Raw genomic sequence first — 57,671 nt, forward strand, 5'->3', positions numbered from 1 at the left:
TTAACTGTATTGTAGAATTAAAAAATAATTTTCTGCTTATTTAGTCAAATATATTTGCGGAAGAAGACGAAATGCAATATATTAGAAATAATTAGAATTTTAAAGGAGAGAATATAAAATGAAAAAACTCAGCAACCGGTTGAGGGACTTAAGAGAAGCTAAGGGAATATCTTCTGAGGAATTAGCACAGAATATGGGTCTTGCTAAAAGTACGGTATGGTCTTATGAAAGTGGAAAGAAACAAGTCTCAGTAGAGCACCTTAAAAGATTGGCCGATTACTTTGAGGTGTCAGTCGATAGTTTACTAGACCGCAATAAACAGATACTTAACTTGAATATTCAAAATATTAGTTTTTTAGACGATTACAATCTAATTTTGGATAATCAGCCACTTAATCAGCATGAGATTTCTGAAGCTGCATCGTTCATTCAAGTAAAGCGCCGTATGGGTAGTTATGGAACTGTTACTTCCTAATTTCTGAAAATCAAATAAAAAGCCTATTTCTTTTCAAGGATAGTGGCGTACCTCAAAAGGTAGAGTTCAAATCTAGCTTTTGGGGTGTTTTTATGTGACAAAGTACAGTGAGTTCTTCAAACTGCGATTAATGAAGGAATACTCGGAAAGCGATTTTGGGTATATTTCCGTGGGATGTCTAATTATATTTAAATGTTGAGCATATACGTATCGGGAAATTTCCGATCTGAACGACATGCTGCCCATCTCTTCTAAATAAATGCATGGAGTAGATAAAAGCAATTAACTAGTCGATAAAAGAAGGCACAGGAGATGAATTTAACATCTCCTGTGCCTTTTTGAAATAACTTTCTTAAATCATTTGTTCTTTGCCCGGTTAATTTCCATACGAGTCAATACCTTCTGATTATCTTGGTTGGATAGATTGGTATAAAGGGAAGTGGTTTCAATATTGCTATGTCCCAGTTGATCTCGAAGAAGGACAATACTGCCACCATTTCGTATAAAATCAGCCGCAAAGCTGTGTCGAAGTTTATGAGGGCTTATGCCTTCTCCTTGCGCAAATGCAGCCGTGTATTTGGTCACCAAGTTCTCAATGGCACGACGGGAAAGAGGACGGGCTGTGCCACCATAAAGTGTGACAAACAAGAAGGGGATTTCTTTCGACCCCGTATACCGAGTTTCCCGAACAGCCAAGTAGCCTCTTAAGTGTTGAATCGCCTCATCCATAACCTGAACGGTATCTTCTTTCGCGCCTTTTCGCTTGATGTCGATCAATTGTTTCTTAAGGTTCACTTTCTTTGCCAAAATGCGGGCTGTTTCGCCAAGACGGATTCCGCTGCCGAGAAAAAGAGAAAGAATCGCCAAATCCCGCTCCTTATCCCGAGTAAAACGTTGGCGGGCAAGGCCACTCTGCAGTGTTCCTTCATATCCGTGTTCAATGAACTTCAGGAAATCATTGATTTCATGTTCGTTCAGTATGACAGAGCTGATTTTTTGTGCGCGGCGGCTGGCCGTTTCTTTTTTCGTATGCAACACAATTTTGCTCATCACATTTCGGTAGAAGTACGATTCTCCGTCCTCATCCTCGGTCTCTTTCGTTAGGTAGTTAAAGAGTGATTTTAACGCATTGACAGAAAGGGAAACGACAGCCTGGCCGCGCTTTTTCACAGCCTGGTTTTCATGCGGAATGGGTTCTTCATGCAAGTATTCAAGGTACATCTCCACGTCCTGCTTTTTCAGTTCGGCTAATACGGTATAAGAAATGGAAGGGGTGTCTATGGCATCTGTCAGTCCTTCACGGAGTAGCCACTGGAAAAAGTGCTGGTAGCGGTAAAGGTACTGGAGCAATGTATCGGCCGAGAGTCCGGCGCGCTTCTTAGAGCGGATATACTCCACGACATAAAAGGGCATATCTTTCAGTTGGTTTTCAATGCGTTGGAGGACTTGTAATTCTTCGGGTGTTAGCGCCATATTATTCTAGTGGCCTCCTTTTGGTTATGGATTTCTATATGTTCGCAAAATGTAATTTAAGCGAACATATAGAGATGGTAAGTACTTTTTCTAGAAAACGAATAATTTAAAACAGTGATCTTACAAAACCGCTTTTAAATAGGTGGTTAAACTTTCTTCCACACACCGTACAATCAACTCGATGAAAGGTTGCGTATTTCCTTGGATGCTTGCCGTTTCCAACGTTTCATAATACGTTAAGCGCTGCGCGTTTTCCGCTTTGACGATAGCAGGAGGGAAGCCATGACCCATTAAGATCAAATTCATTAACAATCTCGCGGTCCGGCCATTGCCATCTGCGAATGGGTGAATATATACGAATTTAAAATGAAACAATGCGGCCAGCTCTACCGGATGCACTCGTTCCTTTTCTTGCTCGTACCAAGCGAAAAGCTCTTGCATTTCATTCGCCACCTGCAAGAAATGTGGCGGTTCATGCTGGCTACCGGAGATCCGCACATTGATAGAACGATACCTGCCGGCATTTTCATCGTCAATGTTCTTTAAGATCAAGTGATGAATCGTCTTTAGCGTGCGCTCATCTAACGGTTCTGTTTGAGTAACCTGGTCCTCGATAAAGCTGATGGCTTCCGCGTGATTAATGACTTCGAAATGCTCCTGCAGCCGTTTGCCACCAATTGTTAAGCCATCTTCCATGACTACCTTGGTTTCAATCAGCGATAAGGTATTGCCTTCGATAGCATTCGAATTGTACGTCCATTCCACACGATAAACGTCGCGCAGGTTCTTCACAGCAGCTACTGGAAGCGGTCTGTGTTGGTCTAATTCCTTTTTTAATTCGTTAATGCGATTAAAATCGTTCATTTACTAGCACCTGCTTTTCATGGATTGAAAGAATTTATGCTTTAAATATTCAAGGAGAGCTGGTGACTATCGAAGAATAGATCCTTCTATTGATTGTCTTCAACTTCATATAAGGAATCCATGAAATAATCGTATAATTTAACGTAATTTCTTTAGCTTTAATCTGCAATTATTAACTTATTTCTTAAATTCCATTGATCGAGAGTAACCAAAACATTCTCTAAATAGTTTTCTACCAACGTATTGGTGAAAGTCGCCATATTTATGTCTGTGATATTCATTCCAATAGCTAATCATCCTACTGTAGCTTTTACAAAATTCCTCTTTATTTTCACCACAGAAATGTTTAATCCGCACTGTATCCCGTTCTTTCAAAAACGCATAAGTCATTTCTACGATTTCTACGACATATTCATCGCATATTTTTACAATGTAAGGAATAGTCCAATCTTCGTAATCCATCTGAAGCAACGAACGTATATGCTTTTGGCGAATATATCCGTCGTTATTTCTAGAAAGTATGCAATGCAGAATCATCTTTTGTCTTTCAGTTAAACTATCTATAAACTTGTTCGAGTTATCATCGCAGTAGATGCGATTAGGAAAACTAATTACATGATTGTTTTGATAATATTTAATAGTATCCGGAGAGACCTTAAGAGTGAAGGTTAAGAAAAATTTAGTAGACAACAACTTAACAACTTTAGTAACGTCATCCTTTAAATGGTTGGGAAATCCTCTGGTAATCATATAACCACACCTTTATTCCATGTAATTTCAAGAATATATACTTCATTGATGACTTTAATAATTCAAAAAGGAAACTAATACTATCGTCTAACAGAACTAAGAATTCAGCCTAGTCTTCTAAAATTCGATTAAATTAAACTATTAGACTTATTTTATCACATGCCTACTCTATATGTTCGTTAAATTGGTATTTTGCGAATATATAAAATTTAAGTATAAGGAAGATAGACTTCATTAGCTATCTTCCCTTTTGTAGTTCCTAATTTATTAGTTCCGATAAGCGGTCATATGTAAAACTTACTGGTATATTGTGTTACTCTAAAAATTCTTTGCTCAGTTATTTACACAAGATATTTTATTCTCGTTTCGTAAGCGTTCAATATACTTACTTAAAAATAAAAAAATTGAGTATGGCTTTAAATTTCCCGGTCTACATATTTAGTTAACAGACTGAATTTATATCAACACTGTAACGCGATTTACTAAATGTAACTCTTACTCTTCAACTTCTTTATTGAAAACTAAAGGAGTTACAAGTTTCCAGCCCAATCTTTCAGGCATATTTTTATGATGTCTTATTATAGAACCTCGAGTTTCACAGACTTTAGCTCCTCTTCTAATAAAAGCGTTGACTACTATTTTTTTAGGATGTTCTTTGGTTTCTTTAGAGACCGAAACAAAAGTAGTGGTGCTTGAAACAGTATTCTCAACTGTAATTCCCCCCAAAATTCTATTTAATACGCTTGGTGAAACGTTTCTTCGACTGCCATGATGTGGCATTTGAACAAATATACTCTCGCTTAGATTAATGCCCAATACATCCTCTGCATAATCTTGTCGCTGCCGGTGATAAAATACCCAATAACGCCGTTTTAAAATTCCCCATTTATCAAGGATAATCGACATATACCAAGTTGTAGAGGAGTATGTGTCGATGTTGAAAATGGAGGAATTTTTTATGATTCGGGAACTGTACCAAAAGGGATGGTCGTTAACAGCCATTGCCGAAGAGACCGGCTTTGACCGGAAAACCATACGGAAATACATAAATACCGAAAAGCTCCCTCGGAGCTCCAAGCGAACGAAACGGGCAAGCAAATTAGATCCGTATAAACCCTACTTACTTCAACGAATTCAAGAAGGCACCACCAATTGTGTGGTGTTACTCGAGGAGATCCGGGCGCAAGGCTTTGACGGGAAAAGTACGATCCTGAAAGATTTTGTGCAGCCGCATCGGGAACAGCCGAAGAAACAGGCAACCCGGCGCTTTGAGACGCCACCCGGTCAACAGGCGCAAATGGATTGGGCAGAAGTCGGTCTGTACGACGTTGATGGACGTCTTCAAAAAATCTATGCCTTTTTGATGGTGCTGGGGTATTCGCGGATGAAATATATCGAGTTTACCACCGACATGAAATTGGAGACCTTGATGAAATGCCACATGAATGCCTTTGCCTATTTCAACGGCATTCCGAATCAAGTTCTCTACGACAATATGAAAACGGTTGTCATCCGGCATACACCGGTAGAAGTCCGCTTCAACCAAAAGTTTGAAGACTTTCTCGCTTACTACGGCATCACGCCCAAAGCGTGCAAACCCTACCGTCCGCAAACGAAAGGGAAAGTTGAACGAACGGTCGATTACATGAAACGAAACTTCTTTCAACGACGGCATGAACCCACGCTTGAAGCGTTGAATCAGGATATGCGCAAATGGCTGGAAGGGACCGCAAACAAGAAAAAGAATGAAACGACACAGGAACCGCCGGTTCAACGCTGGCAAAAGGAACAGTCTTTTCTGCAGGCTTGGGGAACGAAGGAGTTGTTCCCGACCACGCATTGGGAAATGCGTGAAGTCAGTCGCGACTGTTTCGTCTCCTACTTGGGGAATAAGTATTCCGTTCCGTTTCGGTATGCCGGTCATCAAGTGAAAATCAAGGTGACGCTTGAGAAGCAATTGGAGATTTTTGACGAAGTGGAATGCATTGCGCAACACCCGATTCTTTCTGGTGAAACACGTACTCATGTCCGCTTTGAACATTACGAGGGAATGCAGGAGGCAAAAGAAAAAGAGCGAAAACAACAGAATCCCATCGGTTTGGCGACCCAGGATTCAATCGTTTCCACTCCTTACGTTGAAGCACGTTCCCTCGCAGCTTACGCCGCCTTTGAAGGAGGTGATTTCGAATGAAATCCCTTCTGGAAGAACGGCTGCATCAGCTGAACTGGTCGCATACGGCCAGCCAGCTCGATGATTTGGTCGAGAACGCTTCTACCCATAATGTATCATATTTCGACTTTTTACACACGGTGGTTTCGGGGGAATGGGAACACCGAGAATCCACCGAATTGAACCGAAGGATTCACCGGGCGAAACTCCCTTACACCAAAACCATCCATGATTTTGATTTGGCATTTCAACCTAGTCTTAACGAGCAACGCATCAACGAAACACTGACCTGTCGGTACATTGCGAATGGTGAAAACCGCCTTCTCCTGGGACCGCCAGGTGTCGGCAAGACGCATCTTGCGATTGCCTTTGCATTAGAAGCACTCACCCAAGGCTATAGCGTCCTGTTCCTCACCGCAGCCGATCTGGTAGCAGAGTGTCACAAGGCAGAGGCCAAAGGTACGGTCTCCCGGCTCATCAAGAAATGGACACGGCCAGATTTGATTGTGTTGGACGAGGTCGGCTACTTTCCGTTTGACGAATTCTCAGCGAATATCTTTTTCCAAGTCATCTCGAAGAGATATGAGCACGGCGCGATGATTCTCACCTCGAACAAATCGTTTATCGAATGGGGAAAGGTCTTCGGGGATGATGTCTTAGCTACAGCCATTCTCGACCGCCTGCTTCACCACTCGGTGACCTTTAACATCAAAGGCGATTCTTATCGCCTGAAGGAAAAGAAAAAAGCCGGAATTTATCCGGCTGCCCCACCTGTAGAGTAGCTCAAGTGGGGAATTTTATTCCGGCTATATTGGGGAAAAATAAACCGGCGTTGACAATCTGCGCTATTATGTAGTGCTTGCTTTTCCGCATCCCCCGTTAGCAATACTTTATATGCATCTATATCTGCATATAGTACTGCGCTACTTTCATTTCTAGCTCCTGTAGACTCATAATCTTCTTTTAATGTTTCAATGCCCCAAGATTCCTTTTCAGCATCCAATATTATTTGATAAGTTTCGGAAAGCGATTTAGTAAATACGTTCGTATGTGAATTTATTTCTATGCTTTGATAAATATCTTTGTGAAGTTCGAGGTTTTCCTCAACTATTGAGTCATAAAGTGACTTAATAAATCTTTCAATCAACTTTACAAAAAAAAAGCAGTATGACTAATCCCTAAAAGGACTAGTCTTCTGCTTTTTTTTACTTATCCAATCTACTTTTTATTCTTATCCATATCATCGTTTTCTAGCCAAAATTCAGGACCTATTACATCAGATAACCAAAATAATACATCTTGTGTACGTCCATCAGGCTCTAAACCACTAAGTGGTCCTGGTCTAAAGATGTAATCCTTTTGCTGAATTTTTTCTTCAGCCATATAATCTTTGAAGTGATAGGCTCCATATCCTTGCACGGTATTCGTTTCCGGCTTAGGAGATTTTTCCCGTATTGATATATGAACCTCTGCTAGATAAGTAAAGAACCTTGAAAGTGATAGATACCCTTCCGAATTACCGACAAAAGACACTCCTTCTTCGCTCACTTTGATTTCCATTTTTGCTCTTTTAGAAAAGTATGGATCGAAATCATAAAAAATCTCTTCTTCTTTTTTCAATTTCTTTTTTTTCTTTTTTGACATTTAGTATACCAGCTTTCATTGATTATTTTATGTTAAAACCACGATCTTGTAAAAACCTCTTCACTTTCTTGTTAGTTACCTTAGTTGATTCACCATCATGATGTTCAGTTCCATCTTTATTAACTGACCCTTTGTTTTTACCATTCTTCTTCCAATGTGCATGTGTTTTTGATTTATCATGTGTTTCGACTCTCACATTCCAACCATCAATATATTTTTCCGTGAAATACCAACTTTTGTATTTGGCCTTCGCCCAAGGAACACCATACTTTACTATTAAATAGCCACCACCAATAGAAGCACCTATTACTGCTAACGTTACCCATCCAATACCAGGTACAAAGACAAGAGTACTCCCTAGTTTAAGTGTAGTAGCAACTTGTCCATCAGAATCAATAAGCATTACAGGGTTATTATTAGCGTAATTATAACCATTATGCGTTTGTGGATTTCCAATTTGTCCGCCTAAAGGATCTTTGGTTAGAAATACTGCTTCAGCGGGCTGATAGAAACGAGCAATCAAATAATATAATTTAGACTCCTCATCATAGCGATAACCTTTGTAGCGATATGGATTATCAGAAGCCATTTTACCACTTTGAGCAAGGATATTACCCCATGCATCATAAGTATATGAGGCTACTACTACACCAGAGTTATTGGTCAAAGAAGAAATATCACCGTTACTATTGTAAGTGTAATAGTAACTTTGTCCTTCTTTTGTCATCATAACAGGTGCTCCAGTAGAATCATATATATATTCAGCTGTTATGACATCGTTGCTATTTGTTTCAAATAAAACATTGACACCTTGATCGTAGTGATAAAACGTCGTATTGCCGTTTAGCGTTTTACTAATACGTCGACCCTGATTGTCGTAATTATAAGAAGCAACTAATGTCCCCGAAAGTGTTTTTACAGATATTAACTGATCAAATTTGTCGTATATATATATATGCTTATCATCTCTTAAACGATTTCCATTTTCATCGTAAGTATAAGCGTGTCCATTAGCAGAAATCATTTGGTTATTTGCATCATATTTATATACAACTGTAGAGCTGACTCCATTCGCTATGGTTGTTTTTCCTAAACGATTTCCAACTGCATCGTATTTATAACTTTCACTAAGTTCATTTTCCGATATAGCTTGATTTGTTAACTGATTCTTGTTGTCATAAACAAATGTTTTTTTCCCTGATAGGGAAGTTACTGAAGACAGATTTCCGGTTAAATCATATTCATTTGTTTCGTCGGAAATAATAGCTGTACCTTTAGTAACTATAAGTTTATGTGGTTGCTGAGCTGCATCATAACTAAAAGAAGAATGAACTCCATTTACAAAACGACGCTCTGTCAACAATCCAGTAGATGAATAATCCATACCTAGTTGAACTGATCCATTTCGATAGATATTCTTTAACTGATTTTTTGCATCGTAAGAAAAACTTTGTGAAAAAGCAGTTGTTGCAGAGACCCCTTTTATACTAATTATTTCGTCAGTCGCTGAATAATTGTACTCCGTGACTTGTTTACCATTCGATTTTGTTTTTAATCGGTTTAAGGCATCATAATTAAAACTTATGGAAGAACCATTTTGATAGTCTTCAATCAATGTTTGATTTCCATTTGAATCATACTGGTATTTCCATTTCAATGTTGCATTGATTTGAACGGCAACCGGTTTATCATTTGCATCATATTGTGTTTTTATAGAATCAGTTCTATTGGGCTTTATTATTTCAACAAGTCTTCCTGCCGCATCATATTGTAGTGTTGTCTTCTGACCGAGTGGCTCGGTTCTTGAAGCCATTTGATTCTGGTTATTGTATTCCATTTTAACAGAATGTGTATTTCCATTTCTAATAGAAATCAAATTGCCATTGGCATCGTAATTGTAATTTGTTAATGTTCCATCAGGTTCTTTTACTTCCATTAACATATCTAGATTATCGTATTTATAGAAACTGTTATTTCCTTTCGCATCAGTTAGCTGTGTTTTATTTCCATTTCGATCTGTAACGATAGAAATTTTTCGATCCAAAGCGTCAGTTACGCTATTCAAGTAGTTATGCTGCAAATCATATTCAAATGTTTCAATTGAACCGTTCGGCCGTTTAATGCTTTGCAAGTTTCCATAAGGCTCTTGATAAGTATATGTTGTTATTTCCCCTAATGCATTTGTTTCCCTGATCAAATCACCAAAAGTATTATAAGCATAAGAGACTGTTCCGTCTAGATTGGTAGTAGTAAGAGTTTGATTAAAATTATTATATGTGTGAGTGGTTTTATTTCCTAATTCGTCTGTCGAGGTTAACATATTGCCTCTTACATCATAAGAGTTAGTAGAGATACCACCTTTTGGATCTATAGTTTTCAATAAGTTATATTGATTATCAAATGTAAAAGAAGTCGTATTACCTAGAGGATCTGTACTGCTAATAATTAGGAAATTGCTATTTACCTTGTGAATTTGCTTGTTACCTAGTGCATCAGATTCGCTAACTTCTAAATTACCTAGGTTGCTATAATCGTAACTAATAACTGATTCATTAGTTGCGATTGCAGGTTGCTCAACAGTTTTTAAAAATTCATTCTCATATAAGTAATTTGTAGCTTTACCATTACCATCCAAAATAGAGGATAGTGATCCAGCTGTATTATACCGATAAGTTGTCGTAATTCCAGTAGAAGAATCTTTGTAACTCGTGGCTGTTTCCAAACGCCCATCTGTTTTATAAGTGTAGGCAGTTTTTTTAACACCTTCAAAACTTGTGGAGGCGATTCGCCCATTTTGATAGGCAAGTGTTAAAGTTCGTCCAGAAGAATCAACGATACCGATTAAAGTACCGTCTGCTTGCCTCTGATAAGTAGTTCTGTTTTTATTTCGATCCTCTTCATAGGCAATTTTATAAATCTTACTATTTAATTGAGTATCCGATTTACCTGTTTGGAAAACCGTCCGATTGCCACTAGTATCAGTCAATGTGAGTAGTCCAGTCGTTGACTTAGTTAAGTTGGAATACAGACCATCAGGTGTGATGTATTTAGAAGTCAGCTTATCGTAAGAGAATAGATGTGTAGTGCCATCAGACTCTTGAAGCAAAGAATTACCGTTACTATATTCAGTTATAGTTTCGCTCCCTGAGAATGACCAACCGTACCCTATAGCTGAGTGCTCTATTGATTTCGAATTATAGGTCCGCTCAAAAGAAAATCCTGAATTACCGCGGCCACTTATAGAAAAATCGGTAGATTCTACTACTAGATTTCCAGTCCCTAAATTGACGTGTCCTTGAGCATCGGCCAGCTCGTGATCAGAGTAAGACCAATAATCTTCCAATCCTAAACGACTCCCAGATATATACGTGACTGCAAGCATTGGTGTCTGATTGCTTAAAGATGCATCATCACTTGATACAAACTTTTTCCATGACTTAACGGTTTCATTGTTTGCTTTTAACAATAGGCCTTTGTTGGTACTTTGATCGTGAATCCAGCGCTGAACGTTTGTGGCAGGAACACTCCACTTATAGTTGACGCTAAGGTCAGTAAGGCTGCTAACATCTGCAGAGGATAAAAGAGTACTTGAATAATCTCCACCAGCCTTGTTCCAAGCATTGATCCCGTTACGTTTAGACCAAGTAGCCCCTTCTTCGGTCCAATTATTCGTTACCTGATGCAAATCCACAGCCAGTTCGGTATCATTCCAAACAGAGGAAAGCCACATATTGAGATTTGCGTCTATGACCTTTGTTCCTTTAGGTAGAGACGATAAATCGAATTTTACTAGGGACCGAATATTATTGGTTTGAGTAGCACTTTGATACAACCCTACTCCTAATGTCGTTTCTGCCCCTCCGGTATTATCTGGAAAATGACTGCGGATATTTGTATCTTCTAACTTCGCTTGAGGTTGGAATTTTGCGATGGTCGGATCGATTACCACCGGATAGACACGCTCTTCGCTGTCTAGCCATTCACGGTTAGGAACTAGTTCGATAAAAAGCTGGTCTTCTCTTTGTTCAACGCTCATTGAGATGTCGTAAGACAAGGTTTCTTCTGAGAACGAAGTGACGCCTGGATTCTCTTTATATCCCTCAGGCTTGTACGCATCGTACATAAATGGCGCTTCCAAATAAAAAACGGGTTCTTGAGTTTTTTTGTCTAAGAGCATCACTTGATTGTTTTCCGCTACTTTATAAGACAATCCGTTTAAGTCTAGGACAAATGAAAAAGAAGTGGGGGTATTCGGTTCCGGTTTTTCTTTTAAAATAATGTCTTCCTTCACTTTATCGGTACCGACGGTATATTTGATGTCCACATTTGGATAGACATCCGAGTAAACAATGGTGTTTTCATCCGCTACACCGTCTACTGTTTCTAGATTCGTTTCCACAGTATCCGAAACGATTTCATCTGGACCAACAGGTGTCAGGGAAACTGAGAATTCATCCTGTTTGACTTCAACGATTGCTTCATTGGGGGTTGTTTGTTCATTGAATTCTGCTTTAAAGGAATTGGCCTTATTCACTACAGTGCCTTCTGCAGCATCAGCTACAAGCGTATTATCGATAGGTAGCCAATCGTCTTCTTCATTTTCTTTGTAATGAATCGGTTCTTCTGAAATTTCTGTAGTATATGTACTATCTGGATTCGAATAGGTTTTAGAAGTCTCCGAACGTAAGGAAACGATTTCCTCTTGCTCTCCTCCATTCACACTACTCGTTTGATCTTTAATAAGTGCACTTTCACTGACTTCTTTTTCACTCTTACCATTCATCTTATTTTCTTCCGCAGTTACTGACTGCCATGGAATACTAGTAAAGATTAAAAGCGTGCTTAGCAGGTAAACCAAATACTTAGTCCATTGTTTCATTGTTCTGCTCCTTCTTAACTAACTGTAATAGTGGATTCCACTGCTTCCGCACCCTCGCTTTCCTCAAATATCGTTTACTATTAATTGGAAATAAAAGAATCTTACTTATAATAATGGAATTATAAAAAAAAAACAATAGTTTATATTACATTTATTACGAATTATGTAATATTTGAAATAAAAGTGCAAAAATGAAGAAGGATGAATTGGTTCGCTACCAAGAATTGAAGATGAAATTGAATAGGACAACCACCACTACGCCAGCGAAGGCATTAAAGAAAAATTGGCCGGCCTGAATCCGGTGAACGACCGAATTCAGGCCAGCCAAGTAGCTGCATAACTAAAACTTTAACTTTAGGGGGTTACTCCCAATCAGCCCCCTTCCCGTCTTAGTTTTTTCTATTAGAATCAAATCTACTACCGATAACTTAATGATATGTAAACTAAGTTTCATCAGAGCCTATTCAAGAATACTTACCCCGCACATCTTCTGGTGTGAATTTTAGAGTCAGAGAAGTCTTGCTATAGCTCTCTTACCATTCTCGCCATTCTTCGGTGATGTCTTCATCTGTCTCTAATCCCGCTTGCTGCGCTTTTTCCATGATAAAATCATTCAGTTCTTCTCGCTCCAGTGTCTCAAAAAAAAAGTCATATTTTTCATTCAGCGCATTTAAACGAAGGACCGTCTTCTTCACTTTTTTAATGATTTTATTTTGGGATGGCTCGTGAAGATTAGAAAGTCCATCCATATAGTTCCGGAGCACGGTTTCGGTTGCCGCGATATTCTCTTCGGTAAACTGGTCATCTCCGTCTTCCATCCTTATTCTCCATTCTTGGGTAGGCAACGACTGTTCCCCCGGATTAGCGTTTTGCAGAACCGGTTCAGTGTCTTTTGGTAGGATTCTTTCTTTAAAAGTGGGACGGTCATTGATCCGTGGCCCCTCTATCAGCCGATGGGAATAATGTTTTTTATTCGTGAAATAAACGTGTTCCAGTTCAATACAAGGAGATACGTCTCCATCCAACACAGTTGAATCCCAAAACCTCATGCTGCTCAAATGAGGAAGATGCTTGATGAATCGGATGGATGAAATGGTTCCACAATTATTTAGCCCTAAATGCACAAGCGACTGCACTTTTCCGATTGGCGAAAAGTCTTGTATCTTTTTTGCCCCTTCTATTTGGATAGAAGTCAAATTTTCCGAAAGATGCTGGATCGCTTCGATGTCAGTCAGGACTCTCATTCTGAATAACCCAAGTTCACTCAAATTCTTTAATCCTTGAATTCCCTCCAGGGAAGTGATGTTGGCATTGATGAGCTCGAGATCTACCAGAGCTTTCAGGTCTGCAAATTCCTTCAGGTTTTTCCCTTTTGGCTTGTAGTCCCAGATTTGTAGTTTCTTCAAGTTGACGAGGCTGCCGATCCCTTCCGCTTTGGGTGGCAGTGTGCCAATAATTCTTTCTAATGAGGTCAACTGGCTGAAATCGACTGTCAAGGAACGGGAAGTATCATTGATTACCAAAGTTTTAAGTATCTTCAAATGGTAAATTCCATTTATATCTTTGATACTCGACCCTTCAAGCGATATATATTCGACGTTTGGACATTCGCTTAAGAAATCGATTTGTGATTCCTTATAGTCGTAGGTAATATCTACACTTTTGATTTGGTGTTCCTGAATATACTGGACGGATTCTTGTACATTTTCACTATCGATATATACGGTTTTTCCATCCTCATCGTTTCTGATGCGAAGTTTACTTTTTTCCATAAGTCCTCCTTAGTTACTTTTTTATTATTAGAGGTAAAACTATTATTTTAAATATACTCAGAACTCAAATTTATAGCTAGATAATTATGGAAATAAAACCGTTCGTAAAAGTACACTTTTACGAACGCTTTGAAAATGGCTGAAAATGGCTGAAAAGAGCGTTCGTAAACATATCAAAACACTTTACGAACGTTCGCGAAATTGCATACACTTTTACGAACGCTTTTCAGGTATAATGAGAGGAAAGAATCGTTCTTAGAGGTGAATTATGGAAAATCGCAAATTTGGTTACATACGCGTCAGCAGCAAAGATCAAAACGAAGGCCGTCAATTGGAAGCCATGAAAAAAATGGGCATCAATGGACGCGATATATATTTGGATAAGCAAAGTGGTAAGAACTTCGAACGGGCAAACTATCAATTATTGAAACGGGTTATTCGAAAGGGAGACATTTTGTATATACACTCGTTAGATCGATTCGGCCGGAATAAAGAAGAGATTCTTCAAGAGTGGAATGATCTTACGAAAAACATTGAAGCCGATATTGTGGTGCTGGATATGCCGTTGTTGGATACGACGCAATACAAAGACAGCATGGGAACATTTATTGCGGATTTGGTTTTGCAGATTCTTTCGTGGATGGCTGAAGAGGAACGAGAACGCATCCGGAAACGGCAGCGTGAAGGAATTGATTTGGCGCTACAAAACGGCATTCAATTTGGAAGACCGACCGTTTTTGTTTCAGAAGAATTTAAAGAGGTTTATAGACAATGGAAAGCTAAAGAGCTTACCGCAGTGGAAGCTATGCAGGAAGCCGGGGTTAAGAAGACCAGTTTTTATAAACTGGTAAAAGCACTCGAGGAAGAATCAGCAAAACTTATATAATAGAAGGAACCTGATCAAATGGCATATCCATTGAACAATATAATCTTTATGTAAAGAGGAGGAATCGTAAAGATAAGCGGAGAAGTTACGTTTGTGGAAAAAACATTCAAGCTTGCGGAAAACATCCTGTCCAACGCATAAACCACAATTTGTAACTATCTTACCTGTAAAGATTTTCATTCGAGCCTATTTTCAAATAAGAACACAGATTTTTGCTTGGTTAGACTATTATTTTATTATGTTTTCATTAAAACCGGTCTTTTATGTATTAAACACTGTTGTCTAAGAACAATTAATTTGTTATAAAAGATTTTTAAAAAGTATAAAATATATTTAAAGCACGAAAAAGCTCCAGCATAATGCTGGAGCCCTTTCTCGGTTTTTTTTAAGTGTAAAACCGACTAAAACACATATTAAACGTATATAAACAATTTCCGAATTCTAGAAATAACAATACTCTAGAAATTTCGAGGTATATTTCTATACCTTAAGTAAAGTATACCAATTACTTGTAGATTAATCAATTAATAAACCTAACAATATATGCAAATTAATTCAGAGTCTACTCTTCCTCAATTAATTCAATACCAAAGTTTAAATTTATATACAAAATTATAGGAGTTTTCAATAAAAACATGACGAAATTCCTTAATTAATTTACTAGCGACTTCATTTTCATCATCCAACTCTTGCTTCAAGTAAGAAACCTTGCTAGGGGATTTCCAAAAGAAGTTTTTAAGTTTCATCAAACTGAATTTTCTGGCATGGAATATCATACTTTTCTTATTCTTGATAAGCATGATTTCATTCAATAATTCCTCATTTTCCTTATTATTAGTGAACAGTTTATTTATTACATAACCGTTTTGATTGAATAAATTCATATTACTTCCATTAAAATGCTGACTACTAACTAGGCTCAATCGGCCCTTCATGTCCTTCTCGTCCTCTACAAACTTAAAGTCCTTTTCATCTCCCCAAAAATCAGCATTCAAAAGTTCTAAAGCCATGCCCCGACCACGTTCAGTATAAAAAGCATTTAAAAATATTAAATAGGCAATTGAATCAGGTACTTGGGCTCTTAGTAAACCAATTTGTTGTTTGTATTCATCTTCATCATATCTAAAGTTCTGATTGATCAACTTTAATGTTCGGTGAAACGTTCTAAACAAATGCCCAAGCTCTTTAGAGCTTTTAGAAAAAGTGGTATTAACTACTCTAAATACATCGTCGTATGTTAACAAATACGTATTATAGTCTTCTTCAGCGTTCTTTTTTATCATATCCGAAAGAATATGCCGATCTCTTTTAAAGATAGTATCAGTATAGAACGCATGTCTTCTCAATCCTCTTCCAATCCAGTGATTATTCAACTTATAGACTTTTTTATCGGTAAGAACTTTATACCTTACTGAAGAAGTACCTGATAGTTGATTAACAATTATCCATAATGAACGCATATCCTTAATGTCATTGCTCTTAATTAAGCTAACCAATTCTTTTTTTTCAACGTCATATGTAGATCCGAGTTCATATTTTAATTTGCTTAGTTTTTGAAGAATCGTATTTCTATTTTCCTCATTATTCGCTGTTAAATAGTTAAAAGTAAAACGCGCACCCCTATTCACTAAAATATCTATTTTAGTATCTATGTTTTTAAGATTAATTTCGATATTTTTTAACAATTCTTCACTTTCTTTTAAAGTTTTCTCATTTCTTATTATATCGTTAGTAAACTTTATAAAATCTAATACACTTTGTCTTTTGTTACTATAATCATTATTAGATGTATTGTAACTCGCAATAACTAGTGACAAAGCGGTTATTATGCTAGCAATCAATGGTATTGCAATCCTGATTAAATTATCTACTCCACTACTCTCTTCCCCTACATTTGGACTGTAATTTAATAAAGCCATAATAAAATATAGAAGAGCACTTCCTACTAATCCCCCAGAAATTGCCACACTAAGAAATACCAATACTGATATCTTCTTCGAAACTTTAAATTTCCATATAAGAAGGACTCCTAAAACTCCTCCTACTATTACTAGTAAATCTATCGTCATTTTTAAAACTCCATTTTTATTTTATCTTACCATTTCCTTATTCATGTCGATATGTATTTATAGAATAAATATCTTTGTTTTCCAAAATTTACTTAATACTATTTTTAATCCAAGGCTTGTAACGGATAGCTATTGAATACCATCTTTAGTTTCTGCCAATACAGGTAGCACGCCAAATATCTCTATAGCTGCAACTATGACAGTAACTAAATACTATTAGAGCATCTAACTGCAAATTCAACGATTGACCAATTGTACTGACATGAGCATATCCAAAGTTTTTGATAAGAGTTTTGATATAAAGTGATATTAAAAAGAAGAAGATTTTCATCTTCTTCTCAACGCTATCAAAAATCATCGTTTTAGATACCAAATATTTCAGAAAAATATTGAAAATACAATATTTGTAATATTTTTAATGTATAATTGAGAGAAAATATTCTGGGGGACTTATTAAAGATGAATATTCCAAATGCACCGTATATATCTAGAATGAAAATTAAAAATTTCAGAAACTTTGGAGATGTGGATGTTAAATTAGCTCATAAACAAGTGATTATTGGCGAAAATAATGTAGGAAAAACAAATTTTCTAAAAGCAATACAATTAATACTTGATCCACAATTAAGTGATGAAGATCGTTTTCTCATCAACTCTGATTTCAACGAAAAACTTGAAAATCCAATGGATAATGGCGAAGAAGTTAAGATAGCTATTGAAATCAAAGGATTTGATCATAACAAAACATTACTAGCTACTTTATCTGATGCTACTCTGACAGACGATCCGGCTACTATACGGTTAACCTATCATTACTTTGCAACCCAGAATGTAGATGGAAGTTATGAATATCAGTATCGTATTTTTCAAGGCACCCGAGAAGACGTTGCTTTTACCCACTACCATCGCAGATATTTAAACTTAAAGGTAATTCCAGCTATAAGAGACGTTGAGGCTGAAATGAAAAATGTAAGAAAGTCTCCTATTAATCAGCTTTTAAAAAATTACGATATTAGAAAGGAAGAGTTGCTTGATATTGCTTTAAAGATAAAAACGACAAGCGATGAAGTACTTTCTATAGATGAATTAGTTCATCTTACAGAAAATATAAATAGTAGATTTTCTACCATTATTGGAAAACAAATAGACTCTAATGTAACTCTTGAGACAATAGATTTAGATCCCAATCGAATTTTAAATACCTTAAAGATTATGATGGGTAACGGTCAAAGATCTGTCAGTGATACTAGCCTAGGGCTCAATAACATATTGTACATGTCTCTAATTCTATTATCTTTGGAAGACAAAACGATTCCAGCAATTTTAAAAGAAGATACCTATTTAAGTTTATTAGAAGACGGAAGTCAGATTTTAAATGAGTGTTACGTACAAAATGAAAGCAGCAACTATTTATTAAAGGATAGCTTAACTGCAGAAAATCAAGCGACCCTTTACACATTTATGGATAACTATTTCGGTGAAAATAAAGGTTTTACAATTTTAGCAATTGAAGAACCTGAAGCACATTTACATCCAGGTCTTCAACGACTTATATTTAAAGACGTAATGAAACAAAATACGTCTGTATTAATGACAACCCATTCACCTTACCTTACATCAGTAGCCCCAATTGATTCTATTGTTCACCTTCGTTCAATGAATAAAGGAACTACCGTCAAAACTAGTGCTTCTTTAGAATTAACAAAAAGAGAATATAAGGATTTGGAAAGATATGTTGATGTGAAAAAAGGCGAAATATACTTTGGAAAAGGGATTATTTTAATTGAGGGTATTGCAGAAGAATATTTAATTCCTAGCTTTGCAGAATCCCTGAATCAGTCATTAGATCAAAAAGGCATTATTTGTTGCAACATTAACTCAACAAATTTTAAACCGTACGTCCAATTCCTTGATTCTCTCGGCATTCCTTATGTAGTTATTACAGACGGAGACTATTACCATCAAGAAGGTGCTGATTCTTCAAAAATTTTCGGTCATACCTTTGATCCTTCCCATCAATATTTGGGTTACGACGGATTAGATAGGACGAAAAAGTTGCTAATAGATTTAAAAAAAGCAGATAAAGATGAGATACCTTTGGATATTAATGAAGCAGATGATTTTTATAAAAATCACAATTTTTTCATAGGGAACCATACATTTGAATTAGATATGATGGATATATCAAAGGATAACCAACAAATTACTGTCTTTATTCAAGTTTTCAATGATTTAACAGCCGGTGGAAAAAAGCAGAAGGAGAACTTTGAAACTTCAATTAATCAAGGGGATTTTGTAGATTGTTTAAAGAAGATAGAAAGTAAGCATTCACGAATAGGTAAAGGTAGATTCGCTCAAGGTCTTTCTTCAGAATGTAGTAAGAAAAATATTCCTACTTATATAGAAGAGGCAATACATGTCATTTTTGAAATGGTAGATGATTTATGATGGACTTGTATTCGTTAAAACTTGAGCAGATTAAAAAAGATCCGGAACAATATTCTGCATTTAAATCTAATTCTAGTACCGTAGTCAAAGCAGGGCCCGGAAGTGGCAAAACAACTGTAATTTCCTTAAAGATAATTCAGTTATTAAGAGAAAAAATCTCTCCACCTCGTGGACTTGCCTGCATTACTTATAGTAATGCTGCTGCTAAAGAGTTTACTAATAGATTGAAATCTTTTGGTTATCAAAAGCGAAAGAATGTTGTGCTTGATACAGTTCATTCTTTCTGCATTTCAGAAGTGATAATTCCATTTGCTCATCTTTACGCTACCACTATATCCTTACCTTTAAATATTATTTCGGAAAATGAGAAAACCAATTTATTTAAAAAAATACTTGAAGAACAGGGTATTAATGAGAAATCTTTAAAAATTGAAGCGATGGATAAAGTCAGAACTCAACTAATTGATGGAGATAGTTTAATAGAGACTGAATCAACTGAGGCTGCACGAGAGGTAGCCTTGAAATTTGAATACTACCTTCGAGAAAGAAAACAGGTTGATTTTATTGAAATAATCAAATGTGCCACCACATTAATCAAAAATCAAAATTATGTTCGGAAATGCTTAGAGGCAAAGTTCCCTTGGATACTAATTGATGAATATCAAGATTTCGGGAAACCGCTTCACGAAATGGTATTGACCTTACTTCACAAGACTAGCATCAAAATATTCGCAGTTGGCGATCCTGATCAATCAATTTACGGTTTTCAGGGCGCTCTTCCAGATTACTTACTTGAGCTTTACGATATGACAAGTATTAAATCTATAGATCTCAAAACAAATTATAGAAGTAATCAAGAAATTATTGATGCAGCAACAATTGCATTAAATTTGGATGATAGAGAATATAAAGCCGGTACAAGAATTAACGAGAACGCAGAATTTTTCTTTGTAACATGTGAAGAACAAATGCAAGAGCAATATGAGTATGTAGTAAATGAAATTATCCCCGATTGCCTCGCAAAAAATATTCCCTTAGAAGAAATATGCGTTCTGGTCGGAAATGGTGATCATGTAAAAGAACTAAGCAAAATTATGAGTCAATCCAATATTCCACATTATTTAACAAAACACGAATTTTTGAAAAGCAAAATTATTCTTTGGTTAAAAGATTGCGCATCTTGGACCCTAGACAATTCAACAGCTTCATTTATGGATTTATCTGATTTCTGGATTAACACGTTGACTTCTCAAAAAGGAATTTTATCCGAAGATGAAAAATTACTAAACAAAAAGCATTTACTATCAATCTTAGTTGAAAGTAAATCTTACCAAAATAGTTTGCATCTTTGGTTTTCATATGTGGTGGAAACTCTTCATTTAGAAGTAGTTATAGAAAAATCTGTTCAATATCAGTCAGATATTGAAAAAATAAACTCTTTCCGACATCAAATAAAAGATGGAGATTTAAAAAGTTTTGATGTGGAAAATTTTTCACAAACTGGAAAACCAGAAAAACAAGTTACTATTTCTACAAGGCATAGCTCAAAAGGTCTTGAATTTGAAGTAGTAGTCATGTTGGGAATGGAAGAAGGAAATTTCCCCTTTTTTTCCACTGTTCATATCCCAAAAGAGCTCAATGAACAACGCCGTATTTTTTTCGTTTGTTTAACAAGAGCAAAGCGAGTTTGTTACTTATTACGATCGAAAAGAATAGAATCTCGAACCAAGTATGGATTAAAAAATTTTTCTAAAAAACCATCAATGTTTTGGGAAGAATTAAATAATTCTCTTGAATCTTAAGGTCCTAGATTAAATGAACGGAGATGGAGATTTTGAAGGAACTTTTAAAAGATTTTGACGAGTATAGAGAGATAGAGAAACAGAATTTCAATAAAATGAATAACTTCTATAACCAATTTATCCATAGTTACACTCGTAAAATTGATTCTAAATATATTCAATTAATACGAAACCAATATAGGGCGGTACAAACAGCAAAAAAACCGGATATCACATTGGGATCCAAGCAGTACTTTAGAAAAGATTTACATTTCGATTATTTCAAAAATGATTTTTATCGCATCATTTGGGACGTTGACTTACTGACAAAACTGATTCGTGAAGCTGGTATTAAACCACAGAAGCTTAAAGTAAAAGAACTTTCCAATTTAGTAGAGACTAATTTTATTAATATGGAGAATTTACAACAAATTAAAAAACTTAAAAGATTTGATCCGATTATTCTCGTATCTTATAGCCCCGTAAGTGATAAAGTTTTAATTGATGGGAACCACAGACTTTATTCTCGAAAAGAATTACCGCATTCAAATATAGAAGCTTATATTTTGGATGATCTTTTTGCACTAGAAGGAATGGCTGGTGATGTTTTTAAGAAACTGTTTGCGCTCCACTACAACGTTACAACAATTGTGAGATTTTTTGATGACTTCAGCGTTCAGAAAAACACGAGCGACTTAGATAAACTTTTGATAGAAATAAAATAATGTATTTCAAGTACTATCAGAGATGAGGAAAATTTATGGACAAGCAAAAGCTTAGGTATGCCATTCTAAAAGAAATAGAAAAAGGAAATATAATTATTTCTGAGATGCATTTTAATGTCAACGAAGAAGAATTTGACGACGCTGTTAGACATTTATCTCGAGAAGAATATCTTAAGGGAGTATTTTATGCTGATGATCGTCCTCAATTTTGGGAGAACAGTGCTTATTTGACCGAAAAGGGAGAAAACTACCTTCAAGCGAACACTGCTTGGAGCAAAATGTATAGAGGCTTGCAAGAAATGAGAGACTGGATTAAATAAAACTCATAAATCTTAAACAAAAAGGAGTTATAGAAATTGCCAGAGTTAAAATTCTTTGAGTTACAAGACATTAAAAATGCTTTCGGACCACTTTTCATTCCGTTTATTCCTACGATGATAGCAGCCGGTGTTCTGTTCTTGTTAATTCAATTAGTTCCAAAAGGAGTTATGCGCCAAATTTTCGGAATTGTTAGCATGGTTCTTCTAGTAGCAGTATACATATATTCAACGGCCGATACTGCAATAAATTGGTGAGAAACTAAAAGCATTTTTCGGGATGCTTTTTATTTTTGAATTAATATTATCCTGTTCTATTTTCATTACAAGAGATTGCGTATCAAAATGTCATATTGGCACTTAATAAGAGTGTGATAATAGCTACTTTTTCACTCAACTTTTTAGTTATGACAATCCTCTATTTCCAAAACTAATTGATACTAGTTATGACGATTCCTAAAAAATTAAAAAATAAGAGCTGTAAAAAAGACGACACACCATAGTACGTACGAAAATACGTATGATACTACAGACTTTTTTCTGTACTCGAATAATGTTATATAGTATACTTTACTTAAATGAAACAATAAGGAGTTGATCACGATGAGTATTCATATTCCAGAAAGACCTAAGTTCAGCGATGAACAAATCACAGCGGCTGGAGTTGCTTCTAAAACGTTCGGCAAAGTACGAGCTGCTGCAAAAAATTCACCCCAATACATTTTGGCCAATAATAAGCTCGACAGTGTTGTGTTAGATTACGCACACTACCTCAAAATGTATCAAGAGCTTGAAACTTATCGCGAACTATTCTATATGGACGAAATCGCTCGTCGTGCTGAACACGCTGCTGCCCATCCCGAAGACTCTATCTCACTACGTGAAGCTGTTGGGGAAGTTAGTTATGCTCAAATTATGTCTAGTGATCCCGATGAAATTGAAGATGACGAGTTATTCGAATAAATGAGCCAAGATCGGTTTAAAATTCGATTCGATAAGAAGGCTCAAAGGGAATACGATAAGCTAGATGGCAGCGTAAAAGGACATGTGAATAAGGGATTAGCAAAGCTACGAACACGGGCTGATACACTTGGAAAAGAACTTGAAAATAAGCGAAATATGAAATTGCATGGTTGTAAGGAATTGAAGTTTAAAGGCAGTGGCATTCGAGTTATTTATCGAATTACAGGAAGAACAGAGGACGAGTTAGAAATCGTCATGATTCTTGGTATAGGTGATCGAGACGAAGATAAAGCGTTTAAAGATGCTTCTAACCGACTTGCAGATTTTTTAAAAAACCTAGAAAACTAAATAATTTTAAGAGACCTCCAGTAAGGAGGTTTTTTTATTTGATCATACTTTCAACAGTAAGGCTTCTATAGTAGAAAATATAAACATACTATTTACTCTGCAAAATAATGGAGGAATAATAAAGGTAGTCTCCTACTTTCTATACTCAAGTGGTACATTTATAAAAAGGATTCGCAAAAGTGCACGTTCATGTCATAGCTTCCTGGTGGGTTGGCTTAACAACTTATTCGATTAAGAAAAGCTGTTTTTCAATACACCGACCAACTAATTTTTAATTTAAGGAGGAGAACAGTGAAAGATTTTTATAAAGCATTATGCTATGTGAATGAACTAATTTACAAACCAAATCATTTACTTTTAAAATCGGTTCAAGAAGAAAAACAAAACGCTAAGTATGGTGCTGGTATATTTCAACTTTCTTCTAAAACCGTTCGATTCAGAGTGGCGAATACTACATCTACGAAAACAGGACAATTTGTTGCATTTTGGGAAAAAGATGAAAACAATAAAAATCAACCCTATTCATATGAGGAAGCACCAGATCTACTAGTTATAACTACTTTTAAGAGTGATTATGAGTTTGGACAATTTGTTTTCCCAAAAGAAGTTCTTCTCAATCAGCGTATTCTTAAGTCCAATTCAACAAAGGGGAAAATGGCAATAAGAGTATATCCAGTTTGGGATGTACCAACCAGCAAGCAAGCGATGAAAACACAAGAATGGCAGTTGCCTTATTTTGTTGATTTGAGTAATTCAAATAATGCACCCAAAGAAAAAATGACAAAACTGTATTCTCATTAATTTTCTGCAGTCGTGGTGTACATTTACACGGAGTTAGTGAAACCAAATGTTGGGGATAAAAATGAGTATAGTATCGACAAATCCTCTAATACTAAATCTATCATTTCTTTCTATAAAATAAACAGCACACGATCTCAACCGTGGGCTGTTTGTTTTTGCTCGTATTATTCTTCCGGTTTTCTTGCAGCGAACTCGTCGTCCATTTTGAGGAAATACTCGCCACCTTCTTCGATGCCTTTTAAGCGAATAATCATATCCCGAAACATTTTTTCTTCTTCCGTTTGTTCTTCAATAAACCAATCCAAAAACGATAAGGTGGCATGTTCCTGCAGCTCATCCGCCAAACTTACCAATGCATATATGTTTGCCGTCACGGATTTTTCCTGCGCAAGTGAAGCTTCCACAACATCCAGGGCATTTGTATAATGGTTTTTAGGTTCTGTTAGCGCTTGGAGTACAGGTTGCTCATCCATCATCACCAAATATTGATAGAATTTCATCGCGTGAACATGTTCTTCTCGTGATTGGATTAAATAGAAATTGGCAAATCCATGGTATCCTTTTCCTGAAAAGTAGGACGCCATCGCTGTGTATGCATGTGACGCCTGAAGTTCGTTATTGAATTGATCGTTTAACGCTTGTGTTAAATTTGTTGGCAACATCTTAACTTCCTCCTCGATCTTAATTAACGTTATTGTGACATGGGTGTTGATTAACCAATGAATGACATAATTTCCCTCAAGAACATGAAGCCAAAACATTCTCTGTGGTAAAGCACCTATTGGAGACAATTCTTTTCGACGATAAAAGGGAATCCGTAGAAGCCGTTCGGGAATCTTACGTGCGTTGAGTGGCTCAATTGCATCGATCGACAACCAAGGCGCAGTATTTTTGGCAAGTAAAAAAGTTTAAGACCTTTTTAGAATGACATTTATCTATGAAAAACGATTTTCTTCACTTGTACTATTTTAGTCACTTAACGATTAATTTATCGAGCTTTGTATTCTTGAAAATCACTTTATTTTTGTCTTTAAACATATCATTATGTGTAGAGACGATCCCTCGATTGCTGGCACCCGGTTCAATAAACAATTTTGCTTGATTGACAGCCGTAGCTCCATCTGTAAAAGCCCCTGCAATAAGACGCAGCTTTCCATCGTGCTCTAAAATATCCCCGGCCGCAAATAATCCCGGCACTGAAGTTTCTCCTTTCGAATTGCCTGCTACTGTTCTTGAAGAGGCCATTTCTATGGGAATGGGACTGTTTTCCACTAACTCTCTTTCTCTTTCAAATCCATGATTAATAATGACTTCATCTACATCAATACGGATAGAGTCATTTTGGTTTTGATCCCTTAAAATAACTTGCTGTATTGTTTCGTGATCAGGTGAAGCGACTAATTTTTCAATTTCCGTGTTCAATAAACATTGCACCGAGCTTTTTTGTAATTTAGAAATTTCAGCCTCATGTCCTTTCAATAAATCTTTTCGATATGTCAAATACACTTTAGCCGCAATCGATTCTAGTTCGTTCGCCCAATCAATCGCTGAATTTCCGCCGCCCGAAATCAGGATTCGCTTTCCCTTAAATTGAGTGAGTGACTTCACCGTATAGTGCAGATTTGTCACTTCAAAGCGTTCTGCCCCATCAATCTCAAGTCGTGTAGGCTCTAATATCCCACCCCCAGCAGCCAATATAATGGCTTTAGAATAGTGTTCTTCGCCCGTTTGAGTATAGATGGTGAAAATGCCTTCCTCGTCTTTTGAAATGGAGGTAACTTTTGTATTGAGTACAATTTCAGGTTGAAATATTTTGGCTTGTCTCACTAAACGATCGACTAATTGATGGGCAGGAGCCGGATCCATGCCACCTACATCCCAAACCATTTTTTCTGGATAGACATTTAATTTCCCTCCAAGAACAGAATGGTATTCGATTAATTTCACCTTCATCTCACGACATCCACTATAAAACGTAGAAAAAAGGCCTGCCGGTCCACCGCCAATTATGCTCACATCAAAAATTTCTTTAGGCTTCATGTCAAAACCCCTTCCTCTAGATTTTTCTTCCTTTGCCATATGGAACGCATACAGGTGTACCGTATAATGGATCTTTTCCAATTTCACAGCGCATGGAAAATACATCTTGCACCATCTGAGGTGTAATAACCTCCTCTGGTTTTCCTTGGGAATAGATATTTTTATTAAAAATGGCTACGATATGATGTGCATAACGACACGCTAAATTTAAATCGTGTAGAACCATAACTATCGTTCTGTTTTCATTTTCATTTAGCTCAAAAAGAAGATCTAAAATTTCGATTTGATGAGATAAATCTAAATAGGTTGTCGGCTCATCTAATAAAAGAACATCTGTTTTTTGAGCAAGCGTCATAGCAATCCAAGCACGCTGCCTTTGTCCACCTGATAAGGAATCGACTGTTTTTTCTTCAAATTCTTTCATGCCTGTCAGTTCCAACACACGATTTACGACGTACTCATCTTCCGTTGACCATTGCTTTAGCCAACTCTGATGGGGATACCGGCCTTGTTTGACTAGTTGAAGTACCGTTAACCCTTCTGGAGCTAAAGGAGTTTGGGGTAGAATAGCAAGATTCTTAGCAACTGCTTTAGTAGACTGCTTTTTCAACTCCATACCATTTAATATAATTTCACCAGACTGGGGTTTGATAAGGCGTGCTAGAGATCGGAGTAATGTAGACTTTCCACAACCGTTGGCTCCTACAAAAACCGTAATCTTCCCCTTAGGTATGGTTAATTGTAGATCTTCGATTACTTGTGTCTGACCGTAACCTAAGGTTAAAGAGTTTGCTTGTAACATATTTTTTCTCGTCTCCTTTCTACTTCATTAGCTATTTCGATTTCTAAACAGGAGATAAATGAAAAAGGGTGCGCCAATAGCTGCGGTAAATACCCCTGCCGGAATGTCCAAAGGCAAAAAGGCAGTTCGAGCTACAAAATCAGCCAACACGACCATCATTCCCCCAATTAATGCAGAAACAGGGATTAGTGCAGCAAATGAACGCCCAATCAACAATCGGCCAATATGCGGCGCAATTAACCCGACAAATTCAATACCACCTGCAAAGGCAGCTGCAGAACCCGCTAGGATTACACTAATCAATAAAAGCAAAAAACGTCTGGATTGAACATTTACGCCTAGCCCAGTCGCAATGTCGTCGCCCAGTTCCTTTACACTTACAGAACGAGCGAGAAAAGCTGTTAACGGAATAAACAGGAGGACGAAAGGAAGCATCGAGTATACATGTCCCCAATTGGAGCCATATAGACTTCCTGTTAACCAAAGATAGGCTTTCGTCGTGACAGCTGTATCACTCAAAACAAGCATCATCAGGACAATCGCTTTCATCGCAGCTGCTATGCCGATTCCGATTAACACAAGACGAATGGGGGTGACACCATTATTCCACGCTAGTAGATAGATAGTTGCTGCCACGATGACGGCACCCAGAATCGCTGCTAGTGGCATGAATGTGGCGCTAACAGTTCCTAAGAAAACCACGATAAAGATAATCGCCCCCGCAGAAGCCCCGGCTGTTATACCGATGATGTCCGGCGATGCCAATGGATTTCGAATAATTGCTTGTAAAATAGATCCTGCCACACCTAAAGCTGCACCTACCATAAAAGCAAGATAGACTCTCGGAAGTCTCAATTCATTTAGTATAAAGTCTGGTTCTGCTAGGCCCAGTAAGTTTTTAATGACTACCCACGGACTGATAAAACTACTGCCGATTGAAAGACTCATGATAAGAATCACTATCGCAAATAAGCTTAGGATTATTACGGTGGTCATCGTTTTCTTATCAACTTGAAACGAAAATTTTTCTGATTTATTTTTAACTGTGATGTACCTAGCCACTCTTCACTACCCCTTTCCTAGCAATGTAGATGAAAAAGGGGGTTCCGATTAACGCAGTCATTACACCAATCGGCATTTCTTGTGGCGCAATGATAAATCTCGCAATTACATCTGCCAGTAGAAGTAAACTCGCGCCGATCAACGCACTCAAAATGATCACCCAGCGATAATCAGGTCCGACTATCCCCTTTACTAAATGAGGAACAATTAAGCCAATAAACCCAATCGAACCAGCTACCGCGACTGAACCGCCAGCTAACACAATGACAACGGCACCAATTATAATTTTCAGCAAGACCGTTCGTTGACCTAAGCTCTTGGCTACATCTTCCCCTGCCAGTAATATCGTAACGGGTTTCCCGAGGAATAATGCAATTCCTAGCGCAATCATCATATAGGGCAAAATAGGGAGAATCATCTCTAAACTTCTGCCCGAAACGGAACCCGCTAACCAAAATAAGATGCTTTGTATTCGTTGTTCATCAATCACAAGTAATCCCTGTGTGAACGAAATAAAGAGAGCAGAAATAGCAGCACCCGCTAAAACAATCTTAATAGGCGATAATCCGTCTTTCCCCAGCGAACCAAGAAAATACACAGAAACCCCTGCGATCGCTGCACCTAAAAAGGCAACCCACATGTATGACTGCAAGGAATCTATTGAAAAGAAAGTGAACGAAAGAACAATGAAAAATAGTGCTCCTGCATTTACTCCCAAAATATCTGGTGCAGCCAGTGGGTTTCTAGTCATTGCTTGCATCAATGCACCTGCAACAGCTAAATTGGCCCCAATAAAAGTAGCGATAATCGCTCTAGTCATTCGAGAGGTTGTCACGATAATGTGCTCGGTATTCGTTGAATCAAAATAAATAAGCGCTTCGATCGTCGTACGGAATGGAATTGAATTTTGTCCTACTGAGAGACTCAAGATAAATGAAAGGCTCATCACAATAATAGAGACAAGTAAAACAACTAATTTAAAAGGTTTATGAGATGATAACTTCCCCATATTGATCCCTGCTTTCTATGCTGATAAAGAGAATAAGGGACGGGATTTCTCCCACCCCTTACCTTTTTATTTTTCTAACCCAAATCGATCATACATATCATCTAACATGAGATTCGCTGACAGTATGCCTCCGGCCAGATTCCATACAATTTCGTCTACCTCGTAGACTCTGTTGGATTTAACCGCGTCAAGGTTTTCCCACAACGGATGATTGGTCCATTCTTCATAGTTTTTGACAACTGCCGGATCATTTTTATCCATGAAAATATAAAAAGCATCTGCATTCATTTCCGTAATACTTTCTTTATCTGTTAGCGGGAGGATTTCGAGGCTATCATCTACCATATTTTTAGGGCCCTCAAATCCAAGTTCAGTTAAAATCGATCCTGCAAAACCAGTGTAGTAAATACGTGAATGGTCTGCTCTAAAATTCAATACCGAAACATGTTTTGGTGCTTCATCACCCATCTCGGCTTGTAACTTTTCTTTAAAATCGATTACTCGTTCATCCCAATCTCCTAATAATTCTTGAGCTTCATCTTCTTTATTTAGCGCTTGTCCCATTAAATCCACTGTTTCTTTAAAAGCAAAAACAGTTTCATGAGCCACGGTCGGTGCAATGGCTGAAAGTTGTTCATACACTTCTTCATGACGAACTTTAGAAGCAATGATTAAATCTGGTTTCAGTTTTGCGATTTCTTCTAGGCTGGGCTGTGTTTCTTGTCCAACAATTGGGATACCAGCTAAATCATCTTTCAAATATTCATAAACGGGTTGTTCTGCCCAGGACTCAACAACCCCCACAGGCTTTACACCAAGTGCGACTGCTGCATCGTTTGCGCCTTGATAAAGAGTCACAACACGCTGTGGCGTTCCTTGAACTTCTGTTGTTCCCATCGCATGCGTAATGGATTGACTCTCTTCATCACTTGCTCCAGCTGCAACATTACTTGTACTCGACGATTCAGATTTCCCACAACCTGCCATAATTAAAACTAGGGAGAATAACGCTATACTTAAAAATATTATTTTCTTGCTACTCCAATTCGAGCCCAAATCTCTTCACTACTTTCCTTTTTTGATTAAGTTATAAACGATAATGAAAATCATTATCAATTAGAACTTCTGTTTTTTATTATAAGCACTCTTTGCGCGTATTGCTACCTTTTCTTAAATTTTTTTCGATCTGACGAAAGAAAAAAAATAAAGTAACAATATTTCAAAGTTGATTCAAAACGTCTTCATTCGTCTTCCAATACGATTCTGCTTCTAATTTATGCAAAGAACCAACAAGCAACGTTAAAACCCGATCAAAAAAAGATACTAAAGTAATTAGTAGATCAGCTAAAAAGCTCGTATACTTGCGAAAAGATGGATGGAAAATGAATGAAAACTAGTTTTTTGATGACCTGAAATCCAGTTTAGGCCAAGCCATTGAATATGCTGAAGGCAACCAATCAAAAGCAAGAACAAAAACCGTAGCGATTAAGGAATTGGCAAATTTTTCTGCACAAGACATCAAAAGTCTTCGTTTGCAGATGAATTTAACTCAAAAGTCATTTGCTGCCCTCATCGGGGTGTCTGTCAAAACGAGCGAATCGTGCGAACACGGCACCAACCAACCTAGCGGTGCAGCCCGACGATTGCTAGAAATTCAAGTCGTCTTTGTCTAACCCAACTCTCATTGATTCAATTCATTTAGTAGAAAAAGGCTGACAAGTGGTAGTGCACCCCAAAAGTTAGAGTTAATAATCTAACTTTTGGGGTGTTTTTTCTCTGGTAAAGTACAATGAAGAATTTAAAGTGATGATTGTGAATGAGTATTTGAATGGGTGGTTAAGTTATGATCGATTAGCCGAAAAATACGGAATTCCAAGCAGCTCGCCAATCAAACAGTGGGTTCATGCGTGGAAAGTTTTTGTGAAAAATGGCATGCGGAAGAAACAGAATAATGAAAAGTATTCTGTTCAATTCAAGCTGGATGTCTTACACTTTATGAAACAGACAGGCGCTTCTTACCAAGATACGGCGATTCAGTTCAAAATGAACAACCCTTCCCTGATTGCGGCTTGGAACCACCGATTCCTGAAAGCAGGGGTTGCCGGCTTGGAAGAGCGAGGAAAAGACGACCATCCATGTCCAAGAAACCAAAAAACAAAGCTGAAGAACAAGGGAAACTTCCGTCCCGTGAAGAACAGCTTGAACGCGAGAATGAGTTACTTCGCTTAGAAGTGGCGTACCTAAAAAAGTTGAAAGCTTTCCAGGAAAATCCGAATGCCTACCTCGAAAAGCACAAACAAAAATGGCATTCGAACTCCAAGAAGAAGGATTCCGATTGAAGGATGTGCTGAAGATCATCGATCTTCCGGAAGCGACGTATCATTATCACCGTTCTCGTTCCGATTCAGCTGACCCCGACCGCGAATGGAAGGCACGGATCTTGGCGTTGTTCGAGAAACACGAGGGCCGTTATGGCTATCGCCGAATCCATGCGGCACTTAAGGTGCAAGGATACGTCATCAACCACAAGAAAATCCAGCGCCTCATGGGCGAATTGAACTTGAAATGCGTGAAATTCATCCGGAAATCCCGTTACAGATCGTATAAAGGAAAAGTCGGGATGAGTATGGCAAAACGGCCGACCCTCGACTTCGTGATGGAGTCACTGCATCAAGCCCTGCCGATCATTGAGGAGCAGGCGGTCTATCGCACAACTATTCATTCCGATCAGGGCTGGCATTACCAGCACCCCGCCTGGGTGAAGGCATTGAAGAAGCAACGGATCTTCCAGAGCATGTCCCGGAAAGGGACCTGTGCAGACAATGCGGCCATGGAGAATTTCTTCGGCCTCCTGAAGCAGGAGATGTATTACGGAGAAGCATTGGTGTCGTACGAGGAATTAAAACAGCGGATCGAACAATACATAACCTACTACAATAACGAACGCATCAAACAAAAATTGGCCGGCATGAGCCCGGTGCAATACCGGACACATGCCAGCCAATTAGCTGCATAAATAAAACTCTAACTTTAAGGGGTCACTACCCCTTCCCTAAAACCTGTCAGCCTTTTTCTTTATATTGTATGGGCTATGGAATGAACTATCTCTTATTTATAAGATTTCAGTACCCTTCTTTCTCAAATCCCTTGCCCCATCGAGAACGAATCCACCTATAAACCGAGTGGTTTTACATTTGTGCCAAACTAATAGATAGCAGACGTATAAACGCAAAAGAAAAGTGAGACTAATAGAATCAACAATTTGAATGTATCATTTTTTCTACTAAAATCAGTTTGCTCATTTTTCTCATAAGTCAATGGAATCAAGGTTTTGAATGGAACTTAATTAAATTTATATTACATTCAAATTGCTAGAATTTAATGAAATCTGAGTACCGGATATTGAATCTATTGATTAGCATTTCTTCTAATTCAGCCAAATATTGATCCACTGCTTGCAGTAAAACATCGGTAGTTATCGTATCGTCATGTTTAAATTCTTGCCAAATCGAAAAGAGGTGCCACTGATTTTCGCTTTTTTTAATAAATGCTAAGATAGGCCCTTCTCTTTCATCATGTTCCATTGTGAAGTGATAAAAGCTGTTTATTGCATCTGAATCTTTCATTCGCCACTCTTTCAAATAGACTCCTAATTCAAGTAACGCAAGGGACGACTCTCTAAGGAAGCAAAAATGTTCAATTGTAATGTTCAATTCTCCCTCTACATCAATTAATAGTTTCCCACTTCTTTGGTGAAGTAATGCTTTCTCCAGTTTTAATAATGGATCTAGTTCAAAATCAATGGCTAGATTCACCATACAAGCCCTCCTCAGATGTCATTTTTGAATGTAACTTAATTGGCATTAAGTTACATTCGCACGAAAGAAAGCTATCTGGATTTCAGATGGTTTTTCATTAAACACGAACCTTTGGTTGATTCAATCTTCTTGCCGCCTATGCCAGATATCTTTGAAGTACTCGGACAATAACCCTTTTCCTTGGAACCTGTCTTCCAGAACAACTTGCAATTGTTGAAATTCATTCCTCAGTTCAACTTCATTATAGGTAAAGGAACCTATGTAAGAATACCGATATACGGGGTCGTCTGGATTTAGTTCATGAGCACGTTTCAACATCGATTTACCTTTTTCTTCTCGCTCTTCATCATCACCAAAGTAATACGGAAACAGAGAAATCATCCATCCGAAAATCCAGAGGAAATCTTCACGATCCTCGAAATTAGCTAATCCAAAATTCGTAACTTGAATTAATATGGTCGTTAACTCATCCAAGTCTACATTTTTGACCCCTAGAGGGACTTCTTCGACTAAGAGATACCAACAAAAGAAAACAAGGCGAATATTCACTTTTAAGTCCTGGGGGTTTCCCTGCCAGTTCTTTATTAAAAGCGATCTAGCTTCATTCCACTTTTCCTGACTTTCTAATGCATCCACTTCTGTCCATTGCCAATCTATCATAGTGCTTCACCACCCATCTTGAGTACTTGATATGAATGTAACGTAATTGGAGTTATGTTACATTCAACTCCACTTTTTATGGTTCTGAAATTCCGTGGCCGAGCAAGAGCAAGTAGATAAAAGTCGACAGTAGTACAAAGAATGCACCATTAGCTAGCACACTAAAGATAATAATAGGTATCTTTTTTGTTCTAATTCCTAATAACATAGCGATCAAGAAACCAACATCAATTAATAAATATAAGCTCATGCTAATCCAGAAATTCGCATTAGGAAATTCCCGAAAAATCATTAAAACCGCTAATGCAACAATAGGTAAAATCATGGTTAAAATAATTGGCTTTGCTTCGTTCTGACCTTCTTGAACTTGAGTTCTCACACTTTCACCTCCGGTTCCTTTCCTTTTGTAGAAACCACTTTGAATGTAACTTAATTAGACTTATGTTACATTCAAAACCTGTAAAATTTCATTTCAAAAAAGAAACCTTTACTGGAGAAAAATGGTATATACTATTAATTAAATTATTAAAAAGGGTCTAGTGAAAGGGACGATGACATGTTTAAATCAAATCTCACAAATCAGCTGATTAAGATTATCCTGATTTGGATTATTTACTTTGTAACATTTACTAATGGGTTTTTTTCCTATCCTCAAGATAGAATCTTTATTATTTTAGCTACAGTATTTTATATTATATTAACGATTTTTTACCTTTGGAGAATAAAAAATCCAAGCAAAAAAGTGCGGGCTGAACAAAGTGGAGTTTGAAAATAATACAGAATAGCGATAAAGGCCAGGCAAAAGATTCCCCTTTTTCCTGGCCTTTTCGAATGTAACTTAATTGCTAATAAGTTACATTCAGAATCTCGGTCGGTTACAACATTTTCTCTCTGTCAGGTTCTTTCAAAAAAGCATCTTCACCTTCATCAAAGCCTTCAGGCCTCCAATGATCTTCCGGCAATTCACTCTCCACGAACAATTCTCGGAGCTTTCTAATAGCTTCATTCCAAGACGAAAATACTTCAAAAACGTATGGTGGTTCTTCCTCATCATCATTCCAGACAGCCCATTTTTCATTAGGAAGCTGAGTAGCATGGTACCAGGTATCGCCTTCCATTTCATAGATGCCAAAAGTATTTTCCGAAGCAATATTCCAATCCGGATAACCCAAATCCTTCGCAAATTGATCGTATTTTTTAAAGAACAATTTATGCAAAAACTTTTTTAAATGTCCCATATCTTCATTTCCTACTTCCCCTATTTCCCTCGTACTTGAATGTAACTTAATTCACAATAAGTTACATTCAGAACTCAAAAGAAAAAAGTGATCTCACCACAAGAATTACATGATACTTGATTATTTCCCTTCCCAAGCCAACCTATTCGAATACGTTTCGTAGTCATAGGAACTGCCATAATCAAAAGACTCACCCGTCTTTTTACTGTAAGCTTCACTTGCCACATCCAAAAGTTCCTCTGCGTCCCATTCCATATTAATTACTGATGCATTTTTCACTGTTTGATTAAAGCAGTCTTTGCCTTTAGCAATGACTGCACACCTGGCATAAAGAAAAGCGTCGACTGATAGATAAGTTTCAGGTTTATCCGTGATGCCTGCGTGTGCAGGTGTGTCCAATAAAAAGAGTTTATGACTAAGTGTCTCTTCAAAAGCAACAATCGTTTCTTCCGTGTCTTTTTTCAAACGACTGATCAACGGGTTCATGGGATTTCTTTTCTTCCAATCAATCAAGTCAATCAAGTTCCAAAACACCTCATCTTCCAACTCCACAACAACTGCTTCCGAATAAGCTTGTTCAAATGATTGTATCTTCTCTTGAAATACTCCTGCTTCCCGTTCCTTTTCCCACATAATATGAGAGGGTAAATAGTTTTTCCAAATGCCAGCGTAAGTATTACTTTCTTTAATCTCACTTTTTTCCTTTAAATCTATACTTCCTATCAAGTGAAAGTCTGCGTCTGGCTTGCCGTCAAGCCAATATATTGCCGGCTTTCTTTTCTCTGAATAGATATCCTTCCGGTAATGAAATTGAGTTAATCGCGTGTCTTCAAGTGTAGGAGGAATCAGCTCATAATATGCACTGGCGTAGACTAAATAAGATTTCTCAATCTTATGAAGCACAACAAGTGCAGTCCAATATTCATTAGGGAGTTTTGCTTCATACACTTCTCCTGGTATAGGAATTGGTTTCTTTTTACTCATGTTTTTCGCTCCTTCATTAACAAAACCAGTGGAATACTTCCTGACATTTTCTCTTTATTCTTTTTTTATTCGGAAAATCAATGTGAATGTAACTTAACTGCACATAAGTTACATTCGAAACCCTGTATCTCCAATAAAAAATCGCAACTAAAATTTCGCATTCCTCTTTACTTTTTCAAAAAGCCTGGCTCTTCAATGATGAACAGATGAATTAATCTTCCCTATGGCATAATTCTTCTGCAATCTTCTTGATCCGGCCAATGGTGATGCCGTTTCTTTGCTCAATGGCCATTGGATGGTCCGTCGGTTCCAATTCAATGAAGGGACGTATTCCGACCGGACGCGTGTGGACCATCGTTTTCAATTCCAGCGTTTTGGGATAACACGGAATGGAGGTGGACAGCCAGCCGAACATGGGATCCAGTTTGCACTCCCGTCCTTCCGTTTCCCAATAGTCCGTGGTCAGTTCAAAATTCGGTTCACTCAAGGAAACCCAGATATCCCAGATGAAAGGCCCTTCGCCATCGGTTACGGGAATTTCAATCGCTCCCCGGATGAAGAAGTGTTCGTCATCCACAATGCATAAATCGTCATTCATCTCAATCCGGCTTTCCCAATCTTCCTCTGGAATATCCTCACAGTAGTCGGGCATTGGGCTGCCGTAACTCATCGGAAGCTCCTCATGGTATTGTCCACAAGTCTTGCAGAAATACCCTTGTTCAATTTCACTCATCGTTTACTGCTCCTTTTCAACTGGTTCTTTCACAAAAATTCAATCGGTTAGATTTTATGAAAACACTAGATTTTCTCTTTATCTCAAATATACTAAGCCAAACTAAAGATAGCTAGCTAATTTTGGAAATAGTAACCGTTCGTAAAAGTACACTTATCAAAACAAAAGGAAGGAAAGAAGCCCAATCTATCACTTCTTCCCTTCCTATAAACTGATTATTTTAGATCTAGATTCTTTTAAATTCAAGTAGCTAAAATGAGCTTTTGAATGTATCTTTTTTCTAATGAAATCAGTTCTGTATGGTTTTCTGGTGAAATCAATGGGATCAATAATTTGAATGTAACTTAATTACTAATAAGTTACATTCACATCCTCGTCTATGCCACAAAACTTTATCTTGGATTTTGCCGGGACTTTTTTCAATTCATCCAGATCACTTTGCAGCTGCTGGACAAGAGCCCGTAGTTGTTCTCCACGTTCCTGGCTCTTTTTCAGTTCGTTTTCATGTCCGTAAGCACTTCAGTATGGTCTCCGGGATTCGCTGGCTGCTGTTCCATAAGTCTCTGATTTTTGATTCTGACCCATGAACAACTCGACAATCTGATTAAGGAATTGCAGCGCAACCACCAAATCAGTATCCATCCGTTTCACTTCTCCATCGAACCTTTTCAGCAACTTGTCTTCTCTTATCTCTTTACAGCTGGTTAATTATGTTAAAATTTAGTGGATGATGAGTTACACAAATTTTATAAATAATAGTTTATGTAGATATGTAATCAGATGTTATGAGTTTATTGAAGATCGGAAAATTACTCAAAGCGGAGGGATGAAATGCCTAATATCAAAATAAAAAATGTGGAGTTGCATTATGAAGTTGAAGGTTCTGGAGAAGCACTCCTATTCACACATGGTGCCTCATGGGATCATCGACAATGGAAACCCCAAGTTGAAGAACTGTCTAAACACTATAAGACCATTACATGGGATGTACGGGGGCACGGTAAGTCTTCATTGCCAAAAGGAAAAGTGGACTCCGAAGATTTCACAAAAGACTTAATTGGTTTACTTGACCACTTAGGGGTAAAACAAGCGCATCTTTGTGGATTATCCATGGGTGGCCATATTTGTCTTCAAACTGCGATTCGGCATCCAGGACGGGTGAAATCACTTGTGTTAATCGGCACACCGTACACGAATTCATACAATTGGGTTGAAAAAGTATTCGTTCCTATAAATAGATGGTCAAGCATGTTTATACCTATGCATGTCATGGCAAGTATTCAGGCAAGAACGCTTTCTAAATTTAACAGCAACAATAAGCAGTATATTAAAGAAACAGTTAGTTCGATTCCTTTAAGCCACTGGATACGTATATGGAATTCTGTTTCCAAAATGGAGAGTGGGAATGAGTTGAATAAAATAACTTGCCCTACTTTAATTCTACAGGGAGATCACGACAGTATGACTGAAAGGCAGCAACAAGAAATGGCTGCCCGAATTCCTCAGTCCAAAATGGTTTATATAAAGAATGCACATCACGCCACAAACATGGACAACCCTAAACACGTAAACCATGAGATTCAGGAACACTTATCAGCCATAGAAAAGCAAGAATCATAAATGAGAAATGTTGAAGCTACAGACATTTAGATTATAAAGGTGCTTTTGATAACTCACACTACACTTGACTTAGAGCATTTTTTGACGAATTCAATAAACTTACTTTCTTCTTCTGAAAACAAATTATGATGGTTTTCTTCAAAAACAGCAACTCTGGCTGTGGGAATTAATTCGGCAATCTCCTCCCCGAACCTTAAGGGGGCACTGTGCATCGATTTTCTTGAGAAGTCAATGTAATAGGGATTTTGAATGTAATTTAATTCACAATAAGTTACATTCAGATTGCTAGAACTTAATAAAATCTTAGTAATGAATATTGAATCTATTAATTAGCATTTCTTCTAATTCAGTCAAATATTAATCCACTACTTTCAATGAAACATCGGTATTTTTAGTATCTTCATGTTTAAGTTTTTGCCAAATCGAAAAGAGGTGCCATTTATTTTCGCTTTTTTTATAAATACTTAGATAGGCCCTTCTCTTTCATCATATTCCATTGTGAAGTGATAAAAGCTGTTTATTGCATCTGAATCCCCTATTCGCCAATCCTTCAAATAGATTCCTAATTCAAGTAGCACAAGGGACCACTCTATAAAGAAGCGAGAATATTCAATTGTAATGTTCAATTTTCTCTATCTCAATTAATAGTTCCTACTTCTTTGGTGAATTAATATTTTCTCCAGTTTTAATAGTGGGTCTAGTTCAAAATCAATAGCTAGATTCATCATCTAAACAACAAAGAAGCTTTTCGCACAGCGAAAAGCTCCTGATTTTGGCATTACATTTCTAGCGTTCTTTGCGGCTTGCGCACGAGGCACATGATTCCGGCAATCAAGTAGAATAGGCCGGCAATGATGCCGATGCCTGTTGTGATGATTGAGACGATTACTGCAACCGCGATGAAGATGATTCCGGCAATGACCGGCTTTTTATTGCCTTTCAGTAAAACCATTGCGACGATTCCGAGAACAATGGCAGCAATGCCCGAAGCAACCAGTACCCAGCCGCCTGCGCCCAGCAAGTCAATCATCCCCTCGAATTCTTCCATCGTCAGGTCCGTCGTCGGATCCCCTGTTCCGCTTGTCATTTCACTTTCAATCAAATCCCGGTTATTCTGCATCCAAATCATAAATCCGCCAAGTGCTGCCATGAAGGCATAGCCTAATGCTCCGATAATTCCCAATACGATTTCTGCTGTACGTTTCATTTAAAATTCCTCCAAATTTTTATTTAAAGTCATCACTTAGTTGCCTGCTACATCCCGTTTCGTGAAAGCTGTCCATGCTGCGGCTATGAAAATGATGAAATAGACCAGCAGCACGATGATTGAGAACGTCATCGACATGCCCGGAATCATCGGTTCCATGCCATTTGTGTATTGCTCCAAATTTGTATTGGCGAACAGGATGTATTTTGACCATTCGTATTGCGACAGGAAAGCAACAATCGCATTGCCGGCCATCATCAGGAAGATCGCCAGGCCGATCGCCATACCGCTGCTTCTGAAGATCGCAGAAATCATAAAGGCGAAAGTCGCCATCATTACTAAAGTGACGATACTATAGCCATAAGATTTCGCGATTTCACCCAACACATCATTTTGTACATACCCTGGCATCATATCCTGTACAACCATCGGGTTTAAGCCATTCAGCCCAAACAACAATGCCCCGGTGAGCCAAGATGCTACCAACAAGAACACGAGTAAAGTGAAAGCAAAAAGGAGGATAGATACATATTTGGACAATAGAATTTTTGTCCGCGAGATCGGCCGGATCAGCAGTAATTTGATCGTTCCCCATTTGAATTCATTTGAAATGATCCCCGCTGCCACGATAATAGTGAACAGGCTGATAACCGATGTCAGAAAACTGTTTTCAAGCACATATTCCCAGCCGTCATAAGGCTGAGGCTTAATGTCATTTTCTACATGGTAATTATTTTCTGCGATCACCAGTTCATTAGTAAATCCAATAAATTCATCATCTTCCATTTCAGCCGTCAGCTGTTCATTTTCAGCCTGCAGTTCTGATTTCCAGTCATCCCCGTATTCCTTGAAATCCGACTCGGTTCCGAAAAATTTGGTGATGAGTCCACCTCCAATGGCAATTACCAAAAGGACGGCAAACATAACCCATGTCGCTTTTCTTGCATATAATTTGATCTGTTCATTCCAGATCAGGTTCAGTAAATTACTCAATGACATTCTCTCCAATCAGGTCAAAGAATTTATCTTCCAGCGTTGCCTGCAGGACGCGTACACCGTAAATACTGATGCCTTGCTCCATCAGGTTCTTCAGGATATTCGGAATTTCTTCACGTTTGACCGACATGGAAAGTTCTTTGCTGCTGACTCTGACTTTATTGTCCAGATGGCTGTCGAGAAAGACTTGAGCCGTTTCCATCGGCTCCACTTCAATATAAACTTCTTTCAGATCGTCTTCGTTTACAGCGCTTTTGACTTCTTCAATGGCAATCAATTCGCCATTTTTAATGACGCCGATCCGGTCGCACATCAATTCGATTTCCGTCAGTAAGTGGCTGGAAACGATAACTGCGACATTTTCTTTTTCAGCAAGAGTGCGTATGTATTTCCGAATTTCTCGGATTCCGGAAGGATCAAGCCCGTTTGTCGGTTCATCCAGTATCAGAATCGATGGTCCGTGCAGGAGAGCCTGCGCAATTCCGAGACGTTGCCGCATACCGAGAGAATAGCGGCCCGCTTTTTCATGGATCGCCTTGTCCAGTCCAACAAGAGATACCACTTCCTTGATACGTTCATCTGTAACGCCTTCCACCATCCGCGCATATTGCTTCAGGTTTTTCCAGCCGCTGAGGAAAGGGTACATTTCCGGATTTTCAACGATAGCTCCGACATGCTGGATAGCCCCTTTGAAATCTGTTTTAATGCTTTTTCCTTCGATCAGTACATCGCCTTCTGTGATGTCGATCAATCCCACCATCATTCGAATAGTGGTTGTCTTTCCTGCTCCGTTCGGCCCTAAAAACCCGAACACTTCACCCGCTCTGATTTCAAAATCCAGTCCTTTGATAATCGGCTTATTGCCAATTGTCTTTTTTAAATTCACCAACTGCATGGCCGGCTTTGACATGATGTGCACCTCCGTATTTACTTGCTACTCCTTTTTTACGAATGAACAGGAAGGAAGTTCTCAAAAATGATAATTCCCTTAAAAACTTAGAGCTTTTGCTGATTTAAAAGTGCGTAAAATATCTTGTGTAAATAAATAAACAAAAAAGTAAAGTTTATTCTCTAAAATAAAACAATCAAAGTTAAGTAAGCATCACCAGTTACTTTAGGAGATAAAAGAGAAAAACCTTCTTACGTAGTTTCCCTTTCGATAAGCTACTAATATGCAAACTAGATTATTTTTATAAAATTAGTTTTCTTATTGGAGAACTGATTCTGCTCAATATACATATTAGTAGATCAAAACTAAATAAATTAAATTTTCATGGGCTGCGTTTCGATAAGTGATAGTACAACCTAATGTGTAGACGAACATAGTTGTACCAATTCATATAATCAAACAGGTCAACCACCAGTTGATTGAGCATGTCAAAGCACGTGCCGTTAATGAGTTCCATCTTCAAAATCTTGAACGTGGCTTCCATGACTGCATTGTCATAAGAGTTTCCTTTTTGGCTCAGCAATTCTTCAATTTGATATGTTTTGATAGAGCATTGATACCTGTGTTGTTAAATTTAGACTAACGGTCCGTATGGAACAGTTTCACGGTTCCCAAGTCGTCTTTTACTGATAAAGATTGGCGTCTTTAGGCTAGTCCGGACTGAACCCCACAATTTCACGATTGTACAAATCCAGCAGGAAAAAAATAGAGATCCAGCGACAGCCGCCCTTCATATACGTCAGATTTCTGACTAATGCTTTTTTTGCTGCCAGATTGAATTAGCGGTTCAGTACATTCCTGTACGTAGCTTCATTGCGAGGCGTTAACACTAATTTGTAGCGTATTTCGATTGATTGCTGATACTGAATAAAAAATAACAAGATTTATCTTCCAAAAGTCGATTTAGTTTACTGGTGGATATGGAGTTATCACTCAGAAACAATAATAAACTGGACCAGCTGATTAAAACTGTGGCTCTCTCTGGTACAACCCAGCGTGCGTAGAAGACATTGAAAACCACCCAGATCGTAAGGATAAAACACAGATACCTCGGCTAGCTTCGGGGGATTAGATTCAGCATCAACATAACTTGATTATTAAAGGTACTTCTGGAAACGGGAAATCTTATCTAGCCTGTGCCTTCGGTATAGCTGCTTGTCCTCAGTTCTATCAGGTGAAATTCATTTGTTTTCCGGATCTCTTGGATGAAGTAGATGTCGCACCACGGAAGGAACCTACCAGAAAATGATGAATGCCTATAAGAAAGTGAACCTGCTCCTCATTGATGAGTAGCTTTTGACCTTTTTTGTAACCGTTATAGTTTAATCGTAAGTCGTTGATTATGCAAAAAGAGAAAGCCACCGGCAAGATATTTCACAAATGATGGCTCAAAACTTCAAACAGGTGGCTATTTCTTTCTGCGATATTCCAAAGAACTTCCAAAAGACTGTTATATCCAAAAGAAAAATTAGAAACTATACAAGTTGAATATATGAATCCGGTTGTATAGCCTTACACAAAGACGCTGGATAATCTGGTCGTACCGATGGTTGATATCCTGAATAAACCCTCTTACTTTTAACGTGATCTGTCGGACATTAAGAAAAAAAGACGTTATTTATCACGGACTCTATCAATCATTTTCATAACCCTTCAATGAGATTGAGTTGGTGGCTGTAAGGAGGTAGGAAAACGAGTTCAAGCTGATCGGCATTCTCTGCCAAAAAGAGGCGCAGGTGCTTGGCATGGTGTATTCTCCAGGATCGTCACAATCTTTCCAGCAGGGTAATATGCCAGCACTATTGTCGAAAATTCTGGGAAGACGACGGCATCACCGGTTTCATAATTCAGAGTACTAAGCAACTTGATACCTTTGTGCTGGTCGAATGTCGGGACGATCCGCTGTTTGCCCTTTAAGAACCATGTGCATTGAATGGCCTGGTAATCACGAATCATGGATTCATCTCCAAATAAGATGTGGTCAATATCCTCATTCATCAGTTTTTTTAGCTCAGGGCAGGTCTTTTCGACGAATACGCTGTTTTTCCGAGTCCGCTTTTTCCAGGGTGTAGGTGTGTCCGTGGTATAGCTCAATCTCAAGTAATGGAGGACCATGGACATCCCGCGCAGCGAATAGTAGACATCCCATTTGTTCTGAACGAATTCGATAATCATTGCAATCGTCCTGTTGTATTGGGCTATAAAGCCGACATCTGCAGGGACTCGAGTAGAAACGGTTTCGACCAGAATCGCTTTTTAATCTGGTGACAATTTCGGTGACTTGCCAATAGAATAGAGTGGATGAGGGCAATGCCAGCCAATGTACTTTCTTTATAAGTAGAAATTTAGAGGTCCACCGTTTCAGCATTCCGATTGAGACTCTTGGCAATCTGGTATCGTTTATAATCACTTAAAAAAAGATAAACAGCTTGGTACCGTTCATACATGCAGAGGTCTTTAGCTTGGTCCATCGCTTCTTTAAGTTCTTCTAGTTGATTTTACATGTGCATGATGTCTCAACCTTCCGCTTCCGGCGTGTTTTTCTCTAACATAACTGCGTTGGAAGTTTCAGAATATCTAGTTTAACTTATATAGTGTTCGTTATTGGACGCTTACATTTATATTTGAACTAAAGAAGTGGTTAGATTGTGTTTTAATACCAGGTTCAGACAGTCATCAAAATTTTTGGGACCTACTCATATTTTAAAGCCTCTATTGGCTGTAATTTCGCAGCTTTCTTAGCGGGAAGAAACCCAAAAACAACACCAATTAGCATCGAAAATATAAGTGTCATAATTAAGATTGGAATAGAGAGAAGAGACGACCAGCCGGTAACCATTGAAATTAATACTATAATAGTTATTCCTACTAGAATTCCGATGACTCCTCCAATAAATGTTAATATAATAGCTTCTATCAGAAATTGCATTAAAATCTGTCTCTGTGTTGCGCCTAAAGACTTTCGTAAGCCAATTTCTCTTGTTCTTTCTGTAACAGATACTAGCATAATATTCATGACCCCAACTCCACCCACCAATAAGGAAATACTGGCTATCCCACTTATAATAATTGTCATTATTCTTGTTACTTGCTCGATACCAGCAGAAATCTCGGCCATATTGATTACTTGGTAAGAATCGGTTGTTCGTTTACGAGTATTTAGTAACTGTACTGATTTTTCTCCAGCAATTCTAAGATCTTCTGGATCTTTTGCTTCCACTGTCACTTGCCCGAAATTAGGATTAGAGTAAATGTTTCCCCAAGTCTTATGAGGGATGAAGACTTCTTGCAGTCCCATTGAAAATAAACCTGATTTTGGTTTTGTAACTCCTATAATTTCAACAGGTTGAAAAGCTATTTGAACTTTTTCACCAATAGCTGACGCTTTTCCGAATAACTCTTCAGCTAAAGAAGTCGAAATTACGGCAACCCTTCTACTACCAAAAAAATCCTTATTATGTAAATTTAATCCTTCTTGAATTTCGATTTTATTGACTTTTAGATAGTCCTCTGTTATGCCAATTATGCTTGCATCTACTTCTTTATTGAAATGCTTTATGGTACTATACTCCACACTAGAAGCCACAACATTCTCTACTTCATTTATCTGCTTAATTAAATTAACGTCTTCATTGTTAAACGCAGTTTGATTCAATATATTTATGTTATTTTGGATTTCCTCTTCGCTTGGAATATGAATAATATTTATTGTATTTTCCTCGCCTGCAATCTGAGCTTTCAGCATTTCTTCCCCGCCTCGCCCTATAGCTACAATAATGATAACAGCTGCGACTCCAATAATAATTCCGAGCATCGTTAATACAGAACGAATCTTGTGAACAAAAAGAGACTCTACAGCAATTTTAATATTTTCAATTAACCTCATGTTTTTTCTCTCCATCAACAATTTTTCCATCGATAATATTAATTGTTTTTTGAGTATATAATGAGATTTTAGGATCATGAGTTACAAGAACAATCGTTGTACCTTCTTCATTTAGTTTTGTCAGCAACTCCAATATGCTCGCACCATTTTTTGAATCCAATGATCCTGTTGGCTCATCTGCTAAGAGAATAAGAGGTTTATTCACTATTGCTCTTGCAATAGCGACACGTTGTTTTTGTCCTCCTGACAGTAAATTGGGCAAAAAATTTACTTTATCAATTAACCCTACTCTATCAAGTGCATTTCTTGCTCTCATGACTCTTTCTTTTTTGGGGGTTCCTGAATAAATCATAGGTAATTCAACATTTTTTAAGGCAGTTAATCTTGGCAGTAAATGAAATTGTTGAAAAACAAAACCTATAGATTCGTTTCGAAATCTTGCAAGTTGAGAATCATTTAAACTAGTTATAGACTGTTTATTTATTAGATATTCTCCAGAAGTAGCGCTATCAAGACATCCTATAATATTCATCATACTAGTTTTTCCAGATCCAGATGGGCCCATAATTGAGATAAATTCACCTTGACTAATTGTCAGGTTGAGATCATATAAAATATTTTCATACCTAGCCCCAACTTTGTAAGATTTACAGATATTTTGTAGTTCAATCATGGCTACCCACTTCCATTCCATCGTAAAGGGCCGTTTGGGCCTCTAAAACAACCTGATCTTTTTCTGATAACCCTGCAATTATTTCTACCGATTCATCTTCCATCATACCTATCTCTACTTCACGCTTTTCCAAAATACCATCTTTTAACAAGTATACATATATCAATTCCTCTTCTTGAGTTATGCTAGAGTAGGGAACTGTTAATACTTCTTTTTTCTCTGTAATAATTTCCATAGTCATTTGAAATCCTGGCTTTAATTTAGAAAAATCACCTTCTGTTATATTTACTTCTAGTTTGTAATTTGGAATTCTTTGATCAGCACTAAGCGTTGCTTCGGGAATAAAACTCTCGTATTCAACTTCTCCTATCCATTCCTCTTCAATTAAGGAATCAGAGCGAATTGTAACCGGAAAAGCATCAGAGACTTGGAGTGATTCATATTCTGTAAGCACACCACTCAGTTTGTAGTCATCAATTGATGCAATTTCTAAAATTGGTAACGGATTATTCGTGTCTGAATTTGGTTGATTGATTGCTACCACAGTCCCTTTCTGAGGACTGAATACTACTAACTTTTTCATTTGTTCTTCTAGTTCCTTTTCTTTTAGAAATAATTCTCTTAAATCGAAATTTGCTAGTCTTTTATCTAACTGAACCTGTTCTATTTCTCCAAGATATATTTTACTTCCAGAACTATTCCCACTTTCTATTAATCTGTTTTCTGTTTTTTCTAGTGAATTGATTGTTAAATAGCTTTTTTCTATTTGGATGGATACGCTTTCTAATTCTCTTTCGATTTGATCTGAAGAATATTTTATAAGAGGTGTATCTAATGTGATTATATCCCCCTGTTGAACTAGGACCTCAAAATCCCCAAGCTCATGATTTAAATAGATTTGGTCATAGTGGTTAAATTCAACTTCACCTAGAATAATTACATTTGAAGAAAGCTCTTGAAAGGTTGGTTGTTTAATTACTCCTTCGAACGAAGATTGAGTGCCAAATTTCCCTACATTAAATATTATTAAAAGAATAATAATGAAAATAAGGGCTGAATAGATGTATATCTTCTTTTCCTTCAATAAACTCCCTCCAAATCTAAACTCTTAAGTCCCTAATTAATTTAGTTCAAGATAAACCGAATTATTTTGCATTAATTTTGATAACTCTTATTAAAATTAATGCAATTAAGATTATAATAAATGCTGAAACTCCAAAAAATGTTCCTGCTAACGTATTGCCTCTTGATAAGTCTAAGAATGCCATTACGCTTAATAATAAACCTATGATTAAAAGTACCCATGTCGTATAGTTTTTCATTTTTAATACCTCCAGTATTTTTTATGTCAAAAATGTGATTAATAAAAAACCAGGTATATAGGTTATAAGTAAATACCCTAACCCTACAATAAACCAATCACTGATTTTGCTCGATAATACTTTCGTTGCGAATAAGAAAAAGCAGATTAAAAACGGTTTTAGAATATAGTTTACTGGTGTGGAAACAAGTGACTTTCTATAAATATCAAGTGAAGTAGCGTCAGACAAAAATTCGGTCGTATAGAAAATGTTAATTGACATAGCAATGATAGCGGTAATTAAAACGGGATTTACAAATTTTGACAACTTAAATGTTTTTTTGAGAAAAATACGAACAATAAAAAATAAGAGAAATACTTCGAACAAAATAGTTAACAATAAAATAAATGCTTGAAACAAGAATGCAATAAGAACAATTCCTCTTCTATTTTCATCTAAAAAAAGAATTTCTTTTGGCCAAAACTTTATTATGAAATCAATACTGCTATTGGTAGAAAGAAATAAAAGACCTAATAGAGTAAATAGTAAAACCACTTTTACTGCCTTGCTTTTAATCATAGCTTCCACTCCTATATAATCATAAGTTTTGGAGTAATATATGTTTCAATAAGAGCCGCAAAGATTGTAAATAATATGACTACTGAAAATAAAATCGAGACACTGTAAAAATTTTTTTTCATCCATAATTTTTTTCTAATGCTTCTCACAATTAATAACGGAAGATAAATACCTATTGATGTCGATAGAATCATTGCTGGAATTTCAAATACGCCATGATAAATAAACGTACTTAAAATATCAAATAAGGAATGACTACTACTAAGTGAAAATACAATTATTCCCATTGTGAAGAAGTTTATAAATAAATAAAACACCCCAAATAGACCAAATGTAAATATGCCGAATACTATTGCGAGCATACATGCTTGTAAATTATGGATGAATAGGTCCAAGAAAATCGGATCTGTTTTTTCGGTAGTGCTGTCAATTGGCAAATTTGGATCGACAATAATTCCTAACCCAAAAAAAATTATAGAAAGAATTGTGCAATATAGAATAATAGCTTTCAATTTAATCATAGAATCAATTCTTCTTTCTGAGAACTACTAGTTTTTTGTTTTCAATTTCCATGGAATGAGTGACCATTGCTTGTATATTAACTTCAGTTGAATGAGTGGAAAATATAATAATTGAATTTGTTTTCTTTAAGTAATCAATAATAAATTTGAGTATGTTGGAAAGAGAGATACTATCGAAATTAACGAAAGGTTCATCAATTAAGATTAATTCTGGATGATTCATAAAACCAATAATAAAAGCCACTTTTTGCTTGGTACCTAAAGATAAATTTTTAATTAAATCATCGTTAAATTCTTCCAACCTCAATAAGAAAATTAGCTCATGAATTAATTTTGTATTATCAAATTTAGTCATTGAGTCAACTAGTTCTATCATTTCAGAGACTGTAAGGTAATCATATAAAAATGGGTGATTTGGAATGATTGAGGTTTTTTTCATATAATTCAATAAGTCCTTTTCATAATCAGTTCCGTTAATAATAAGATCACCACTAAATTCTGAAATACCTCCTAATATATTTAAGAGGGTTGTTTTTCCAATCCCGTTCTTTCCTTTCAACGAAATGATAGACTTACTTGGAATTTCCATTGAAATATCTTCAAATATGGCTTTATCACTATAATATTTATGAAGGTTTTTTATTTCTAACATCATATACATTCCTTCCTAAATAAAATGTACTGCATTTTATAGCACAATAAGTTAGTACAAAAATGGTGTAGGGAATAAAAATTATATACATGTTTATATTTTGTAGCGTGTATATAATAACCAGAGGGAAGGCATATAGCACTGGAATTCCAAAAATTAAAGTATCTTCGAATGTTTTTGTCGTTAAAACAGATGCTTCAATTTGAATAATTTGTTCAATGGAATACTTGTCAGTATTAAAGGTTCTAAGAATTAGTATTTTTGTTAAAGCTACACAAACTATCAAATTACAAAATATTCCTAAAAAAGGGTTAAAGGGTTGATAAAAAATTAGAAAAACCACTTGAGGAAGAATTAGAAAAAAAGCTATTTTTCTTAAAGTCAAAAAAAATATTTCTTTAGAGAAGTTTTTTTTGTAATTATATTTCTTTTGTAAATAGAAATTTGTATAGATACTTTGCTTCGGCATAAAATCAGTAAATAACACAAAGGTATAAGATAACAAAATGATCGAAGGTGTATAACAGAAAATCAGTACTGTTGAAATATTGATTGCGCTCTCGTAATTAGAAATTAAAGGATGAATAGCAATTAAAACTAAACTTAAACTGACGCTGATAGTTTTTAAAATAAAAATCTTATTATTAATAGAAAATGCTCTCAAAGCTAACCTGCTATATATGCTATATTTTTTTGCCTTTGAGGGTGTTATAAACTCCCTATTATCAGCCGCTACCAATATATCTTTAATATAATTGTTAGAGTTGATGTGAAAATTTAACTTAACAATTGAAAATCCCACAAATATCATTAATAATGTTGCACATATATAGGCTTCAGTACTTTGTAGCATCGTTCGATCGATGGTAAAGACATTATCTACTAGGGTTGATGTATCAAAAGAATTATAATTGTAAAGGTTAATTAACAAAGCTAAAGTAATAAATACAAAAAGAAAGAAGGGCATCAAATAGGATATTAATTTTCTTCCACTTGAATATATTATCTTTAGATGAACTAGCCCCAGACACATTACAAAATTAAGAATGCAAAATAAAAGACCTGTTATTAAAATGTTGAAACTGTAAGAAAGTAATATTGCCAAGAAAATAACTGTAATAAGAAAAGGTATAACATTAAATAAAAAAATAGATTTAAAAATTTCAAAACTTATTTTAATTACAACAGCCTTTTTTAAATCATAATTTGTTTGTTGAACGATAAATATTAATTCTTTTTTCAATATTTCAATCTTATCAGTTTTAAATTTCAAAAAAATTAACACAACAGAAAGTACTAAGTTTATTACACCAATCAGATATATACTTAATGCAGTTCCATATAACATAGAAAATGAAAAAAATAATAAAAAATTAAAGTTTATGATAAATATAGTTGAAAACTTATGTAATATTAATATTGTACTTACTATTCTTTGTTTATCGTCATGTATAAAAAAATCGAGAAAATTTTTAAATGATAATTCAATTTTTTCTCTCATCATTCTTTTGTTTGATAGTTTAATATATTTATAATAATTTTTCATTTTCACTTAGAACTACCCTCGCTTTTTTCCATTCATAAAAAATCTAGATATGTATTCAAGGTGCAGTTTCAAAAGATGTGCACCTTGAATACTTACTCTAAAGCTGAATAGCGGCCTGTCTTGAAGTTTTAGCAGCAGCTTGAATAGCGATTCTATACGTCATAATTGCAACTCCTGCAGCCATTCCAATCCCTGTAAGAGCCAAAAGTAAACTTAATGACGCTGCAATATCCATGTAACGAAGTACCAGTGCAGCTGCTCCAGAACTTAATCCAGTTAAGGACATTATTTGATTAAAGATGTTCACGCTTTCACCCCCCTACCTTTTAATGTATACAGTTACATATCCGATTTTACTGCACTTTAAAAATGTATTTTCAACAAATCAAAATGAAGTCATTAATAAAGTTGGAAAAATAGTTATGTTCTGTATCAGGTTGATAGTAGCATATTTATTTTATGACTAGTTTTTATTATCATTTTCTCTATTGACTTAGTTATGATTATTAATATCATCCTAGTTAAAAATCATTAAATTTTTCATAATTAAAAGCTAATTCTTTAAAATAGTAACTATTTTTATTTCTTATTGAATTATCAATTAGTATTGATTAGTTTGTAATTGCGCTCAATTCTTATCTTGTAATCCTTTATTTTTCAAATTTTGCAAAGAATAATAAAATTAGTAGGACGAACCAAGACATAGGTTCGTCCTACTAATTTTAAATAGATAAGGCGAAGTTCGAATAGCTCTAGTAATTTTCAATCCGAAGTAACCGAGTACTTTCTTCATGCCTCTATTTAATTAATTTTGAGTATGTGAGTTACCAATGAGATTGTTTAGAAGAAAGTAGAATTGGTCAGGAATAGTTAATTTTATATCTTAAGCAATGAAAGTTAGAGGTGAAAAACTTCATCGTATTTGATGTTAGAGTGTAAGGCAAATTTACGTCTTGATCTAAAAAAAATCGAAACTTGTATTATTGAAAAAGAAACTATTAACATAATTACAGATTTTACAGAACTGAATTAGCTATTGTCGACCAAGCCAAGGGTTAAGATTAAGTGACATACATCCTGATCACAGGAGCATTTTATACTAGAGAAGAGTTGTATGTATTACTTGTTGAACCATTAGGATGCTAAACGGCAGATTGAGATGTGCCGAAACCACATAACAGACTGGGAAGGCACCCATCAGTTCGTGAGCAGTCATTTCCTGAATTAGAGACAGTTAAAAAATTATGCAACGAAAATTTACGGCAACTCGAAAGTTGTTCCCACATTTCGCCGATTTGGAAACTAGATCAGCCAAAATGCTAATCTGCGTGCATAAGTTACTGCAATAAATCTCTCTAGAACTTAATATAATTTTTTCAGAAATTTTCAACTATTAACATATTGGAGTCTTATACTACATCATTCACAAATGTTTCTTGGAAACTGTTTCTGGTGAATATTGGGTAGAGTTTGTCTGTAGAGAAAGTAGAAGAAAAGCGATGTTTTTGCATCTTGATAAGCGAAATTTCTTGTTACTTACTCTTATTTCTAAAGGGACAATATAGAGCTTTGATTACTTAATCGAATGTCATATCCTGTAATATATTATTATCTTTATCAAAGCAAAAAAGTTCTAGCAGCTGATACCATTTTGGGGATGTATGCTTTTTCATTTTCCTGTCCCTTGATAGAAGTTAGTAATTTTATTCTCACAAAAGAAATCGGAATGAATTTTATTATGATAATGCGAGAAAAATTAAGTGATTGAAAGATTTCCTAGCTTCAATCATTTATGCTATGAATAAAAGTTTGAAAAATCTTTGTATATATAACTCAACTTTCGCAGAATGAAATTAGCAAATAAGCCTTGATGTAACTGGGCAGACCGCCAATACGAAGCTGTAGTTGACTTTCAATTATTTTTTTCATTTTCGTCTGGGACTTTTTTAAGACATCTTCAAAAAGCTCGATCAACTGCTGCAGGGCAACCGCCCAACCGAGTTCATTCATTTCATCACATAATTCATAAAAAAGACCACCGAGCTTCCAATTGTCAAGGAACCTAATAAATAACAGAAACGCTTTACTGCCGCAACAAGTAGATTGAGTTCTATCGGTGCGAAAGTTGAATACGTAAGAAATAGATTCAACTTTATAAATCAGGCCCTCAGGTTTTCTAAAATTATTAGGCGATTTTCGGATTTGAAATTACACGGAAAGAATTTTTTAAAACCAATTTAATTATATACTTGCAAATATTAACAATGTCTAGTTATACTGTTTTAAAATACTAAATAGATAATTAGGAGGGGGTCTAATGGCAGGAAAAATTGGAAGTAGAATTAGATACAATAGGAAAAAACAAGGTTTTACACAACAAAAATTAGCTGAAGGCATTATTTCTGTTTCTTATTTGAGTAAAATAGAGAGTGGAAAAGTAGAAGTTTCCCATGAGATATTATCCTTATTGCTTGATAAACTAAAAGCTGAAGTTCATGTTAATAGCAGACATGATATAGGTTCACTTTGCGAAAATTGGTTTAAAAACATATTAGAAGGAAATGTAGTCGAATCTAAAAAAATATATAACGAAAGCATACTTTCGAACCTTGATACAATCAGTCAAACTGAATTATTTGATTTAGTCGAAATTTTTAAAATCCATTATTATTTAATAATAGGCAACATGTCAGATGCTCGTATTCAATGGGAGTCTATGCTTAAGAAGATTCGAATAATTAAAGGCATTAAAAAGTACTACTGGTTAAAGTTTTCTGGAAATTATCATTATTCTTTTAATCACTTTAGTAAAGCAATGTCTTTTTACGATCAAGCTGAGTTGTGTATAAACAGTGATTTATACTTTTTTAAAGAAGAAGTCACTGATCTTTTTTATATGAAATCTAGCACAGCTAGCAAGTTAAACTACAATAGTTTGTGCATTGAGTATGCAAATAAAGCATTAAATTACTATCAAGGTGTGTATTCATTAGACAAATGCGCCCGCTGCCACATTCTCTTAGGAATATCATTTCGCAGAATGAATCTATTTGAGGATGCTAAAGAAAGTTACAAGACTGCACAAAGTATTTCTATTTCAATCAAGGATAATGAGTTGTTATCTACCTGTTACCAGAATTATGGTCATCTCCTTTCAGTACTCAATCGCTTTGAAGAAGCAAGGAAATATTTTGAAAATAGTTATTCTTTACGATTGGATCTAAACAAAGCAAGTTTAGAATATCCTGTTATTAGTTTGATAAAAGAGTACTATAAATGTGGAGAAATGGATGAGGCTCGACATTGGTTAAAAATTGGTAAGGATATTTGTGAAAATAACAAGGATACAGAGTATCTCTTTTCTTTTAAATTAGAGGTTTATTCCCAATTAATAAATGGATATCTAGAAAACTTCGAAAAAATTATTTTAAGAGAGGTATTACCTTACTTAAAAGATAGAGAACTTGAGATTGAACAATCAAAATACCTGAAAATTTTATCTGATTATTACTTTTATCTGAGGAAGTATAAATTGGCTGCCTCTACAGCTATGAAATCGATTGACTTACTACATAAAAACTATTAGAAATGAGGAGTTAGTTTTGCGTATTTTAAAAAAGGTATTTATTACAACTTTGTTAGGGATTATTTTAGTTACAGGTATATCTGGAACTTTGAACAATCAAAATTTATCTGGAGAGGAACAACCTCGACCTTGGTTTTATGAAGGGGATAATTTTTTCAAATAAACAAATTACAGATAGTGTTTTAAAATATTGAATTAGGTGCTACACTCCAGAGGCTAGAGTTAAAATTCTAGCCTCTGGAGTGTTTTTCTATGCTAGTAGAGCGAAGAATTCAAATTGAAACTGGTCAATCAGTATTTGGGTGCCCTGTTGAGCTTTCCAGCTGAAGAAAGACAACCTCAGGAATCACTCGTGCCATAAAATAGAAGCACTTCGGACATCTGAGAACTACTCATAAGCATTTCGTGCATGAAAATCTCCTCATCGATGAAAGTAAGCGTCCAATAGTTAGCACCTAGTTTCTTAGAAAAGAAAATGCCTTTCCGTTTTTTGTCGGAAAGGCATTTTTTAATCGTTTCTTCGAATATATCAGTCGTTCAATGATCAAGCACCTGTTTGTTCACCGTATGTTGCTTGACGACTTGTTTAATCGACTCATGACCCACTAAATACTCGCGAACAGCCAGTATCTTCTATTCAATCGCAAATTTTAGTGCAGTTCAAAGGAAGAGATGTCTTTTCAATCGCAAATAATAAGGGATTAGCTTTGGCGAAAGCGTAAATTGAATTGCTTCGGTATCTTTTAGATATGTAACACTTCCTATCCAATGCGTCATCAACCATCCTCCATCTTGACGGGGAATTTCTACTACTTTAGACATTAGCTCCTCTAGTATTTCTTTAAACTGTAACGAATTAGTCGCCTTTTCCGAATCAAGAAGAGAATAAAACTCACGGATGGGAAGTTCATGGGTTTTGTCCTCTTGATCCGTTTTATTTACCAAACCTGCCACTAGAAAAATAATCTTCTTTTCCATTTCAGTCAGCGGATTTTCTTGGTAGATTTCCATCATATATTTTTCTTTGTTATTAATCTCATACTCCAAATAAGAACCCCCTTCGTTTACTCTTCTTTTCCAACTATGTTTTCCCGAATTAAGACATCAATCGCGAATAACCTGCTGTAATTACATGATTTACCAACAAATACATCGCTCTACCTACACCCCCTTTATTTATCCATCATGCAGTTACTTATAACGCTCAAAAACAAGCCTTAAAGCCGATGTAAGCGACGCAGGTGTAATCCCCAGTAACTGCACCATTTCGTCGAAAGAGCTCTCCTGGACCTTATACAGATCATAAATATAAGCCATTCGAACCTCTTCCGTCTTAAACGGCTTTGGCAGCAATGCAGTTAAACCCGAATAGATATCTTTCATGTTATTCCGGACATAATCTGGCCCGTACTTTTTATCGGATGAGACGAAGTAATCGTGTTCACGAAACAGCGCTCGCTCCATCGCCTGCACGATCACCGAAACTTCCGCCGGATCCTCAAAAATCAACTGCCAAAAGACATTTTGCGATGTCACAAAATTCATTTCCACCCGATCACCTAAATCACGAAAATGTCTGCTTTGTATCCGTTCAATCTCCCGCATCCGGAAACCAACCATCGCAAAAAGAAAGTAAAGTTTCGCATTTAACGCCAAAGTCGAATGCTGCAGCACTTTCTTCTTCTCTTTCGCGAAATCTTCATAGAAAAGGGTCGCAGGCTCCTTCTCTACCACCAATACGTATTCAAATTTCGGCATAAAATCAACCGGTACTTTCCCGACCTTCCACAAATAATGAAAATACTGACGGATATGATACATTTTTCGCTTTATTGTACTTGCCTTTAACCCATTATTTTTTTCTTGATCCAAAAACGCCCGAACATCAGCGGGTTTGATTTCATACGGCTCCAGCTGCTTGTCATTCCGCAGATTAACAAAAAGAACAAAGGCCTTTAACAGTTTCAGTTCGGTCACCAGCGTAACAGGAGAGATACCTTCTTTTAATCGATACTCTTCATAGCCATACAGCATTTACATCCCCTGCCCTTCTCTAGATACAATTAGTTTAACAGGTCAAAGAAGATCTCCAAAAGAAATTCCTTAGACTAACTAAAATTGCATAACCAAAAAACATAGAGAGAAAAGAACACGTATACAGATATGTATTGGCAGACTGGACACTTATGACGAATTGAATTTTTTTCCAGTTACAGGCGGCTTTTCAGGAAACTTCGTCAGCAAAGCTAGTTGATTTTCAAGTTCCCATAAGGCACTTGCGTTTTCGCGTGAGCCATTCATTAAAGAGACCACATCGTAGTACAAAGCACGGTGCTGCTGGTTGTACTCCAGGGCGCACTGAAGAAGCACGGCGACAGAGGTCAATCCGGTCTGTGCGCTGCGCCCTTTTCCGATTCGCTTGATCAGCAGTTTCTTGGATTTCCGGATGACTTCGTTGAACGTGCTGCGGGACATGCCGATTGCTTCACACACAGCATTCTGCGTGGTCCAGATAATTGGCTGCACCGTACTGGCTTCTGATTGGATGTAGGCGAGCAAGTCCCCTTCCCACTCGTCATAGTGGCTGCGGACGCGATCTTTCCGTTCCTTCTTGAATTTGTACCAGCCTCCGATGTGATTCGTTACTGGTATTTCTTTTCCTGGAAGCCAAGCCTCTAGAAGTTCTCGGATATAGAGTTGGCTGGCGCCTTTGAAACGGCCCTTATAGGCGCTCTTCACAATTTTCTGGACCTCACTGTGGCGTACAGGCGTTTCCAGAGATGAATTGTATTCATCCAGCAGATCCATGGTCTCCCCTTTTCCTTTTCCAGCACTGTAACAAGCCAGGGCGAGCGTATACATCAAGTTGTCCCGTCCGATTTGTCCGTTGCTTCCTTTGACGTGATGGGTGGCCAATAATCCCCGGAACCACTCGGCGTGTGTCGGATCCCCTGCCTCCCCTTTCGACTCCACGACAAAGAGCCCTCGGTTCTGGTCATCGTCCTGCCGTTTGGACCAGGCAATCAGGTTGTGCATGGAGAAAACCATCTCCTCGGAGAACCAGCGGACATTCTGTTCGTTGGGCATGCGGAAAAAGCCAAAGTCATTGCACGAGAGATCTACTCCCTGCAACACCTTGGCCAAGCTGCGTCGGATGTTTTCGGAAATGCGTTTGGCCACCTTCAGTCCGCGGTAGTCGTTCTGGTTGCTGATGAACAGCGGCGTTTCCAATACAAAATAGACCTGGAAGCCTTTAGGCGTCTCCAGGACCAGTGTTGGGATACCGATGCTGTGATCAAGTGCAGCAGTCAGGATTTCCGTATACGGTTGTTTCTTCGAGTCGATGTCGACCACGAACGTATTGATTTGCTGCAGGTTCTTTTCGGTGTGTCCCTTGAGGTGCCGCTTTTCAATATCACTATACACTAAGTAGTTGTGTACATT

At 36.8% G+C, this 57,671-nt stretch carries 56 protein-coding genes and 4 pseudogenes (1 of these 60 only partly in view); 19 read left to right on the forward strand and 41 right to left on the reverse strand.

Annotated features, from left to right (window positions below; translation table 11 throughout):
- Nucleotides 1-118: 118 nt before the first annotated feature.
- On the forward strand, nt 119-475 hold the full coding sequence (locus AC4EG4_RS16705) for a helix-turn-helix domain-containing protein (protein ID WP_490988448.1): 357 nt from the start codon (nt 119-121) through the stop codon (nt 473-475).
- Nucleotides 476-832: 357 nt separating this feature from the next.
- On the opposite strand, the gene xerS is transcribed toward AC4EG4_RS16705, so the two are convergent.
- The 4 genes from xerS to AC4EG4_RS16725 all read right to left on the reverse strand — a co-directional run bounded on the left by xerS (nt 833) and on the right by AC4EG4_RS16725 (nt 4,468).
- Entirely contained in the window at nt 833-1,948 is a 1,116-nt protein-coding gene (gene xerS, locus AC4EG4_RS16710) for a tyrosine recombinase XerS (protein ID WP_490988449.1), read from the reverse strand.
- A gap of 120 nt (nt 1,949-2,068) precedes the next feature.
- On the reverse strand, nt 2,069-2,812 hold the full coding sequence (locus AC4EG4_RS16715; protein WP_490988450.1) for a Fic family protein: 744 nt from the start codon (nt 2,810-2,812) through the stop codon (nt 2,069-2,071).
- A 177-nt stretch (nt 2,813-2,989) separates the two neighbouring features.
- The gene (locus tag AC4EG4_RS16720) at nt 2,990-3,562 is read right to left on the reverse strand and encodes a hypothetical protein (protein WP_490988451.1); all 573 of its coding nucleotides are present in this window, start codon (nt 3,560-3,562) and stop codon (nt 2,990-2,992) included.
- Nucleotides 3,563-4,057: 495 nt separating this feature from the next.
- On the reverse strand, nt 4,058-4,468 hold the full coding sequence (locus AC4EG4_RS16725; RefSeq protein WP_490988452.1) for a hypothetical protein: 411 nt from the start codon (nt 4,466-4,468) through the stop codon (nt 4,058-4,060).
- A 28-nt stretch (nt 4,469-4,496) separates the two neighbouring features.
- Here AC4EG4_RS16725 and istA point away from each other — a divergent pair, with 28 nt between their 5' ends.
- Together istA and istB are read left to right on the forward strand one after the other, a co-directional pair.
- Nucleotides 4,497-5,753, forward strand: coding sequence for an IS21 family transposase (gene istA, locus AC4EG4_RS16730; RefSeq protein WP_490988453.1), 1,257 nt, complete (start codon nt 4,497-4,499; stop codon nt 5,751-5,753).
- Complete coding sequence (gene istB / locus AC4EG4_RS16735) at nt 5,750-6,514, forward strand: IS21-like element helper ATPase IstB (RefSeq protein ID WP_490988454.1); 765 nt, start codon at nt 5,750-5,752, stop codon at nt 6,512-6,514. Before istA ends, istB begins: the two co-directional genes overlap by 4 nt.
- Here istB and AC4EG4_RS16740 read toward each other — a convergent pair.
- The 4 genes from AC4EG4_RS16740 to AC4EG4_RS16755 all read right to left on the reverse strand — a co-directional run bounded on the left by AC4EG4_RS16740 (nt 6,487) and on the right by AC4EG4_RS16755 (nt 14,027).
- Entirely contained in the window at nt 6,487-6,879 is a 393-nt protein-coding gene (locus tag AC4EG4_RS16740; protein WP_490988455.1) for a ComEC/Rec2 family competence protein, read from the reverse strand. The genes istB and AC4EG4_RS16740 overlap by 28 nt on opposite strands.
- Before the next feature lie 71 nt (nt 6,880-6,950).
- Complete coding sequence (locus AC4EG4_RS16745; protein WP_490988456.1) at nt 6,951-7,376, reverse strand: hypothetical protein; 426 nt, start codon at nt 7,374-7,376, stop codon at nt 6,951-6,953.
- Between the two features lie 22 nt (nt 7,377-7,398).
- Nucleotides 7,399-12,255 (reverse strand): DNRLRE domain-containing protein, encoded by a 4,857-nt coding sequence (locus tag AC4EG4_RS16750; RefSeq protein WP_490988457.1) that lies wholly within the window; start codon nt 12,253-12,255, stop codon nt 7,399-7,401.
- A 533-nt stretch (nt 12,256-12,788) separates the two neighbouring features.
- Nucleotides 12,789-14,027, reverse strand: a complete 1,239-nt coding sequence (locus AC4EG4_RS16755) for a leucine-rich repeat domain-containing protein (protein WP_490988458.1) — start codon at nt 14,025-14,027, stop codon at nt 12,789-12,791.
- A gap of 268 nt (nt 14,028-14,295) precedes the next feature.
- Between AC4EG4_RS16755 and AC4EG4_RS16760 the strand changes: the two genes are divergently transcribed.
- Nucleotides 14,296-14,913 (forward strand): recombinase family protein, encoded by a 618-nt coding sequence (locus AC4EG4_RS16760; RefSeq protein ID WP_490988459.1) that lies wholly within the window; start codon nt 14,296-14,298, stop codon nt 14,911-14,913.
- Between the two features lie 581 nt (nt 14,914-15,494).
- Here the strand turns inward: AC4EG4_RS16760 and AC4EG4_RS16765 are convergent.
- Nucleotides 15,495-16,982, reverse strand: a complete 1,488-nt coding sequence (locus AC4EG4_RS16765; protein ID WP_490988460.1) for a hypothetical protein — start codon at nt 16,980-16,982, stop codon at nt 15,495-15,497.
- Nucleotides 16,983-17,441: 459 nt separating this feature from the next.
- On the opposite strand from AC4EG4_RS16765, the gene AC4EG4_RS16770 reads away from it, so the two are divergent.
- The 8 genes from AC4EG4_RS16770 to AC4EG4_RS16805 all read left to right on the forward strand — a co-directional run bounded on the left by AC4EG4_RS16770 (nt 17,442) and on the right by AC4EG4_RS16805 (nt 24,365).
- The gene (locus tag AC4EG4_RS16770) at nt 17,442-19,430 is read left to right on the forward strand and encodes an ATP-dependent nuclease (RefSeq protein WP_490988461.1); all 1,989 of its coding nucleotides are present in this window, start codon (nt 17,442-17,444) and stop codon (nt 19,428-19,430) included.
- Complete coding sequence (locus AC4EG4_RS16775; protein WP_490988462.1) at nt 19,427-21,232, forward strand: ATP-dependent helicase; 1,806 nt, start codon at nt 19,427-19,429, stop codon at nt 21,230-21,232. Before AC4EG4_RS16770 ends, AC4EG4_RS16775 begins: the two co-directional genes overlap by 4 nt.
- 32 nt (nt 21,233-21,264) lie before the next feature.
- Entirely contained in the window at nt 21,265-21,936 is a 672-nt protein-coding gene (locus tag AC4EG4_RS16780) for a hypothetical protein (RefSeq protein WP_490988463.1), read from the forward strand.
- Nucleotides 21,937-21,971: 35 nt separating this feature from the next.
- Nucleotides 21,972-22,256, forward strand: a complete 285-nt coding sequence (locus AC4EG4_RS16785) for a YjcQ family protein (protein WP_490988464.1) — start codon at nt 21,972-21,974, stop codon at nt 22,254-22,256.
- Between the two features lie 36 nt (nt 22,257-22,292).
- On the forward strand, nt 22,293-22,511 hold the full coding sequence (locus tag AC4EG4_RS16790; RefSeq protein WP_490988465.1) for a hypothetical protein: 219 nt from the start codon (nt 22,293-22,295) through the stop codon (nt 22,509-22,511).
- Between the two features lie 345 nt (nt 22,512-22,856).
- Nucleotides 22,857-23,216 carry a hypothetical protein gene (locus AC4EG4_RS16795; protein WP_490980153.1) on the forward strand — a complete coding sequence of 120 codons (360 nt, stop codon included), beginning with the start codon at nt 22,857-22,859 and terminating at the stop codon, nt 23,214-23,216.
- Nucleotides 23,217-23,564 (forward strand): type II toxin-antitoxin system RelE family toxin, encoded by a 348-nt coding sequence (locus AC4EG4_RS16800; protein ID WP_490988466.1) that lies wholly within the window; start codon nt 23,217-23,219, stop codon nt 23,562-23,564.
- Nucleotides 23,565-23,855: 291 nt separating this feature from the next.
- Entirely contained in the window at nt 23,856-24,365 is a 510-nt protein-coding gene (locus AC4EG4_RS16805; RefSeq protein WP_490988467.1) for a MepB family protein, read from the forward strand.
- Between the two features lie 164 nt (nt 24,366-24,529).
- Here AC4EG4_RS16805 and AC4EG4_RS16810 read toward each other — a convergent pair whose 3' ends face one another.
- The 6 genes from AC4EG4_RS16810 to AC4EG4_RS16835 form a co-directional block, all read right to left on the reverse strand.
- Complete coding sequence (locus tag AC4EG4_RS16810; protein WP_490988468.1) at nt 24,530-25,027, reverse strand: ferritin; 498 nt, start codon at nt 25,025-25,027, stop codon at nt 24,530-24,532.
- 310 nt (nt 25,028-25,337) lie between these two features.
- The gene (locus tag AC4EG4_RS16815) at nt 25,338-26,405 is read right to left on the reverse strand and encodes an NAD(P)/FAD-dependent oxidoreductase (RefSeq protein ID WP_490988469.1); all 1,068 of its coding nucleotides are present in this window, start codon (nt 26,403-26,405) and stop codon (nt 25,338-25,340) included.
- Between the two features lie 16 nt (nt 26,406-26,421).
- Nucleotides 26,422-27,207, reverse strand: a complete 786-nt coding sequence (locus tag AC4EG4_RS16820) for an ABC transporter ATP-binding protein (RefSeq protein ID WP_490988470.1) — start codon at nt 27,205-27,207, stop codon at nt 26,422-26,424.
- 27 nt (nt 27,208-27,234) lie between these two features.
- Complete coding sequence (locus AC4EG4_RS16825; protein WP_490988471.1) at nt 27,235-28,269, reverse strand: FecCD family ABC transporter permease; 1,035 nt, start codon at nt 28,267-28,269, stop codon at nt 27,235-27,237.
- Complete coding sequence (locus tag AC4EG4_RS16830) at nt 28,262-29,278, reverse strand: FecCD family ABC transporter permease (protein WP_490988472.1); 1,017 nt, start codon at nt 29,276-29,278, stop codon at nt 28,262-28,264. Before AC4EG4_RS16830 ends, AC4EG4_RS16825 begins: the two co-directional genes overlap by 8 nt.
- A gap of 66 nt (nt 29,279-29,344) precedes the next feature.
- Nucleotides 29,345-30,265, reverse strand: coding sequence for an ABC transporter substrate-binding protein (locus tag AC4EG4_RS16835; protein ID WP_490988500.1), 921 nt, complete (start codon nt 30,263-30,265; stop codon nt 29,345-29,347).
- An 816-nt stretch (nt 30,266-31,081) separates the two neighbouring features.
- Between AC4EG4_RS16835 and AC4EG4_RS16840 the strand changes: the two genes are divergently transcribed.
- The 3 genes and pseudogenes from AC4EG4_RS16840 to AC4EG4_RS16850 form a co-directional block, all read left to right on the forward strand.
- Complete coding sequence (locus AC4EG4_RS16840; RefSeq protein WP_490988473.1) at nt 31,082-31,507, forward strand: hypothetical protein; 426 nt, start codon at nt 31,082-31,084, stop codon at nt 31,505-31,507.
- 73 nt (nt 31,508-31,580) lie between these two features.
- Nucleotides 31,581-31,838, forward strand: a pseudogene (locus tag AC4EG4_RS16845) (IS3 family transposase); the annotation flags it as partial.
- Nucleotides 31,839-31,991: 153 nt separating this feature from the next.
- Nucleotides 31,992-32,294, forward strand: a pseudogene (locus tag AC4EG4_RS16850) (transposase); the annotation flags it as partial.
- Nucleotides 32,295-32,649: 355 nt separating this feature from the next.
- On the opposite strand, the gene AC4EG4_RS16855 reads toward AC4EG4_RS16850, so the two are convergent.
- The 7 genes from AC4EG4_RS16855 to AC4EG4_RS16885 form a co-directional block, all read right to left on the reverse strand.
- A complete protein-coding gene (locus AC4EG4_RS16855; protein ID WP_490988474.1) occupies nt 32,650-33,096 on the reverse strand; it encodes a DUF7878 domain-containing protein in 447 nt (148 codons plus the stop codon).
- A gap of 120 nt (nt 33,097-33,216) precedes the next feature.
- Entirely contained in the window at nt 33,217-33,756 is a 540-nt protein-coding gene (locus tag AC4EG4_RS16860) for a hypothetical protein (protein ID WP_490988475.1), read from the reverse strand.
- 76 nt (nt 33,757-33,832) lie between these two features.
- The gene (locus tag AC4EG4_RS16865) at nt 33,833-34,135 is read right to left on the reverse strand and encodes a hypothetical protein (RefSeq protein ID WP_490980142.1); all 303 of its coding nucleotides are present in this window, start codon (nt 34,133-34,135) and stop codon (nt 33,833-33,835) included.
- 496 nt (nt 34,136-34,631) lie between these two features.
- Entirely contained in the window at nt 34,632-34,994 is a 363-nt protein-coding gene (locus tag AC4EG4_RS16870; RefSeq protein ID WP_490980141.1) for a hypothetical protein, read from the reverse strand.
- A gap of 120 nt (nt 34,995-35,114) precedes the next feature.
- Entirely contained in the window at nt 35,115-35,978 is an 864-nt protein-coding gene (locus tag AC4EG4_RS16875; RefSeq protein ID WP_490988476.1) for a DUF4240 domain-containing protein, read from the reverse strand.
- A gap of 211 nt (nt 35,979-36,189) precedes the next feature.
- Nucleotides 36,190-36,711 (reverse strand): DUF2199 domain-containing protein, encoded by a 522-nt coding sequence (locus tag AC4EG4_RS16880; protein WP_490988477.1) that lies wholly within the window; start codon nt 36,709-36,711, stop codon nt 36,190-36,192.
- 519 nt (nt 36,712-37,230) lie between these two features.
- Nucleotides 37,231-37,386: a hypothetical protein gene (locus AC4EG4_RS16885; protein ID WP_490988478.1), complete on the reverse strand. Its 156-nt coding sequence runs from the start codon at nt 37,384-37,386 to the stop codon at nt 37,231-37,233.
- Between the two features lie 156 nt (nt 37,387-37,542).
- On the opposite strand from AC4EG4_RS16885, the gene AC4EG4_RS16890 reads away from it, so the two are divergent.
- Entirely contained in the window at nt 37,543-38,331 is a 789-nt protein-coding gene (locus AC4EG4_RS16890; RefSeq protein WP_490988479.1) for an alpha/beta fold hydrolase, read from the forward strand.
- Nucleotides 38,332-38,795: 464 nt separating this feature from the next.
- On the opposite strand, the gene AC4EG4_RS16895 is transcribed toward AC4EG4_RS16890, so the two are convergent.
- From AC4EG4_RS16895 to AC4EG4_RS16915, 5 genes are all read right to left on the reverse strand, one after another.
- Nucleotides 38,796-38,957 carry a DUF7878 domain-containing protein gene (locus AC4EG4_RS16895; RefSeq protein ID WP_490988480.1) on the reverse strand — a complete coding sequence of 54 codons (162 nt, stop codon included), beginning with the start codon at nt 38,955-38,957 and terminating at the stop codon, nt 38,796-38,798.
- A gap of 152 nt (nt 38,958-39,109) precedes the next feature.
- Nucleotides 39,110-39,538 carry a DUF4064 domain-containing protein gene (locus tag AC4EG4_RS16900; RefSeq protein ID WP_490988481.1) on the reverse strand — a complete coding sequence of 143 codons (429 nt, stop codon included), beginning with the start codon at nt 39,536-39,538 and terminating at the stop codon, nt 39,110-39,112.
- A gap of 36 nt (nt 39,539-39,574) precedes the next feature.
- Complete coding sequence (locus AC4EG4_RS16905) at nt 39,575-40,531, reverse strand: ABC transporter permease (protein WP_490988482.1); 957 nt, start codon at nt 40,529-40,531, stop codon at nt 39,575-39,577.
- Nucleotides 40,524-41,444 carry an ABC transporter ATP-binding protein gene (locus AC4EG4_RS16910; RefSeq protein WP_490988483.1) on the reverse strand — a complete coding sequence of 307 codons (921 nt, stop codon included), beginning with the start codon at nt 41,442-41,444 and terminating at the stop codon, nt 40,524-40,526. Before AC4EG4_RS16910 ends, AC4EG4_RS16905 begins: the two co-directional genes overlap by 8 nt.
- A gap of 361 nt (nt 41,445-41,805) precedes the next feature.
- A complete protein-coding gene (locus AC4EG4_RS16915) occupies nt 41,806-42,006 on the reverse strand; it encodes an IS3 family transposase (RefSeq protein ID WP_490988484.1) in 201 nt (66 codons plus the stop codon).
- A 567-nt stretch (nt 42,007-42,573) separates the two neighbouring features.
- Between AC4EG4_RS16915 and AC4EG4_RS16920 the strand changes: the two genes are divergently transcribed.
- Complete coding sequence (locus AC4EG4_RS16920; RefSeq protein WP_490988485.1) at nt 42,574-42,732, forward strand: ATP-binding protein; 159 nt, start codon at nt 42,574-42,576, stop codon at nt 42,730-42,732.
- Between the two features lie 219 nt (nt 42,733-42,951).
- Here the strand turns inward: AC4EG4_RS16920 and AC4EG4_RS16925 are convergent.
- From AC4EG4_RS16925 to AC4EG4_RS16975, 11 genes and pseudogenes are all read right to left on the reverse strand, one after another.
- Nucleotides 42,952-43,954: pseudogene (locus AC4EG4_RS16925) on the reverse strand (IS630 family transposase).
- Nucleotides 43,955-44,175: 221 nt separating this feature from the next.
- Nucleotides 44,176-45,369 (reverse strand): ABC transporter permease, encoded by a 1,194-nt coding sequence (locus AC4EG4_RS16930; RefSeq protein WP_490988486.1) that lies wholly within the window; start codon nt 45,367-45,369, stop codon nt 44,176-44,178.
- Complete coding sequence (locus AC4EG4_RS16935) at nt 45,356-46,042, reverse strand: ABC transporter ATP-binding protein (RefSeq protein WP_490988487.1); 687 nt, start codon at nt 46,040-46,042, stop codon at nt 45,356-45,358. The genes AC4EG4_RS16930 and AC4EG4_RS16935 overlap by 14 nt, the downstream gene beginning before the upstream one ends.
- Nucleotides 46,035-47,126, reverse strand: a complete 1,092-nt coding sequence (locus tag AC4EG4_RS16940) for an efflux RND transporter periplasmic adaptor subunit (RefSeq protein ID WP_490988488.1) — start codon at nt 47,124-47,126, stop codon at nt 46,035-46,037. The genes AC4EG4_RS16935 and AC4EG4_RS16940 overlap by 8 nt, the downstream gene beginning before the upstream one ends.
- 61 nt (nt 47,127-47,187) lie before the next feature.
- A complete protein-coding gene (locus AC4EG4_RS16945; RefSeq protein ID WP_490988489.1) occupies nt 47,188-47,364 on the reverse strand; it encodes a hypothetical protein in 177 nt (58 codons plus the stop codon).
- Between the two features lie 21 nt (nt 47,365-47,385).
- A complete protein-coding gene (locus AC4EG4_RS16950; RefSeq protein ID WP_490988490.1) occupies nt 47,386-47,922 on the reverse strand; it encodes a hypothetical protein in 537 nt (178 codons plus the stop codon).
- An 11-nt stretch (nt 47,923-47,933) separates the two neighbouring features.
- Nucleotides 47,934-48,443: a stage II sporulation protein M gene (locus AC4EG4_RS16955; protein ID WP_490988491.1), complete on the reverse strand. Its 510-nt coding sequence runs from the start codon at nt 48,441-48,443 to the stop codon at nt 47,934-47,936.
- A gap of 4 nt (nt 48,444-48,447) precedes the next feature.
- Complete coding sequence (locus AC4EG4_RS16960; protein WP_490988492.1) at nt 48,448-49,098, reverse strand: ATP-binding cassette domain-containing protein; 651 nt, start codon at nt 49,096-49,098, stop codon at nt 48,448-48,450.
- Nucleotides 49,070-50,647 carry a hypothetical protein gene (locus AC4EG4_RS16965; protein ID WP_490988493.1) on the reverse strand — a complete coding sequence of 526 codons (1,578 nt, stop codon included), beginning with the start codon at nt 50,645-50,647 and terminating at the stop codon, nt 49,070-49,072. The genes AC4EG4_RS16960 and AC4EG4_RS16965 overlap by 29 nt, the downstream gene beginning before the upstream one ends.
- A gap of 91 nt (nt 50,648-50,738) precedes the next feature.
- Nucleotides 50,739-50,948, reverse strand: coding sequence for a hypothetical protein (locus tag AC4EG4_RS16970; RefSeq protein ID WP_490988494.1), 210 nt, complete (start codon nt 50,946-50,948; stop codon nt 50,739-50,741).
- Between the two features lie 1,526 nt (nt 50,949-52,474).
- Nucleotides 52,475-52,696, reverse strand: a pseudogene (locus tag AC4EG4_RS16975) (IS4 family transposase); the annotation flags it as partial.
- Between the two features lie 262 nt (nt 52,697-52,958).
- Here AC4EG4_RS16975 and AC4EG4_RS16980 point away from each other — a divergent pair.
- Both AC4EG4_RS16980 and AC4EG4_RS16985 read left to right on the forward strand, forming a co-directional pair.
- The gene (locus tag AC4EG4_RS16980) at nt 52,959-54,227 is read left to right on the forward strand and encodes a helix-turn-helix domain-containing protein (RefSeq protein WP_490988495.1); all 1,269 of its coding nucleotides are present in this window, start codon (nt 52,959-52,961) and stop codon (nt 54,225-54,227) included.
- A 16-nt stretch (nt 54,228-54,243) separates the two neighbouring features.
- Entirely contained in the window at nt 54,244-54,390 is a 147-nt protein-coding gene (locus AC4EG4_RS16985; RefSeq protein WP_490988496.1) for a hypothetical protein, read from the forward strand.
- 497 nt (nt 54,391-54,887) lie between these two features.
- On the opposite strand, the gene AC4EG4_RS16990 is transcribed toward AC4EG4_RS16985, so the two are convergent.
- The 3 genes from AC4EG4_RS16990 to AC4EG4_RS17000 all read right to left on the reverse strand — a co-directional run.
- On the reverse strand, nt 54,888-55,274 hold the full coding sequence (locus tag AC4EG4_RS16990) for a replication initiation protein (RefSeq protein WP_490988497.1): 387 nt from the start codon (nt 55,272-55,274) through the stop codon (nt 54,888-54,890).
- 144 nt (nt 55,275-55,418) lie between these two features.
- The gene (locus tag AC4EG4_RS16995) at nt 55,419-56,261 is read right to left on the reverse strand and encodes a site-specific integrase (RefSeq protein WP_490988498.1); all 843 of its coding nucleotides are present in this window, start codon (nt 56,259-56,261) and stop codon (nt 55,419-55,421) included.
- A gap of 150 nt (nt 56,262-56,411) precedes the next feature.
- Nucleotides 56,412-57,671, reverse strand: the 3' portion of a protein-coding gene (locus AC4EG4_RS17000) for a primase C-terminal domain-containing protein (RefSeq protein ID WP_490988501.1). 243 nt of this gene lie beyond the right edge of the window; the window shows 1,260 of its 1,503 coding nt (coding positions 244-1,503); its start codon lies beyond the right edge, outside the window — the gene reads right to left on this strand; the stop codon is at nt 56,412-56,414.

It is taken from the genome of Planococcus sp. TJ-201, from assembly GCF_058268495.1.

Bases quoted from the DNA above. Each gene is read 5' to 3' on its own strand.
- AC4EG4_RS16705 (WP_490988448.1), top strand. From the start codon at position 119: ATGAAAAAACTCAGCAACCGGTTGAGGGACTTAAGAGAAGCTAAGGGA.
- xerS (WP_490988449.1), bottom strand. From the start codon at position 1,948: ATGGCGCTAACACCCGAAGAATTACAAGTCCTCCAACGCATTGAAAAC.
- AC4EG4_RS16715 (WP_490988450.1), bottom strand. From the start codon at position 2,812: ATGAACGATTTTAATCGCATTAACGAATTAAAAAAGGAATTAGACCAA.
- AC4EG4_RS16720 (WP_490988451.1), bottom strand. From the start codon at position 3,562: ATGATTACCAGAGGATTTCCCAACCATTTAAAGGATGACGTTACTAAA.
- AC4EG4_RS16725 (WP_490988452.1), bottom strand. From the start codon at position 4,468: ATGTCGATTATCCTTGATAAATGGGGAATTTTAAAACGGCGTTATTGG.
- istA (WP_490988453.1), top strand. From the start codon at position 4,497: ATGTTGAAAATGGAGGAATTTTTTATGATTCGGGAACTGTACCAAAAG.
- istB (WP_490988454.1), top strand. From the start codon at position 5,750: ATGAAATCCCTTCTGGAAGAACGGCTGCATCAGCTGAACTGGTCGCAT.
- AC4EG4_RS16745 (WP_490988456.1), bottom strand. From the start codon at position 7,376: ATGTCAAAAAAGAAAAAAAAGAAATTGAAAAAAGAAGAAGAGATTTTT.
- AC4EG4_RS16750 (WP_490988457.1), bottom strand. From the start codon at position 12,255: ATGAAACAATGGACTAAGTATTTGGTTTACCTGCTAAGCACGCTTTTA.
- AC4EG4_RS16755 (WP_490988458.1), bottom strand. From the start codon at position 14,027: ATGGAAAAAAGTAAACTTCGCATCAGAAACGATGAGGATGGAAAAACC.
- AC4EG4_RS16760 (WP_490988459.1), top strand. From the start codon at position 14,296: ATGGAAAATCGCAAATTTGGTTACATACGCGTCAGCAGCAAAGATCAA.
- AC4EG4_RS16765 (WP_490988460.1), bottom strand. From the start codon at position 16,982: ATGACGATAGATTTACTAGTAATAGTAGGAGGAGTTTTAGGAGTCCTT.
- AC4EG4_RS16770 (WP_490988461.1), top strand. From the start codon at position 17,442: ATGAATATTCCAAATGCACCGTATATATCTAGAATGAAAATTAAAAAT.
- AC4EG4_RS16775 (WP_490988462.1), top strand. From the start codon at position 19,427: ATGATGGACTTGTATTCGTTAAAACTTGAGCAGATTAAAAAAGATCCG.
- AC4EG4_RS16785 (WP_490988464.1), top strand. From the start codon at position 21,972: ATGGACAAGCAAAAGCTTAGGTATGCCATTCTAAAAGAAATAGAAAAA.
- AC4EG4_RS16795 (WP_490980153.1), top strand. From the start codon at position 22,857: ATGAGTATTCATATTCCAGAAAGACCTAAGTTCAGCGATGAACAAATC.
- AC4EG4_RS16800 (WP_490988466.1), top strand. From the start codon at position 23,217: ATGAGCCAAGATCGGTTTAAAATTCGATTCGATAAGAAGGCTCAAAGG.
- AC4EG4_RS16810 (WP_490988468.1), bottom strand. From the start codon at position 25,027: ATGTTGCCAACAAATTTAACACAAGCGTTAAACGATCAATTCAATAAC.
- AC4EG4_RS16815 (WP_490988469.1), bottom strand. From the start codon at position 26,405: ATGAAGCCTAAAGAAATTTTTGATGTGAGCATAATTGGCGGTGGACCG.
- AC4EG4_RS16820 (WP_490988470.1), bottom strand. From the start codon at position 27,207: ATGTTACAAGCAAACTCTTTAACCTTAGGTTACGGTCAGACACAAGTA.
- AC4EG4_RS16830 (WP_490988472.1), bottom strand. From the start codon at position 29,278: ATGGGGAAGTTATCATCTCATAAACCTTTTAAATTAGTTGTTTTACTT.
- AC4EG4_RS16835 (WP_490988500.1), bottom strand. From the start codon at position 30,265: ATGGCAGGTTGTGGGAAATCTGAATCGTCGAGTACAAGTAATGTTGCA.
- AC4EG4_RS16855 (WP_490988474.1), bottom strand. From the start codon at position 33,096: ATGGTGAATCTAGCCATTGATTTTGAACTAGATCCATTATTAAAACTG.
- AC4EG4_RS16860 (WP_490988475.1), bottom strand. From the start codon at position 33,756: ATGATAGATTGGCAATGGACAGAAGTGGATGCATTAGAAAGTCAGGAA.
- AC4EG4_RS16870 (WP_490980141.1), bottom strand. From the start codon at position 34,994: ATGGGACATTTAAAAAAGTTTTTGCATAAATTGTTCTTTAAAAAATAC.
- AC4EG4_RS16875 (WP_490988476.1), bottom strand. From the start codon at position 35,978: ATGAGTAAAAAGAAACCAATTCCTATACCAGGAGAAGTGTATGAAGCA.
- AC4EG4_RS16880 (WP_490988477.1), bottom strand. From the start codon at position 36,711: ATGAGTGAAATTGAACAAGGGTATTTCTGCAAGACTTGTGGACAATAC.
- AC4EG4_RS16890 (WP_490988479.1), top strand. From the start codon at position 37,543: ATGCCTAATATCAAAATAAAAAATGTGGAGTTGCATTATGAAGTTGAA.
- AC4EG4_RS16900 (WP_490988481.1), bottom strand. From the start codon at position 39,538: ATGAAACGTACAGCAGAAATCGTATTGGGAATTATCGGAGCATTAGGC.
- AC4EG4_RS16910 (WP_490988483.1), bottom strand. From the start codon at position 41,444: ATGTCAAAGCCGGCCATGCAGTTGGTGAATTTAAAAAAGACAATTGGC.
- AC4EG4_RS16930 (WP_490988486.1), bottom strand. From the start codon at position 45,369: ATGAGGTTAATTGAAAATATTAAAATTGCTGTAGAGTCTCTTTTTGTT.
- AC4EG4_RS16935 (WP_490988487.1), bottom strand. From the start codon at position 46,042: ATGATTGAACTACAAAATATCTGTAAATCTTACAAAGTTGGGGCTAGG.
- AC4EG4_RS16945 (WP_490988489.1), bottom strand. From the start codon at position 47,364: ATGAAAAACTATACGACATGGGTACTTTTAATCATAGGTTTATTATTA.
- AC4EG4_RS16950 (WP_490988490.1), bottom strand. From the start codon at position 47,922: ATGATTAAAAGCAAGGCAGTAAAAGTGGTTTTACTATTTACTCTATTA.
- AC4EG4_RS16955 (WP_490988491.1), bottom strand. From the start codon at position 48,443: ATGATTAAATTGAAAGCTATTATTCTATATTGCACAATTCTTTCTATA.
- AC4EG4_RS16960 (WP_490988492.1), bottom strand. From the start codon at position 49,098: ATGATGTTAGAAATAAAAAACCTTCATAAATATTATAGTGATAAAGCC.
- AC4EG4_RS16980 (WP_490988495.1), top strand. From the start codon at position 52,959: ATGGCAGGAAAAATTGGAAGTAGAATTAGATACAATAGGAAAAAACAA.
- AC4EG4_RS16995 (WP_490988498.1), bottom strand. From the start codon at position 56,261: ATGCTGTATGGCTATGAAGAGTATCGATTAAAAGAAGGTATCTCTCCT.